This window comes from Micromonospora avicenniae (genome assembly GCF_900156065.1).
GTDB classification, from domain to species: domain Bacteria; phylum Actinomycetota; class Actinomycetes; order Mycobacteriales; family Micromonosporaceae; genus Micromonospora; species Micromonospora avicenniae.
Genome location: NZ_FTNF01000019.1, coordinates 1 through 55,890, shown reverse-complemented (window position 1 = coordinate 55,890; position 55,890 = coordinate 1). Strand labels below are relative to the sequence as shown.

52 protein-coding genes and 2 pseudogenes (1 of these 54 only partly in view) are annotated in these 55,890 nt (G+C 72.9%); 33 read left to right on the top strand and 21 right to left on the bottom strand.

Going from position 1 to position 55,890, the window contains the following annotated elements; translation table 11 throughout:
- Positions 1–361, top strand: partial view of a hypothetical protein gene (locus tag BXA10_RS23930; protein ID WP_139338114.1) — the 3' portion only. It extends 308 nt beyond the left edge of the window; only the last 361 of its 669 coding nucleotides appear in the window; its start codon lies beyond the left edge, outside the window; it ends in the stop codon at positions 359–361.
- A gap of 107 nt (positions 362–468) precedes the next feature.
- Here BXA10_RS23930 and BXA10_RS23925 read toward each other — a convergent pair whose 3' ends face one another.
- A complete protein-coding gene (locus BXA10_RS23925) occupies positions 469–1,695 on the bottom strand; it encodes an epoxide hydrolase family protein (RefSeq protein WP_076473067.1) in 1,227 nt (408 codons plus the stop codon).
- Positions 1,696–2,190: 495 nt separating this feature from the next.
- Between BXA10_RS23925 and BXA10_RS23920 the strand changes: the two genes are divergently transcribed.
- Both BXA10_RS23920 and BXA10_RS23915 read left to right on the top strand, forming a co-directional pair.
- Positions 2,191–3,015 (top strand): hypothetical protein, encoded by an 825-nt coding sequence (locus BXA10_RS23920; protein ID WP_076473066.1) that lies wholly within the window; start codon positions 2,191–2,193, stop codon positions 3,013–3,015.
- Positions 3,016–3,059: 44 nt separating this feature from the next.
- Positions 3,060–4,370, top strand: coding sequence for an alpha/beta fold hydrolase (locus BXA10_RS23915; RefSeq protein ID WP_076473065.1), 1,311 nt, complete (start codon positions 3,060–3,062; stop codon positions 4,368–4,370).
- Positions 4,371–4,387: 17 nt separating this feature from the next.
- Here the strand turns inward: BXA10_RS23915 and BXA10_RS23910 are convergent, their stop codons facing one another.
- Positions 4,388–5,089: a hypothetical protein gene (locus tag BXA10_RS23910; protein WP_076473064.1), complete on the bottom strand. Its 702-nt coding sequence runs from the start codon at positions 5,087–5,089 to the stop codon at positions 4,388–4,390.
- A 367-nt stretch (positions 5,090–5,456) separates the two neighbouring features.
- On the opposite strand from BXA10_RS23910, the gene BXA10_RS23905 reads away from it, so the two are divergent.
- From BXA10_RS23905 to BXA10_RS23890, 4 genes are all read left to right on the top strand, one after another.
- A complete protein-coding gene (locus BXA10_RS23905) occupies positions 5,457–6,413 on the top strand; it encodes an SRPBCC family protein (protein ID WP_084753193.1) in 957 nt (318 codons plus the stop codon).
- 28 nt (positions 6,414–6,441) lie between these two features.
- Entirely contained in the window at positions 6,442–7,614 is a 1,173-nt protein-coding gene (locus BXA10_RS23900; protein WP_076473063.1) for a zinc-dependent alcohol dehydrogenase, read from the top strand.
- A gap of 189 nt (positions 7,615–7,803) precedes the next feature.
- Positions 7,804–8,685 carry an ion transporter gene (locus BXA10_RS23895; protein ID WP_245828411.1) on the top strand — a complete coding sequence of 294 codons (882 nt, stop codon included), beginning with the start codon at positions 7,804–7,806 and terminating at the stop codon, positions 8,683–8,685.
- Positions 8,678–9,274, top strand: coding sequence for a GNAT family N-acetyltransferase (locus BXA10_RS23890; RefSeq protein WP_084753189.1), 597 nt, complete (start codon positions 8,678–8,680; stop codon positions 9,272–9,274). Before BXA10_RS23895 ends, BXA10_RS23890 begins: the two co-directional genes overlap by 8 nt.
- Before the next feature lie 5 nt (positions 9,275–9,279).
- On the opposite strand, the gene BXA10_RS23885 is transcribed toward BXA10_RS23890, so the two are convergent.
- The gene (locus BXA10_RS23885) at positions 9,280–10,758 is read right to left on the bottom strand and encodes a glutamate-cysteine ligase family protein (RefSeq protein WP_076473106.1); all 1,479 of its coding nucleotides are present in this window, start codon (positions 10,756–10,758) and stop codon (positions 9,280–9,282) included.
- A gap of 64 nt (positions 10,759–10,822) precedes the next feature.
- On the opposite strand from BXA10_RS23885, the gene BXA10_RS23880 reads away from it, so the two are divergent.
- Entirely contained in the window at positions 10,823–11,284 is a 462-nt protein-coding gene (locus tag BXA10_RS23880) for a DUF3817 domain-containing protein (protein WP_425436110.1), read from the top strand.
- A 24-nt stretch (positions 11,285–11,308) separates the two neighbouring features.
- On the opposite strand, the gene BXA10_RS23875 is transcribed toward BXA10_RS23880, so the two are convergent.
- Positions 11,309–11,857, bottom strand: a complete 549-nt coding sequence (locus BXA10_RS23875) for a hypothetical protein (protein ID WP_175649292.1) — start codon at positions 11,855–11,857, stop codon at positions 11,309–11,311.
- Between the two features lie 143 nt (positions 11,858–12,000).
- Here BXA10_RS23875 and BXA10_RS23870 point away from each other — a divergent pair, with 143 nt between their 5' ends.
- The 4 genes from BXA10_RS23870 to BXA10_RS23855 all read left to right on the top strand — a co-directional run bounded on the left by BXA10_RS23870 (position 12,001) and on the right by BXA10_RS23855 (position 17,850).
- On the top strand, positions 12,001–13,125 hold the full coding sequence (locus BXA10_RS23870) for a baeRF2 domain-containing protein (protein ID WP_076473061.1): 1,125 nt from the start codon (positions 12,001–12,003) through the stop codon (positions 13,123–13,125).
- A complete protein-coding gene (locus BXA10_RS23865; protein ID WP_076473060.1) occupies positions 13,118–14,878 on the top strand; it encodes a thiamine pyrophosphate-binding protein in 1,761 nt (586 codons plus the stop codon). The genes BXA10_RS23870 and BXA10_RS23865 overlap by 8 nt, the downstream gene beginning before the upstream one ends.
- Positions 14,879–15,055: 177 nt before the next feature.
- On the top strand, positions 15,056–16,468 hold the full coding sequence (locus tag BXA10_RS23860) for a hypothetical protein (RefSeq protein WP_139338111.1): 1,413 nt from the start codon (positions 15,056–15,058) through the stop codon (positions 16,466–16,468).
- A gap of 245 nt (positions 16,469–16,713) precedes the next feature.
- Positions 16,714–17,850, top strand: coding sequence for a SigB/SigF/SigG family RNA polymerase sigma factor (locus BXA10_RS23855; protein WP_076473059.1), 1,137 nt, complete (start codon positions 16,714–16,716; stop codon positions 17,848–17,850).
- 91 nt (positions 17,851–17,941) lie between these two features.
- Here BXA10_RS23855 and ctaD read toward each other — a convergent pair whose 3' ends face one another.
- From ctaD to BXA10_RS23830, 5 genes are all read right to left on the bottom strand, one after another.
- The gene (ctaD, locus tag BXA10_RS23850) at positions 17,942–19,945 is read right to left on the bottom strand and encodes an aa3-type cytochrome oxidase subunit I (RefSeq protein WP_076473058.1); all 2,004 of its coding nucleotides are present in this window, start codon (positions 19,943–19,945) and stop codon (positions 17,942–17,944) included.
- A gap of 113 nt (positions 19,946–20,058) precedes the next feature.
- Positions 20,059–20,787 carry an ATP-binding protein gene (locus BXA10_RS23845; RefSeq protein ID WP_076473057.1) on the bottom strand — a complete coding sequence of 243 codons (729 nt, stop codon included), beginning with the start codon at positions 20,785–20,787 and terminating at the stop codon, positions 20,059–20,061.
- 82 nt (positions 20,788–20,869) lie between these two features.
- Positions 20,870–21,319 (bottom strand): DUF4383 domain-containing protein, encoded by a 450-nt coding sequence (locus tag BXA10_RS23840; RefSeq protein WP_084753199.1) that lies wholly within the window; start codon positions 21,317–21,319, stop codon positions 20,870–20,872.
- Between the two features lie 174 nt (positions 21,320–21,493).
- Positions 21,494–22,651 carry a glycosyltransferase gene (locus BXA10_RS23835; RefSeq protein WP_076473056.1) on the bottom strand — a complete coding sequence of 386 codons (1,158 nt, stop codon included), beginning with the start codon at positions 22,649–22,651 and terminating at the stop codon, positions 21,494–21,496.
- A gap of 112 nt (positions 22,652–22,763) precedes the next feature.
- Positions 22,764–23,747, bottom strand: coding sequence for a glucosyl-3-phosphoglycerate synthase (locus tag BXA10_RS23830; RefSeq protein ID WP_245828418.1), 984 nt, complete (start codon positions 23,745–23,747; stop codon positions 22,764–22,766).
- Between the two features lie 225 nt (positions 23,748–23,972).
- Between BXA10_RS23830 and BXA10_RS23825 the strand changes: the two genes are divergently transcribed.
- The 6 genes and pseudogenes from BXA10_RS23825 to BXA10_RS23800 all read left to right on the top strand — a co-directional run bounded on the left by BXA10_RS23825 (position 23,973) and on the right by BXA10_RS23800 (position 30,819).
- Positions 23,973–24,983 (top strand): Gfo/Idh/MocA family protein, encoded by a 1,011-nt coding sequence (locus BXA10_RS23825; protein WP_076473055.1) that lies wholly within the window; start codon positions 23,973–23,975, stop codon positions 24,981–24,983.
- Positions 24,976–26,064: a zinc-binding dehydrogenase gene (locus BXA10_RS23820; protein WP_076473054.1), complete on the top strand. Its 1,089-nt coding sequence runs from the start codon at positions 24,976–24,978 to the stop codon at positions 26,062–26,064. The genes BXA10_RS23825 and BXA10_RS23820 overlap by 8 nt, the downstream gene beginning before the upstream one ends.
- Positions 26,065–26,144: 80 nt before the next feature.
- On the top strand, positions 26,145–28,436 hold the full coding sequence (gene secA2 / locus BXA10_RS23815; protein WP_076473101.1) for an accessory Sec system translocase SecA2: 2,292 nt from the start codon (positions 26,145–26,147) through the stop codon (positions 28,434–28,436).
- A gap of 179 nt (positions 28,437–28,615) precedes the next feature.
- Positions 28,616–29,356 carry a GAF and ANTAR domain-containing protein gene (locus BXA10_RS23810; protein ID WP_076473053.1) on the top strand — a complete coding sequence of 247 codons (741 nt, stop codon included), beginning with the start codon at positions 28,616–28,618 and terminating at the stop codon, positions 29,354–29,356.
- Between the two features lie 96 nt (positions 29,357–29,452).
- Positions 29,453–29,953, top strand: coding sequence for a DUF2231 domain-containing protein (locus BXA10_RS23805; protein WP_076473052.1), 501 nt, complete (start codon positions 29,453–29,455; stop codon positions 29,951–29,953).
- A 111-nt stretch (positions 29,954–30,064) separates the two neighbouring features.
- Positions 30,065–30,819: pseudogene (locus tag BXA10_RS23800) on the top strand (class I SAM-dependent methyltransferase).
- Positions 30,820–30,842: 23 nt separating this feature from the next.
- On the opposite strand, the gene BXA10_RS23795 reads toward BXA10_RS23800, so the two are convergent.
- A complete protein-coding gene (locus tag BXA10_RS23795) occupies positions 30,843–31,799 on the bottom strand; it encodes a DUF3500 domain-containing protein (protein WP_076473051.1) in 957 nt (318 codons plus the stop codon).
- 195 nt (positions 31,800–31,994) lie between these two features.
- On the opposite strand from BXA10_RS23795, the gene BXA10_RS23790 reads away from it, so the two are divergent.
- The 6 genes from BXA10_RS23790 to BXA10_RS23760 all read left to right on the top strand — a co-directional run bounded on the left by BXA10_RS23790 (position 31,995) and on the right by BXA10_RS23760 (position 36,452).
- Entirely contained in the window at positions 31,995–32,372 is a 378-nt protein-coding gene (locus tag BXA10_RS23790; protein ID WP_076473050.1) for a cupin domain-containing protein, read from the top strand.
- Positions 32,373–32,858: 486 nt separating this feature from the next.
- On the top strand, positions 32,859–33,467 hold the full coding sequence (locus BXA10_RS23785; protein WP_076473049.1) for a winged helix-turn-helix domain-containing protein: 609 nt from the start codon (positions 32,859–32,861) through the stop codon (positions 33,465–33,467).
- Between the two features lie 30 nt (positions 33,468–33,497).
- Positions 33,498–34,172 (top strand): nucleoside/nucleotide kinase family protein, encoded by a 675-nt coding sequence (locus tag BXA10_RS23780; RefSeq protein ID WP_076473100.1) that lies wholly within the window; start codon positions 33,498–33,500, stop codon positions 34,170–34,172.
- Positions 34,173–34,351: 179 nt separating this feature from the next.
- On the top strand, positions 34,352–34,750 hold the full coding sequence (locus BXA10_RS23775; protein WP_076473048.1) for a TraR/DksA family transcriptional regulator: 399 nt from the start codon (positions 34,352–34,354) through the stop codon (positions 34,748–34,750).
- 49 nt (positions 34,751–34,799) lie between these two features.
- Entirely contained in the window at positions 34,800–35,672 is an 873-nt protein-coding gene (locus BXA10_RS23770) for a DUF72 domain-containing protein (RefSeq protein WP_076473047.1), read from the top strand.
- A gap of 351 nt (positions 35,673–36,023) precedes the next feature.
- Entirely contained in the window at positions 36,024–36,452 is a 429-nt protein-coding gene (locus tag BXA10_RS23760) for a DUF2267 domain-containing protein (RefSeq protein WP_076473045.1), read from the top strand.
- 57 nt (positions 36,453–36,509) lie between these two features.
- Here the strand turns inward: BXA10_RS23760 and BXA10_RS32265 are convergent, their stop codons facing one another.
- Positions 36,510–37,085, bottom strand: coding sequence for a DUF72 domain-containing protein (locus BXA10_RS32265; protein WP_245828416.1), 576 nt, complete (start codon positions 37,083–37,085; stop codon positions 36,510–36,512).
- A gap of 214 nt (positions 37,086–37,299) precedes the next feature.
- On the opposite strand from BXA10_RS32265, the gene BXA10_RS23750 reads away from it, so the two are divergent.
- Positions 37,300–37,542 carry a hypothetical protein gene (locus BXA10_RS23750; RefSeq protein WP_076473044.1) on the top strand — a complete coding sequence of 81 codons (243 nt, stop codon included), beginning with the start codon at positions 37,300–37,302 and terminating at the stop codon, positions 37,540–37,542.
- Positions 37,543–37,551: 9 nt separating this feature from the next.
- Positions 37,552–38,826, top strand: a complete 1,275-nt coding sequence (locus tag BXA10_RS23745; RefSeq protein ID WP_076473043.1) for a cupin domain-containing protein — start codon at positions 37,552–37,554, stop codon at positions 38,824–38,826.
- A gap of 64 nt (positions 38,827–38,890) precedes the next feature.
- On the opposite strand, the gene BXA10_RS23740 is transcribed toward BXA10_RS23745, so the two are convergent.
- The 5 genes and pseudogenes from BXA10_RS23740 to BXA10_RS23720 form a co-directional block, all read right to left on the bottom strand.
- Positions 38,891–39,556 carry a hypothetical protein gene (locus tag BXA10_RS23740; RefSeq protein WP_076473042.1) on the bottom strand — a complete coding sequence of 222 codons (666 nt, stop codon included), beginning with the start codon at positions 39,554–39,556 and terminating at the stop codon, positions 38,891–38,893.
- Complete coding sequence (locus BXA10_RS23735) at positions 39,553–42,225, bottom strand: FtsK/SpoIIIE domain-containing protein (RefSeq protein ID WP_076473099.1); 2,673 nt, start codon at positions 42,223–42,225, stop codon at positions 39,553–39,555. The genes BXA10_RS23740 and BXA10_RS23735 overlap by 4 nt, the downstream gene beginning before the upstream one ends.
- A complete protein-coding gene (locus BXA10_RS23730) occupies positions 42,218–43,321 on the bottom strand; it encodes a serine/threonine-protein kinase (protein ID WP_076473041.1) in 1,104 nt (367 codons plus the stop codon). Before BXA10_RS23730 ends, BXA10_RS23735 begins: the two co-directional genes overlap by 8 nt.
- A gap of 7 nt (positions 43,322–43,328) precedes the next feature.
- Positions 43,329–43,589: a hypothetical protein gene (locus BXA10_RS23725; protein ID WP_076473040.1), complete on the bottom strand. Its 261-nt coding sequence runs from the start codon at positions 43,587–43,589 to the stop codon at positions 43,329–43,331.
- Between the two features lie 193 nt (positions 43,590–43,782).
- A pseudogene (locus BXA10_RS23720) lies at positions 43,783–44,151 on the bottom strand (hypothetical protein); the annotation flags it as partial.
- A 231-nt stretch (positions 44,152–44,382) separates the two neighbouring features.
- Here BXA10_RS23720 and BXA10_RS23715 point away from each other — a divergent pair.
- Genes BXA10_RS23715 through BXA10_RS23705 form a run of 3 tightly spaced genes read left to right on the top strand, consistent with a single transcriptional unit; the run spans position 44,383 to position 47,509 of the window.
- Positions 44,383–46,941, top strand: a complete 2,559-nt coding sequence (locus BXA10_RS23715; protein ID WP_076473039.1) for an ATP-dependent Clp protease ATP-binding subunit — start codon at positions 44,383–44,385, stop codon at positions 46,939–46,941.
- Entirely contained in the window at positions 46,938–47,159 is a 222-nt protein-coding gene (locus BXA10_RS23710) for a hypothetical protein (RefSeq protein WP_076473038.1), read from the top strand. The genes BXA10_RS23715 and BXA10_RS23710 overlap by 4 nt, the downstream gene beginning before the upstream one ends.
- Positions 47,159–47,509 carry a DUF3140 domain-containing protein gene (locus BXA10_RS23705; protein WP_076473037.1) on the top strand — a complete coding sequence of 117 codons (351 nt, stop codon included), beginning with the start codon at positions 47,159–47,161 and terminating at the stop codon, positions 47,507–47,509. Before BXA10_RS23710 ends, BXA10_RS23705 begins: the two co-directional genes overlap by 1 nt.
- 94 nt (positions 47,510–47,603) lie before the next feature.
- On the opposite strand, the gene BXA10_RS23700 is transcribed toward BXA10_RS23705, so the two are convergent.
- From BXA10_RS23700 to BXA10_RS23690, 3 genes are all read right to left on the bottom strand, one after another.
- A complete protein-coding gene (locus tag BXA10_RS23700; RefSeq protein ID WP_076473036.1) occupies positions 47,604–47,849 on the bottom strand; it encodes a hypothetical protein in 246 nt (81 codons plus the stop codon).
- Between the two features lie 19 nt (positions 47,850–47,868).
- Entirely contained in the window at positions 47,869–48,876 is a 1,008-nt protein-coding gene (locus tag BXA10_RS23695; RefSeq protein ID WP_076473035.1) for a LysR family transcriptional regulator, read from the bottom strand.
- A 74-nt stretch (positions 48,877–48,950) separates the two neighbouring features.
- Positions 48,951–49,550 (bottom strand): hemerythrin domain-containing protein, encoded by a 600-nt coding sequence (locus BXA10_RS23690; RefSeq protein ID WP_076473034.1) that lies wholly within the window; start codon positions 49,548–49,550, stop codon positions 48,951–48,953.
- A gap of 180 nt (positions 49,551–49,730) precedes the next feature.
- Between BXA10_RS23690 and BXA10_RS23685 the strand changes: the two genes are divergently transcribed.
- Both BXA10_RS23685 and BXA10_RS23680 read left to right on the top strand, forming a co-directional pair.
- Complete coding sequence (locus tag BXA10_RS23685) at positions 49,731–51,059, top strand: M20/M25/M40 family metallo-hydrolase (RefSeq protein ID WP_076473033.1); 1,329 nt, start codon at positions 49,731–49,733, stop codon at positions 51,057–51,059.
- A 57-nt stretch (positions 51,060–51,116) separates the two neighbouring features.
- A complete protein-coding gene (locus BXA10_RS23680; protein ID WP_076473032.1) occupies positions 51,117–51,773 on the top strand; it encodes a hypothetical protein in 657 nt (218 codons plus the stop codon).
- 66 nt (positions 51,774–51,839) lie between these two features.
- Here the strand turns inward: BXA10_RS23680 and BXA10_RS23675 are convergent, their stop codons facing one another.
- Together BXA10_RS23675 and BXA10_RS23670 are read right to left on the bottom strand one after the other, a co-directional pair.
- Complete coding sequence (locus tag BXA10_RS23675) at positions 51,840–52,031, bottom strand: DUF5703 family protein (protein ID WP_076473031.1); 192 nt, start codon at positions 52,029–52,031, stop codon at positions 51,840–51,842.
- 110 nt (positions 52,032–52,141) lie between these two features.
- Positions 52,142–53,113: an aldo/keto reductase gene (locus tag BXA10_RS23670; RefSeq protein ID WP_076473030.1), complete on the bottom strand. Its 972-nt coding sequence runs from the start codon at positions 53,111–53,113 to the stop codon at positions 52,142–52,144.
- Between the two features lie 193 nt (positions 53,114–53,306).
- Between BXA10_RS23670 and BXA10_RS23665 the strand changes: the two genes are divergently transcribed.
- Together BXA10_RS23665 and BXA10_RS23660 are read left to right on the top strand one after the other, a co-directional pair.
- Positions 53,307–54,359 carry an LLM class F420-dependent oxidoreductase gene (locus BXA10_RS23665; RefSeq protein ID WP_076473029.1) on the top strand — a complete coding sequence of 351 codons (1,053 nt, stop codon included), beginning with the start codon at positions 53,307–53,309 and terminating at the stop codon, positions 54,357–54,359.
- The gene (locus BXA10_RS23660; protein ID WP_076473028.1) at positions 54,356–55,192 is read left to right on the top strand and encodes an undecaprenyl-diphosphate phosphatase; all 837 of its coding nucleotides are present in this window, start codon (positions 54,356–54,358) and stop codon (positions 55,190–55,192) included. The genes BXA10_RS23665 and BXA10_RS23660 overlap by 4 nt, the downstream gene beginning before the upstream one ends.
- Positions 55,193–55,890 lie beyond the last annotated feature (698 nt).

Below are 55,890 nucleotides of genomic sequence, written 5' to 3'. Positions count from 1 at the left end.
CTTCATGGGGTTGGCAGGCAGGGCGCGGTCGCGGGCGGTGTACCGGCAGGCCGAGCAGGAGGACGGGGAATCGCCGGAGCCGGCGCAGCAGTGGGAGAGGGCCGCGATCGAGCTTGAGGAGAAGCTGTGGGCGTCGCTGTACCGCACCGATGTGGATGTGGTGGCGCTGGCACGCCAAGTCGTCGAGGTTCAGGCAGCCCACGATGCGGCCAGTGAGGACGAGGCGGGGCGATCAGCGGTGGATCCGGATCGGCTGTTCGAGTCGCTCTACGCCGGCCTGGTGGATGGCAGCCTGCAACCGGACGATCCGGAGGACTCCGGCCGCCGGTGGGCGGACGAGCGGGCGACCGCTGTGCGCTGAAGCCGATGGCGGACGTAGAGCCGAGCTCGCCGACCGGCCCGGCCATGGGTCGGGGCATGGGCGACTCCCGAGTCGGGACGCCCGTCGGTCAGGCAGCGACACACGCCCTAGCGCAGTGAGCGGAAGCCGGCGCGGATCTCCTGCGCGAGCAGGTGCGGCTGTTCCCACGCCGCGAAGTGCCCGCCCTCGTCCAGGCGGTTGTAGTGGACGAGGTTCGGGTACGCCTGCTGAGCCCAGCTCAGCGGGGCCTGGAAGAGCTCGTCGGGAAAGACGCTCACGGCCGCCGGGATGGTGACGCCCTTGGGGGCGAAGAAGGAGTACGCGTTCATCGCGTAGAGGCGGGCCGAGGAGACGCCGGTGTTCGTCAGCCAGTAGAGCGTGATGTTGTCGAGGACGTCGTCCCGCGACAGGCCCCCCTCGTTCCCGGCGAAGGCGCGGGAGATCAGATCGAGGCTGCGTGCGTCGTGGTCGAGCATGAAGGCCGCCAGGCCGACCGGGGAGTCCGCCAACGCGGTCAGCGTCTGCGGGCGGGTGCCCATGATCAGCGCGTACGCGGCGTGCTTCCAGAAGAAGTCCAACTGCTCGCAGGCACGCATCTCGTCGGCTGACAGTCCGGATGGCAGTCGGCTCATCGCGTCGTTCAGTCCGGTGATGTCGGACTGGAAGAGCTTGTCGATGTCGGGCGGCACCACGCAGGGCATGTTGGAGTGGATGCCGGCCAGTTCCGGCGGCGCCTGCGCGCCCAGCAGGTCCGTGACCACCGCTCCCCAGTCGCCGCCCTGCGCCACGAATCGCGGGTAGCCCAGGCGCCGCATCAGCTCCGTCCAGGCACGGGCGATGTGGTCCGGACCCCAACCGGGGTCGGCCGGCTTGCCGGAGAAGCCGTAGCCGGGCAACGACGGGATCACCAGGTGGAAGGCGTCCGACGCCGGTGCGCCGTGCGCCGTGGGGTCGGTCAGCGGGCCGATGATCTTCAGCTGCTCGATGATGGAGCCCGGCCACCCGTGGGTGACGATGAGCGGCAACGCGTTCTCGTGCTTCGAGCGGACGTGGATGAAGTGGATGTCCACGCCGTCGATCTCGGTGATGAACTGCGGCAGGTTGTTCAGCGTGGCCTCGACCCTGCGCCAGTCGTACTCCTTTTCCCAGTAGCGCGCGAGCGCCTGGATCGTCGCCAGCTGCACGCCCTGCGACTCGTCCGGGACGGTCTCCCGCTCCGGCCAGCGGGTCGCCGCGATCCGGGTACGCAGGGCCGTCAGCTCGCTCTCCGGGATCTCCACCGTGAACGGCCGGATCTCCGCGACGCCCGGCCGGGCTTCGGTCTTGACGGCCATGCGGGCCACCCTTCCCCTCAGGTCTCGAAGCCGAGCAACTCCGTCGGCCCTCCGCCGGGCGAGCAGTTTCGTGCGCACCTCGCTCGCGGCGAGTGGCGTTGCCCTGGTCGCTGCCCTCGGCGGGGCACGTCGGCACCGGTGCGGCCCGGACCCCTGCCCGGGGCGGCAACGGTGGCGGAGCCACCTGTCCCAGAGCCTAGAGCGCCTCATCCCGCGTCGCGGGCGATACCGCTACCCGGGCCGCGCCACCTGACTACCAGCGCGCGCACTACCCCCAGCTGATGCGAGTCGTCACGCATGGTAGCGATGGTGTCGGGACATGTGTGACTGGATTCTGCGCTTCCAGGATGAGCGGGTCCAGCGATTCGGCAGTGGCCAGCGAGTGCTCGGGTGAGCGTCCGCCCGACCGCAGGGGGTGAGGTGATCGTAAATATGTCACCCTTGGTAGTCGTGACGGCGGCACGCGGCGGCGCTCGCATGAGGATCGGAAGCACCATGGGCAACAGGTATGACCTTCGCGGGCTGGAGCCGCTCGACGGCTCCCCGTTTCCGGTGTTCGTGAGCGCGGGCGGCGCCAACCGCGGCCGGTCGGTGGCGCAGCGCGCCGCGCGCACGGTAGCCTGGCTCGATCAGGTCGTCGGCATGCCCGAGGCGCCGCCCCTGTTCGTGGTTGGCCCGGGGCAGTGGGACCAGGTCGCGGCGATTCCGCTGTACGGCATGCCGCACGTGGAGAGCGACCGGATCGTCGTCGGCCAGGAGCCCGCCCCGTTCTGGGCATCGGTGACCGGGGCGATCGTCCCTATGCTGAAACCGCCCGGGCTGCGCCGGCTGCACCAGGTGTACGGCGACCCGATCGACCTCGGAACCTTCGCCGACCTACTGGTGTCCCACGAGCTGACCCACCTGGCGCACGGCCCGGCGTGGGCGGACGGCCCGGTCACGTTCTGGCTGAAGGAGTTGGCCGCGAACCTCGGCCTGCAGGGCTACGTCACCGAGGTGGAGCCCGCGGAGCAGACCCGCCTGGAGACCGCGTTCGAGGTCACCTGGGCGGCGGCGCCGGAGGGCCACTGGCCGGTGCGGGACCTGGCCCGGATGGCGGATTCGCTCGACGGCGACGGCTCCAACTACGTCTGGTTCGAGTTCGGCCTGCAGGTCCTCGCCAAACGCCTCTGGCAGGCGGCCGGCGCCACCGCGCTCCAGCGCGTCGTCCAGGCGCTGCGTGGGCCGATGCTCGACCTCCCGGCCGTGCTCGGCTTGCTGGAGGAGCTCGATCCCGGGGTGGCGCGAGCGATCCGCGACTGGCCCCGTTTCGCGTTCTGACGCCGATCCCGCCAGCCACGTAACCGATCCCCGAAAGGTGACCTGTGCCGACCTACCGCCACCCAGGAACCGTCATCACCGACCACCGCTTCCCGGTACCGCTCGACCACGCAGACCCGGCTGGTGAGCAGATCGAGGTGTACGCCCGGGAGGTTGTGGCCGCCGGCCGGGAGCGCGACTCGCTGCCCTGGCTGCTCTTCCTGCAGGGCGGGCCGGGCGGCCGGTCACCGCGCCCCGTGGGCCGGGACGGCTGGCTGGACCGGGCGCTCGACAACTTCCGGGTGCTGCTGCTGGACCAGCGCGGCACCGGCCGCTCCACCCCCGCCGACCGGCACACACTGCCGCTGCGCGGCGACGCGCCGGCGCAGGCCGAGTATCTGGCGCACTTCCGTGCCGATTCGATCGTGCGGGACTGCGAGCTGATCCGCCGGGAACTCCTCGGCGAGGACGGGCGGTGGAGCCTGCTCGGGCAGAGCTATGGCGGCTTCTGCGTCCTCACCTACCTGTCGTACGCGCCCGAAGGCGTCCGCGAGGCCCTCGTGGCCGGCGGTCTCCCCGGGCTGCGCAGCACGGCGCAGGAGGTCTACCGGGCCGCCTACCCCCGCGTACAGCGCAAGGTCGAGGCGCACTACGCGCGCTACCCCGAGGACGTCGAAACTGTGCGCGCCGTCGTGCGGCACCTGCGGGAGCGGGTGGTGCGGCTGCCCGGTGGCGGGCTGCTGACCGCCGAGGCGTTCCAGGCGATCGGCACCACCCTGGGCGCCGGGAGCGGTTCACACACCCTGCACTATCTGCTCGAAGACGCCTTCCTGCCCGGTGTGCCCGGCGGCCAGCTCTCCGATCCGTTCCTCGCCCAGATCCAGGGCCACCTCTCGTACGCGAGTGGCCCGCTCTACGCGGTGCTGCATGAGTCGATCTATGCTCAGCGTTCGGTGTCACCGCGCGCCACCGGGTGGGCGGCCGAGACGGTACGCGCGGAGTTCCCGCAGTTCGACGTCGACCGGGCGCTGGCGGGGAACGAGCCGGTGTTGCTGACCGGCGAGATGATCTATCCCTGGATGTTCACCACCGATCCGGCGTTGGCCCCGCTGCGCGAGGCGGCGCGGCTGCTGGCGCAGCGCGAGGAGTGGCCGGACCTGTACGACCCGCGGCAGCTGGCCCGCAACGAGGTGCCGGTGGCCGCCGCCGTCTACCACGACGACATGTACGTCGACACCGGCGACTCGTTGGCCTCGGCACGAGCGGTGCGCGGCCTGCGCACCTGGATCACCAACGAGTACGAGCACGATGGCCTGCGGGTGAGCGGCGGCCGCGTCCTCGATCGGCTGATCCGGCTGGTCCGCGACGAGATCTGAGGACGGGGCGACGAGCCTCATGTCGGTGGCGGGCACCGGTCGGGAAGGGTGACCTGCCCCGGCTGGTGGCTGAACGTGGTCATCGTGAACCACTCGTCGAGTGCGGGATCGAAGAGGTTCTGGAAGCCGAACTGCAGCACTTGCCACCACTTGCTCGGGTTCCGCTGGTCGACGTAGACGTCTCCGAGCGCGATCGGGAACCGTAGGTTCTCTCCCGGCTGGGTCGAACCCCCGACCACGCCGACCCGCCAGTGATCGACGCGCCGGTCTTTCGTCCCCTGGAGGATCTCCGGCCCCACGAACCGAGCGGTCTTCAGCAGGTCGTTGAGGATCTGCCGGTTGAAGAACCCGACCCGGTCGCACTGGCGGGGCGGGTCCGGCGGGATGCCCGGCCACTTGTAGGTGAGCGTGTAGGGCGTGTTGCGGTAGATCAGGTTCGTGAACCACATCGGGTGCTCCGGGCCGTCGGCGGTCATCTGACTGTCGCCGCCCCGGCCCTGCCAGGTGGAGGGCACGTCGACCCCGAGGTCGCGGACGATGTAGCGGCCCTCTCCCCGGAAGTCGGCCGGCAGCAGCGGGGGGCGGGGCTCCTCGAAGACGGGCGGACCGGCCGGCGTGACGTTCGCGGCCGGGGCCGGGCGGGACGGCTGCGGATCGTCGACCGGACCGGGTGCGATCAGGGCGAGGGCCAGCGCGCCGCTGGCGTACGCCGAGGCCAACCTGCGAAGTGCTCGCGTCCGTGCCGTCTGCCCCTCCTTGAACTCTCGGCTGGGGCCTTGGTGGTGGCCCCGATCCGGTTGATCGACTCGGGTTCCTTGATGTCGTGGTGTCCGGGACGCGTGGATGCCCCGACTTCATGGAGGTCGAGTTGACCATGCGCCGGGGTGTGGGGTGGCTGGCGGTGGTGTCCGGTTTTTCGCCCGCGGGCGTGGGGGTGCGGTGGGGCGGTTTGTCTGGGCAATCTTGGGATACCGGATGTTCTCTCCGGAACCGGGCACACCGGGCCGCCCTACCGCATAGCGTCACGGTGGCGGGTGCTACCCGCCACGCCGCCGGCCGGCGGCCACGCCCTGCGGAGGGACCGACGTGAACCGAATCGACGGAGTGCTGCTGCCCGAACTGGACTCACCCGTCCGCGATCCCTGGCTGCCCCGTGCCCTCGGCTGGCTCAGCCTCGCCCTCGGGGCCACCGCCGTGGCCGCGCCCGGCCGGCTCGCCCGGGTCACCGGCGTGGACGACTCGCCGGCCGCCCGCACGGTCATCCCGGCCGTCGGAGCCCGCGAGCTGGGGCACGGGCTCGGTCTCGTCGCCGGGCGCCGCCTGTCCGCCTGGACCTGGACGCGCGTGGCCGGCGACGCCATGGACCTGGGCCTGCTCGGGCAGGCGATGGCCGACCGCTGCGGTGAGCGGCGTCGACGGCTGGCGCTGACCACGGCCGTGGTGGCCGGCATCACCGCCCTCGACCTGCTCGCCGCGTTCGGCACGGCGCGCGCCCGCCGGGCCCACGAGCGGAAGATCCGTATCGACATGGCGGTGACAGTCAACCGCACCCCGGCCGAGGCGTACCGGTACTGGCGGGATGTGGAGAACCTGCCCCGGTTCATGTCGCACGTGGAGTCGATCCGCGCGATCGACCTGCGCCGGTCGCACTGGACGGCGCGGGGGCCTGCCGGCCGCCACATCGAATGGGACGCGGAGATCGTCGACGACCAGCCGAACCGGTCGATCGCCTGGCGCTCGCTGCCCGGCACCCGGGTGCCCAACGCCGGTCGGGTCCGGTTCGTGCCCGCCCCCGGCGAGCGGGGCACCGAGGTGCGCGTCCAACTGGGTTACGCGCCCCCGGCCGGAGCACTGGGCCGCGCCGTGGCCAAGCTGTTCGGCGAGGAGCCGGAGCAGCAGGTCCGCGACGACCTGCGCCGGTTCAAGCAGGTGCTCGAGACCGGCGACGTGGTCCGCTCGGAGGGTAGCCCGGAAGGAATCTCCGCCCGGCAGCAGATCATGCAGCGTCCCGCCCAACCGATGCCCAGCGGCATCCGGCCCTGAACCGCCCGGCGCACGAAAAGGAGCAAGGATGAGGGCCACCGCCTGGATGGGCAGGGACAAGGTCAAGGTCATCGACGTGCCGGACCCGACGATCCTGAGTCCCCGAGACGCGATCGTACGGATCACCACGACCGCGATCTGCGGCTCCGACCTGCACCTCTACCACGGCTACATCCCAGCGATGCGCAAGGGCGACATCCTGGGACACGAGTTCATGGGCGAGGTCGTCGAGGTCGGTCCGCAGGTGCGCAACCTGCGCCCGGGCGACCGGGTGGTGGTGCCCTTCCCGATCGCCTGTGGACACTGCACGTCCTGTCAGCGCGGCCTCTACTCGGTCTGCGAGAACTCCAACCCCAACGCCGGCATCGCCGAGAAGATCATGGGGCACTCGCCGGGGGGTATCTTCGGCTACTCCCATCTCCTCGGGGGCTACGCCGGAGGCCAGGCCGAGTACGCGCGGGTGCCGTTCGCGGACGTCGGCCCGCTGAAGGTGCCCGACGAGGTGCCGGACGAACAGGCGGTGATGCTCGCGGACGTCTTCCCGACCGGCTACATGGGTGCCGAGATGTGCGACATCAAGCCGGGGCACCTGGTGGCCATCTGGGGAGCCGGCCCGGTCGGGCTGCTCGCCGCCGCCAGCGCCCAACTGCTCGGCGCGGAGCGGGTGTTCGTCATCGACCGGTACCCGTACCGGCTGAGGCTGGCCCGGGAGCACACCGGCGCCGAGACGATCAACTACGAAGAGACAGACGTGCTGGACGCGCTCAACGAGCTGACCGCCGGTCGGGGCCCGGACGCGTGCATCGACGCCGTGGGCCTGGAAGGGCACCACGGTAACGCGGCAATCTACGCGTACGACCGGGCCAAGCAGGCGGTCCGGGCGGAGACGGAGCGTCCGTTCGCGCTGCGTCAAGCGATCCTGGCCTGCCGTAGCGGCGGAGTGGTCTCCGTGGTGGGCGCGTACGGCGGATTCATCGACAAGTTCCCCATGGGCGCGTTCATGAACCGGGCGCTGACCATGCGCACCGGACAGTGCCATGTGCAGCGCTACACCCGGCCGCTGCTGGAGCGCATCCAACGCGGCGAGCTCGACCCGAGCTTCATCGTCAGCCACCGGATGCCGCTCGAGGACGCGCCGAGGGGATACAAGACCTTCCAGAAGAAGCGGGACGAGTGCACCAAGGTGCTGCTCACCGTGTGACGGTTCCGGGTGGCCCTCGACCACGGGAGCGTCCGTCGGCTCGCGGGCTCGATAGGGTGTCGGCATGCCCGTCGCGACCCACCGGCCCGATCACGAGGTGCCGACGGCGGGGTCTGCTCGGCGGTGAGTCGCATCCACCCGCCCCGCCCGCGGCGGGCTGCCGCCGTGCCGCCGTCGACCTTTACGCGGTTGTCCCAGCGGTGCGCCCGCGCCGTCCGGTCCCGGCCGTTCGAGATCGCGATCATCGTCCTCATCGTGGCCAACGGGGTCGTCCTCGGCATCGAGACGTTCTCACACCTGGGGGCGGCCGGGCCCGTCCTGCGCTGGCTGGAGCTGGCGTTCCGGGCCGCTTTCGTCACCGAGATCGTCATCCGGGTGCTCGCCTACGGGCGGCGTCCGCAGGACTTCTTCCGGCACGGTTGGAACATCTTCGACTTCCTGGTCACCCTGGCGATCTTCGTTCCCGGCCTGCAGGGGGAGTCCCCGCTGCTGCGCGTGCTGCGGGTGGCCCGGGTGCTGCGGCTGGTCCGGTTCTCGCCGGGTCTGCGGACGATCCTGGCGGCGCTGCTGCGCAGCCTCCCCGGCGTCGCCGGTTTCCTCGCGCTGGCCATGGTGACCCTCTACGTCTACGGCATGGCCGGCTGGCTGATCTTCGGTGACACGTACCCGGAGCAGTACGGCGACATCGGACGGTCGCTGCTGACGCTGTTCGTGCTGCTGTCCCTGGAGACGCTGCCCGACCTGATGGAACAGGGCATGGCGGTGTCTCCGTGGACTCTGCTCTACTACGTCAGCTACGTGATCATCACGGTGAACCTGCTGCTCAACATCCTGATCGCGGTCATCGTCAACTCGATGGAGGAGGCGCGCCGCCTGGAGATGACCGAGCGGTTGGCCCCCGGGTACGACGAGGACGGTGACGGCGTGCCCGACGAGGTCGACCGCATCGCGCTGACCCAGCGGCTGGACGACCTGCGCGCCGTCATCACCGAATTGGAGCGGGAACTGCGCATCGACCGCGAGGACGCGCACGTGCGGTACGGGGCGGCGGGCCGGCGCTCCGATGGTTAGCCTGTCCGTCGTGGAGGGCGGCTACCCGCCGGTGTCCGTGCCCGGCATCGCTCACGAGACCGACGGCATCGGCGTACGGATGCGCCCGGTGGCCGAACCCGACCTCGCCATGTTCCGACGGTTCTGCACCGAGCCCGGCCTGATCGGCCTGGACTGGGGCGGCTTCCGCGACCCGGGCGCACCCGTGCGGCGCTTCGCGGTCGACGGCTGGCTCGGCACGGAGGACGGCCGACTGGTGGTCGAGGCAGGCCCGGACGCGACCGCCGCCGGTTTCGTGAGCTACCGGGCCGGCCAGTACGCCCCCAGGGCCACCTACTGGGAGATCGGCATCGCCCTGCTGCCGCAGTGGCGCGGGCGGGGCGTCGGCTGGCGGGCGCAGGCCCTGCTCTGCGACTACCTCTTCGCGTATACCCCTGTGCAGCGCATCCAGGCCGGCACGCACCCGGAGAACGTGCCCGAGCAGCGGTCGCTGGAGAAGGCGGGCTTCCGGCTCGAGGGCGTGGTCCGCGCCTGCGAGTTCCGCGCCGGGCAGTGGCGCGACGGCTACCTCTACAGCAGGCTGCGCGACGACCCGTCGCCGTGGGACTGAGCCGTTCAGGGCAGCGGCCACTCGTGCACCGGCCGGTTGCCGTGCATCAGGTCGACGTAGTGCCGGACGATTTCGCGCAGCGCCGCAGGTCGGTCCAGGTGGTCCGCGGACTCCAGCCGGTGCAGCGTGCCGACCTGCCAGCTCGCACCGTTGCGCCCGGTCAGGCAGCGCTGCTCGATGATGCCGAGCAGCCGGTCCCGCTCCTGCGGATCCAGCCCCCAGTGGTCCAGCCCGTGGTGGGCCAACGGCAGGAGCCGGCGCAGCACCAGCTCGGTCACCGGCAGGTAGCCCAGGCCCGGCCAGAAGACCTGCGCGTCGATGCCGTGCCTCGCGCAGTTGCCGAAGTTCTCCTCGGCGGCGCTGAACGACATCTGTGACCACAGTGGCCGGTCGGATTCGGCCAGCGCGCGGACCAGGCCGAAGTAGAAGGCGCCGTTGGCGATGGTGTCCACCACGGTCGGCCCGGCTGGCAGCACCCGGTTCTCCACCCGCAGGTGCGGCCGGCCTCTCAGCACGTCGTAGACCGGGCGGTTCCACCGGTAGACAGTGCCGTTGTGCAGCCGCAGCTCGGCGAGCTTCGGCACGCCGCCCGCCGAGAGCGTCTCGGCCGGGTCCTCCACGTCGCAGACCGGCAACAGCGCCGGAAAGTAGCGGACGTTCTCCTCGAACAGGTCGAAGACGCTGGTGATCCAACGCTCGCCGAACCACACCCGGGGGCGTACGCCCTGCGCCTTGATCTCCTCCGGGCGGGTGTCGGTGGCCTGCTGGAACAACGGGATCCGGGTCTCCCGCCACAGCTCCCGGCCGAACAGGAGCGGTGAGTTGGCGCCCACCGCCACCTGTACCCCGGCGATGGCCTGCGCGGCGTTCCAGTAGTCGGGGAACTGGGCCGGGCTCACCTGGAGGTGGAACTGGGTGCTGGTGCAGGCCGCCTCGGGCGTGATCGTGTCGGCGGTGACCGCCAGCCGTTCCACCCCGTTGATGGCGATCCGCAGGTCCTCGCCGCGCGCGGCGAAGATCTGCTCGTTGAGCAGTTCGTAGCGGGGGTTGGCCGACAGCGTCCGGGCGTCGAGGTGGTGGGGAAGCAGGGTCGGCAGGATGCCGATCATCACCAGGTGCGCGCCGAGCGTCCGGGCCTTCTCCTCGGCGGCGTTCAGGCTCGCCCGGACATGTTCCTCGAACTGCGCGGTGCCGGTGCCTGTCAGCCGTCGCGGCGCGACGTTGATCTCCAGGTTGAACTGACCGAGCTCGGTCTGGAAGCTCGGGTCGGCAATGGCCGCCAGCACCTCGTCGTTGCGCATGGCCGGCTGGGACTCGGCGTCGATGAGGTTGAGCTCGATCTCCAGCCCGGTCATCGGGCGGTCCACGTCGAAGTGGGACTCGCGCAGCATCTCGGCGAAGACGTCCAGGCAGCGGCGGACCTTGTCCCGGTAGCGTGTCCGATCCTCCCGGCTGAAGGTGCGTGTGCCGACGAATTCGCCCATGGTCACCACCCGAGTCGCCGCTGGTCCTCCTAACCTCCCACTCGGGGGCGGAAGGGGGAAGAGCATGTGGAAGCCTCTCTACCCGTCCGCGCTTCGGGTGATTCCCGTCGCGTCCGGCCGGTTGCGTCCGGCTCCGGGCCCCGCCACGGCTACGATGGCCGGCCGAGGGGTGGTGGCGGTGGCGATGCGCGACAGGGTGACCAGGCTGTTCGTCGGTGCGGCGATCGCCGAGGCGTGTTCCTGGCTCGGTCTGCTGATCGGGATGGCGGTCAAGTACGGCCCGCCCGGCAACGAGCTGGGCGTGAAGATCTTCGGGCCGATCCACGGCGCGCTCTTCGTCGGGTACCTGCTGCTGGTGCTCCTCGTGGCCCGGCGCCACCGGTGGAGCTTGCTGGCCACCGGCGTGGCGCTGGCCTGTGCCGTGCCCCCGTTCGCGACGCTCGTCTACGAGCGCTGGGCCTACCGCCGGGGGATGCTCGGCGCGACGGAGGCCGCGGCGCCCCCGCAACCCGCCGCGGTGCGCTGAGCCCGGCGGCGACCGGAGGCGGCGTCAGGTCAGCGCCGACCAGGCGGCGACCCCGAGCACCAGCAGCACCCCGAGGATGGCCTGCAGCAGCAGCGGTGGGCCGAGGTGAGTCCAGAGCGTCGCGGTACGCGGGGTGAGCAGCTGCCCGGTGGTGAGGTTGACGATCCGCTCGATCCGCGGCGGCAGGTCCGGGTCGCGCTGCGGTCGCAGGGTCAGCTGGACGTGGTCGGCGGGGTGCAGTGCGCTCTGCGGCAGGTGTCCGTGCAGCTCGACCTCGTAGAGCCCGCCGGTGTTGTCACGCAGCCGCACCGGGGTGACCAGATATTCGGGTCCCTTGGTCAGGTCCTTCCAGCGCCGGCGAGCCCCGCCGCCGCTGCCGGGCAGCACGGCGCGCACCACCCGCATCAGCAGCGCGCCCACACCGGCCGCCGCCAGCACGGCGATCAGGACAGGTTTGCCGACGGCGATCTCCCGCGTGTACCCCTCCAGGAACCGGACCACCCGGCCGGTGAAGATCCGTTGCGTCGGATGTGCGATCCGCCGGGTATCGAGTCCGCTGTCCATGACCACCACCGAGAGTCCTGATCCGTTCACTGATGGTATCCGCGTGGCGGGTTGAACGGCGTGAATGAAACCTGGTCACGCACTCATGTCCGGCCAGGTGACATTCGGGGCGGCTCGGGTATGCGCAGGGCCGAGCTGGAAAGGGGTCGAGCATGCAGCTGTCCTTCCTGCGCCCGCTCTACGACCGCCCCGGGCCGTGGTGCTCGGTGTACCTGGACGCGTCGGCCGACACGCACGACGCCCACCCGGCGCTCGACCTGCGCTGGCGGGCACTGCAGGGCCAACTGATCGACCAGGGTGCGGACGAGCCGACGGTCGCCGCGCTGGACCGGGTGATCCGGGGGCACGACCCGATGCCGGGGGACTACGGTCTGGCCGCCTTCGCCACTCGCGGCCAGGTGGTGCTCACCGAGTTCCTCTCCGCACCACCACTGCGCGACCTCGCCTCCTACGCGCCGCTGCCGCACGTGATGCCGCTGCTCGCCCAGCGGGGCGAGCAGGTGGCGTGGGTGCGGGTGCTGGCGGACCGGACCGGCGCGGACGCCATGGCGGTCAGTGCCGGGGGAGTGCCGCGCCGGGCGCACATCGTCGGGCGCGAGAGTTTCCAGCTGCGCCGGGTGCAGCCAGGTGGCTGGTCGCAGTCGCGCTACCAGCGCGCGGCCATGGAGGCGTGGCACCACAACGCCGGTGACGTGACCGCCGCGACGGTCGAGCTGGCCGAGAAGGTCGGCGCGGACGTGGTGGTGGTCGCCGGGGACATCCGGGCCACCGGGATGATCGCCGCGCAGATGCCGGTGCGCTGGCAGGATCTGGTGGTCCGCACCGATGCCGGCTCCCGGGCCGGTGGCGCCGACCAGACCCTCCTGGACGACCTGACCGTGCAGACCATCGCCGAGGTGGCCGACCAGCGGATCACCGCGGCCCTGGACCGGTTCGGCACCCAGGAGGACGTCGGCGCCGGCCTCGCGGCCGTGGTCGCCGCGCTGCAACGCAACCAGGTCGACAACATGCTGATCGTGGACGACCCGTCCGCGAACGGCGAGCTGTGGATCGGCCCGGAGCCGACCGAGATCGCCGTCGACCCGGGGCAGCTGAGCGCCATGTCGGTCGACGATCCGCAGCGGGTACGCGCCGACGCGGCCCTGGTACGCGCGCTCGTCGGCACCGACGCCGAGCTGACCGTGCTCGGCCCCGACGAGGCGCCGGAGCTGACCGACGGGGTCGGCGCGGTGCTGCGGTACGTGGACGCCAGCACCCCGGGGCGGGGCAATGGCTGACCGGATCGCCGCCGATCTGGTGGTCGAACGGCTGCGTGCCTGGCGGGTCCCGCGGGCCTTCGGCTACCCGGGCGCGGCCATCGCCCCGATCGTCGCGGCGTTGGACCGCGCCGGGGGCGACCCGGAGTTCGTGCCGGCGCGGCACGAGGAGGCCGCCGCCTTCATGGCGACCGGGCACGCGAAGTTCACCGACGGTATCGGGGTCTGCCTCGCCACCCAGGGGCCGAGCGCGGTGCAGCTGCTCAACGGCCTCTACGACGCCAAGCTGGACAGCAAGCCGGTCGTGGCGCTCGTCGGTGAGGACGTCTCCGGCCCGCTGGGCGGCGCGCACCAGGAGATCGGGCTGACCCGCCTCTTCGCCGACGTGTGCAACCAGTTCGTCCACTACGCGCGCAGTGCCGCCCAGGTGCCGACCCTGCTCGATCAGGCGTTCCGCACCGCCGCGGCGACCCGCAGCCCGGTCTGCGTGGTGCTGCCGCGGCAGGTGCAGGAGGCGGCTGTACCCGACCTTCACGCGTACGGCATCGGCGTGATCACGGCGACGCCCGGTGAGCCGTTGGCCCGGGTGCTTCCGCACGAGGTGGACCTGGCCGCCGCCGCGCAGCTCCTCGGCGCCGGTCAGCGGGTGGCGATCCTGGTCGGGCAGGGCGCCCAGGACGCGGAGCACGAGGTGGTGGCGCTCGCCGACCGGCTCGGCGCCGGAGTGGCCTGCTCGCTGCTCGGCAAGCCGGTGCTCGACGAGCGGCTGCCGTACCACGCCGGCGTGCTCGGCGAGGTGGGCACCCGTGCCGCCGCCGAGCTGATGGGCGGCTGCGACACGCTGCTGCTGGTGGGCACCAACGACCCGTGGACCAGCTACCTGCCGATGCCCGGGCAGGTGCGCACGGTGCAGATAGACATCGACGGACGCCGGGTCGGCAGCCGCTACCCGGTGGACGTCCCGCTGGTCGGTGACGCGGCCGAGACCCTGCGGGCGCTGCTCGCCCGGGTGCCGGACCGGCCCAGCCCGCAGTGGCGGGCCACGGTGGAGAACTCGGTGGACCGTTGGCGGCGGGAGCTGGTCGACCGCGCGAGCGCGCCGGCCGAGCCGGTGAACCCGCAACTGGTGCTCCAGGAACTCTCCGCACGGCTGCCGCGTACCGGCTCGGTCGCCGTGGACGTCGGATCGGTCATCTACTGGTACGCGCGCCACCTGGAGCTGCAGCCCGGGGTGAACGCCCAGCTGTGCGGCACGCTCGGTTCGATGGGGTGCGCCCTGCCGTACGCGGTCGCGGCCAAGCTCGCCGCACCGGACCAGCCGGTGATCGCGCTGCTCGGCGACGGCGCCATGCAGCTCAACGGTCTCGCCGAGTTGGTCACCGTGGCGCACCACTGGCCACGTTGGCGGGATCCGCGGCTGGTGGTGCTGGTGCTGAACAACCGCGACCAGTCCGGCATGGGTGCCGGTCGCCAGCCGGTCACCGACCCGGCCCAGCGCCGCCCCGACGTGCCGTACGCCGGTTGGGCCCGGCTGCTCGGGCTGCACGGCGTACGGGTGGACCGCCCGGAGCTGGTCGGGGCCGCCTGGGACGAGGCGCTGGCCGCGGACCGCCCCTGTGTCGTGGAGGCGGTGGTCGACGCCGCCGTGCCGCTCGCACCGCCCGAGCCGGCGTTGGCCGACCTGCGGGGTCTCTTCGCTGACGGCGACGCCGCCCGCCGGGTCCGCGAGCAGGTGGACCGGCAGATCTCGGTGGCCGCCGACGACATCGTCTAGACCCGGAACACGCCTTCGGGAAGGGCCCGGATCGGGCAGGACACCGCCAACCGGCCGGTACCGGCGAAGTGTCCCCGATCAGCGGATTGGACCCGGCAGGTGGCGGAGGGCCCGTTTGAACCGCATCGGGACGGGAAGCCGGGCCGCGTGGTGAGCGAACGAGGCAAGGTGGGGCCGGTGCACAAGGTGCACGAGGGGCTCGTGGCAGCGGACGCCGGCCTGGCCGGCGACCGGGTCGTCACGAGCGGCAGCGTGGCACGTGTCCTGGTCGCCGCCGCGGCCCGTGCGCTGCGCGGCACGGACTGCGCCGACCTGGGGCATCCGGGCCCCGCGTCCCGGTTCCCCGGCGCCCCTGATCCGGTCCGCCGGGCGGCGGTCACCCGAGCGGCCGGACGCGTCGCGCTCACCCCCGCTCAGGTCGCCGACGTTGACGCGGAGCGGGTGGCGAGCTGGTTCGTCGACCAGTACCCCCGCCGCAGCTACCCGGGCGTCGTCATCGGCTCGCCGCACGGCGCCGCCGTACACCTGGCGGTCGCCCTCGGGGTGCCCTGGCTGCCTGTCGGCTTCGAGATGACCGTGCACTGGGCGCAGGGCGCGGTGGATCGCCCGGGCGCCGCGTTGGACCACGGCGCGGCGCTCGTCGCGCGGCTGCTCGGCGGCAACGACGACCTGCACGTGCGCCAGGTGCACTGCCCGGCGAGCCGAGGCGCGTTGGCCGGGGCGACGATCATGCTCGCGGCCCGGTGGCGGACACTGCCCGCGGCGTACCGGCGGTTCCTGGGCGACCGGCTGGCCCCGGGCGCGCCGGTGCTGCTGCTTCGCGACGCGCGGACCTGGCCGGTGGTGGAGGTGGGGCAGGGGCACAGCTTCCAGGTCGGTTCTCCGGCTAGCGGGCTGGACCCCGTCGACTTCCATCCGGACAGCCACGCGCTGCGTCAGGTTCTTCGCTCGGCCGGTGGCGACGCCGCCCGCTGGGAACCGCCACAGGTCTCCTCCCCGTCGGGGTACGCCGAGCACGGCGTGGAGTCCGGTTTCGAACTGAGCGCCCGGGACTGGGCGGGGCGGCACGAACGGATCCTGCACCGCGTGCTCTTCCCCCGGCCCGAGGGGCTCAGCGCCGTCGTGGCGGACCTCTACCGCCGGTGGCTGCGGATGGCGGGCAAGACCGGCGACCGGCTGGTGGTGGAGTGCGGGCGGCTGCTCGACCCGTGGCAGGTGGTGCGCGCCGGGCTGGTGCCGTACTGGTGCGAGAACGCGACGCGGCGCAGCGTGGAGGGGGTGGAGTGGTGGCTCGCCGGCAGCGAGCCGTACAGCTCCGTGGACGTGCTGCCCGAACCGCCCGGGGTCCGCTCTCCCGCCCTCGCCGGTCTGCCGCAGTGGCTCGCGGTGGCCGGCTTCGGCCGTCGCCGCCGGGCCCTGGACCGCACCTCCGCGCGGGGCTACCCCGTCGCCTCCGTGCCCACCCGTCGGGCCACCGAGGTGCTGCGGGCCCAGCCGTACGACCTTCCGGCGCCGCCCGCGTTGACCGTGGCGGAGGCGTTGGCCGTGTTCCGCGACGGCGGCACCCACCAGGGTCTGCTCGTCTCCTGAAGGCGCGCCCAGCTCTCTCGAGGCGAGCCCAGCGAAACATCCTCGCGAACCCGGGATCCCGTGATTGAGTACCTACGGAGCGGGAACATCGCTGGCTGCGATGGACTGATCACGTTGCGCAGCGTGGTGTCGTCGCCCGCTGGCGTCCCAGTCACGTAACCCACTTCCGGCCCGGTGCGTGGTCCGACCACGCGCACGACCGGCTTTCCCAATCCGGGCGGGGGACCTTCCTGAGGGAGGCGCGGATGTTCGGAAAGACCGCCACAAGCACGCCACCACCCACCGAGCGGGGCCTGGAGGACCTCGACGCGGCCGCATTGGCGTACGCGGCGCGTATCGAGGGACTACCGCCCGAACGGCGGCAGGAGGCCCGCGACGACCTGGTGCGGTTCGCTCTGCCGTTCGCCGGCCGGCTCGCCCGTCGCTACCGAGGGCGGGGGGAACCGCTGGAGGATCTGGAGCAGGTGGCCCGGCTGGGGCTGGTGAACGCAGTCGACCGGTACGACCCGGAACGGGGCTCCTTCACCGCGTACGCGGCGATCACGATCGTTGGCGAGATCAAGCGGCACTTCCGGGACCGGACGTGGGGCGTACACGTACCCCGCCGGCTACGCGACCTGATCCTCGAGGTCGGGCAGGCCACCGCGGCGCTGACCAGCGAACTGTCCCGGGCGCCGACGGTGGCCGAACTGGCCCAGCGGCTGGAGACGCCGGAGGAGGAGATCCTCGCCGCGCTGGAGTCGGCCGCCGGCTACAGCCCGGCCTCGCTCAACGCCCCGGTCGGCGGGGAGAGTTCGGCCGAGTTCGGTGACCTGGTCGGCGAGTCCGACAACGCGCTGGAATCCGTCGACGACCGGGTCACGGTCAGCGGGCTGCTGCACCGCCTGCCCTGGCGGGAGCGGCGGATCCTGGCCATGCGCTTCTACGGCAACCAGACCCAGGCGGAGATCGCGGCCCGGTTCGGCATCTCGCAGATGCACGTCTCCCGGCTCCTGTCGCGCGCGCTGACCTGGCTGCGTCAGGCGATGCTCGCCGACACGCCGCCGCCGTGGCAGAACGGCGCGGCCGAGAGCGAGTCGACCAAGTCACGCATCTCGGTGCGGCAGAACGGTGACCGGGTGGTGGTCGAGGTCGGCGGCGACGTCGACCGCGACGGTGCGGACCAGCTGCGCCGAGCGATGCTGGAGGCGGTCACCGGTCAGCCGAGCGAGGTCGTGGTCGACCTGGTCGGCGCGGGCGGGGTCGACGCCGGTGGAATAGCCGCTCTCGTGGCCGGCCGGGAGGCGGCCGCCCGCACCGGCGTACCGATGCGACTCACCCGGGTGCAGCCGGCGGTGCGCCGCTCGCTGACCGCCGCCGGTCTGCCACCGGCCCGCGACTGATCGGCCCGTCCGCTCGCACCGCGCCGTCAGGAAGGAGCCCCTGTCAACGCCCGGCGTCGACAGGGGCTCCTTCCTTCGGTTCGTCTGTCTGTCACTGCCCCGGTTGGTCGCCGTGGCTGCGGGGGTGGCTCCACTCGTCGTTCTCCTGGGGCGCGCGATGCGCGCCGAGCGGGTTGTCCTCGGGCTCGTCGGTCTCCTCGAAGCTCGGCCGGCGGACCTGCTCCGGGTCCGGCACGTGCACCGGGCGGGCACCGGACTGTGGCGCCGGCGTGTACTCGTTGGCCTCGCGCGGGCCGGTCGCTCCCACGGCGGAGGGCGATTCGGGGACCTGCGTGACGTGCCGCATCTCCTCACGGAACCCCTGCGGTGGCCGGGTGGTGCGCTGCGGCAGGTCGCGACCGAGGTCGGAGACGAGCGCGCCGTACTTGGCGTCGAACGCGGGCCGCTCGGAACGGATGCGGGGCATCCGATCGAAGTTGCGCAGCGGCGGCGGGCACGTGGTGGCCCATTCCAGCGAGTTGCCGAACCCCCAGGGGTCGTCCACCGTCACCTGCGCCCCGTACCGCCAGGTCTTCCAGACGTTGTAGATGAAGAACAGGGTGGACGCGCCGAGCACGAACGACCCGAGGGTGGAGACCGTGTTCAGCACGGTGAATCCGTCAGTGGCCAGGTAGTCGGAGTAGCGCCGCGGCATGCCCTCGTTGCCCAGCCAGTGCTGCACGAGGAACGTGGTGTGGAAGCTCAGGAACATCGTCCAGAAGTGGACCTTGCCGAGCCGTTCGTCGAGCAGCCGGCCGGTCATCTTCGGGAACCAGAAGTACACGCCGCCGAAGGCGGCGAAGACGATCGTGCCGAAGAGGACGTAGTGGAAGTGGGCGACGACGAAGTAGGTGTCCGTGACGTGGAAGTCGACCGGAGGGCTGGCCAGCAGCACCCCCGTGAGCCCGCCGAGCAGGAAGGTCACCAGGAAGCCGATGGCGAACAGCATCGGCGTCTCGAAGGTGAGCTGCCCCTTCCACATCGTGCCGATCCAGTTGAAGAACTTCACCCCGGTCGGCACGGCGATGAGATAGCTCACGATGCTGAAGAACGGCAGCAGCACCTGCCCGGTGCCGAACATGTGGTGTGCCCAGACCGTCATCGACAGCACGGTGATCGCGACGGTGGCGAGCACCAGACCGGTGTACCCGAAGATCGGTTTGCGGGAGAAGACCGGGATGATCTCGGTGATGATGCCGAAGAACGGCAGCGCCACGATGTAGACCTCGGGATGACCGAAGAACCAGAACAGGTGTTGCCAGAGCATCGGTCCGCCGGTGGCGGCGTCGTACACGTGCGCGTTCAGCAGCCGGTCCGCGCCGAGTGCCAGCAGCGCCGCGGCGAGCAGCGGGAAGACCAGGATCACCAGCACGCTGGTGAGCAGGACGTTCCAGGTGAAGATCGGCATCCGGAACATCGTCATACCCGGGGCGCGCAGGGTCAGGACCGTGGTGATCATGTTGACCGCGCCGAGGATGGTGCCCAGCCCGGAGATGACCAGGCCGACGAGCCACATGTTCCCGCCGACCCCGGGGGAGTGCTCCACGTCGGAGAGCGGCGCGTAGGCGAACCAGCCGAAGTCCGCCGCGCCGCCCGGGACGAGGAAGCCGCCCACCACGATCGATCCGCCCAACAGGTAGAGCCAGTACGCGAGCGCGTTGAGCCGGGGGAAGGAGACGTCCGGGGCGCCGATCTGGAGCGGCACGATGTAGTTGCCGAACGCGAACACCAGCGGCGTGGCGAAGAGCAGCAGCATCACCGTGCCGTGCATGGTGAACAGCTGGTTGTACTGCTCGGGGGAGAGGAACTGCAGCCCGGGCCGGGCCAGCTCCCCCCGCATGAGCATGGCCATCACCCCGCCGATCACGTAGAAGGCGAACGACGTGGTGAGGTACATCAGGCCGATGAGCTTGGCGTCGGTGGTGCCGAGCAGCTTGATGATGGTGCTACCGCGGACCACCTCGCGGAACGGGCCGGGATAACCGCCGAACTGCGCCGGTGCGAGGATCGCCGGCCCTCTGTCCCGGCCTGGCTCCGTCGTGACCCGCTTGGGCATGTCTTCACCCCGTCGTCGCGTAAGAGGACGGGCGTGACTACCCGGCCCCTGCCCTATGAAACCAGGCTGAAGGGGTAGACCGGGTCAATTCGCAGTGTCGGGCCGATACTCGGTCAGATCGCCGGCACCATCGCCCAGACCGCCTTTCCGTTCCCGGCCGGGACGCTGCCCCAGCGCTTCGCCAGCTGGCGGACGAGCAGCAGACCGCGGCCGCCCTCGGTGCGGACGTCAGGAGTGCGCGCCTGGACGGCCTGCCGGCTGCCGTCGACGACGGCGATGTGCAGGTACGGCCGGCGCAGGGTCAACGTGACCTGCATCGGTGTGCCGGCGTGCCGGACCACGTTGCCGACCAGTTCGCTGAGGACCACCGAGGCGGGACCGGCGACCTCCGGCAACTGCCACCGGGCGCACGCGTCGCTCACCAGTTCACGGGCCCGCCGGCAGGCCTCGGCGACGGGTTCGAGCCGGGCCCGCAGCCGCGGTGCGACGGCCGCTCCCGCCGCCCGGGTCGCCTCGGCGCAGTCCCGCCGGACCGGCACCACCCGGCACGCGGTGGACTCGGCCAGCCAACGCGCGGCGGTCGGCGGCGGGGCACAGAGCACGACCGGCACGGACGGCCACTCCTCGGCGCGGCGGGCCGTGGCGGCGAAGACGGCCAGTGCCAGGCGGTCCTCGACGGCGACCGCGCCCAGGTCGACCACGAGGGCGTCGGGCTGGGCGGCCAGGCAGGCGTCGAGCGTCCGGTGCACCGAGCGCATCGTGCCCACATCGAGGATTCCGGCGAGCCGGACGACGGTCACCGGCGACCCGTCGCGCACCTCGCAGGTGATCCGGCTCGACATCTCGCCCTGGCCCTCTCGCGTCTCATCGGTGGGACCCTCGAACTACCCCCGGCGCGAATCGACCAAACCGCGACGCCCGGCCTCACCCGGCCGTTCGCCGCGTGGTCAGCAGGCCGAGCGCGATCATGCCCGCGCCGAGGCCCAGGTGCAGCCAGTTGTCGGCGCCGTTGAGCGGGAGGAAGTTCGCCCCGCTGCCGGCGTCCATCACCACGCCGTAGAGCCAGAGCACGAGATAGACGGCGCCGCCGCCGACGAGGTACGCCCGGGCGCGGGTGACCGTCCGGGACAGCACCAGCCCGGCCACCCCGAACCCGAGATGGACGAGGTTGTGCAGCACCGACACCTGGAAGGTGTCGAACAGCGCGGCCCCCGAGTGGTGGCCGGCTAAGCGCAGATCGTCGTAGGGGTTGGTGACCCCGGGTAGGAAGCCGAGCACCCCGATGACGAGGAAGACGACCGCCACGATGCCGGTGGCCCGCCGCACCGGTGCCTTGCCGTCGGCCGGATTGGGCCGGGCCCGGGAGTGTGCCATCGGTCCGATCACCGACGTCTCCTCCCTGTGTGGCCTCGGCCAGCCGCGGCTACCCGTGGACCGGCCCGGCAAACCGGCTGACGACCGCTCGCCGCGCACGCCGCCGGGCCGGCGGCCCGCGTCCTGCCCGCCGCCAGGTCTCCGGACGGATCGCCGGCCCCTGCCGAGCCGGGATCAGGCCGCTTGAAGGTCGGCAGCCGGCCGCAGGTGGCGGACCCGTTCGTAGAGGGCGAGGTACCTCTCGGCCATCACGGCCGGGGTGAAGCGGGCCACCGCCTCCCGGCGGCACTCGTCCGGCTCGAGCAGGCCGGCAGCCAGCACGAGCTCGCCCAGCTCCTCCTCGGCGGTGGTGAGCAGCCCGGTGCGGCCGTGCTCGACGAGTTCGGGCAGGCAGCCCCGAGCGGTGGCGACCACCGGGGTGCCCAACGCCAGCGCCTCGACCACGGCCGTCCCGCCGGGTTCCTCCCAGCGCAGCGGGAACAGCGCCGCGCGAGCCCCGGCGAGCAGTTCGTCGCGCTCCCGTCCGGCGACCGTGCCGACCCAGCGGACCAGGTCCCCGTCCACGTACGGAGCGACCTCGTCGTAGAAGAAGCGGACGTCCGGGTTCTGTCGCGCCTCCTCGCCGGCGGCGGCGAGGTCCTCCGGCCGGTGGTACGGCCCGACCGGCCCGGCCAGCACCAGCGGAAAGCCCACCTGCCGGGCGAGCCGGGCGCCCACGTCCTGTCCCTTGCCCGGGTTGATCCGGCCGAGCACGACCACGTGTTCGCCCTTCTCCGGCCGGGGCCGACGGTCGGCGCCCACCGCGAGCGGGGTGGACAGGTGCACGTGCCCCACCGAGTGGTCCTGCAACGCGCGCGGCGCGCGGGCCAGCTGCGACGCGGAGACCCCGTTCACCCGGACCCGGTCCCCGCCGTCGAGCTCGCCGTAGAGCGCCGGATGCTTGGTCAGATCCCAGTGCAGGGTGTGCAGCACCGGTGGTCCGTCCGGACCCATGGCGGTGAGCGTGGCCAGCCCCACGGCCTCGACGTGGTCGTGCACCAGGTCGATGTCGTCACGGGCGTGCAGCTCCCGGACCACCCCGGCCAGGTGCGCCTGCGCGACCCCGCACACCTGGTTGTACGGCCGTTGCAGAGCACCGAACTGGCCGTCCGGGAAGACCGACACCAACTCGTCGACCGACAGCGCACTGTCGGCCACCGAGGCGAGCACCACCCGGACGCCGAGGCGGCGCAGCTCCGGCACCAGGGTCGCGATCACGTTCTCGATGCCGCCGTAGCCGGGCGGCGGCACCGACAGCCACGGACCGGCGTTCATCAGGACGGTGAGACTCATCGGGCCCGGCTCCTCTCCCGGGCGGCGTCGCCGGTCGTGCCCGCGCCGCCGGTCGGCCTGCCGCTCACCCGGCCGGTGACCCTGCGGCGGCCTCGCCGAGCCGGCCGGGCGCTCACGCCGCCGCCACTCGCCGGCGCGGCACCCGGTGCCGCAGCTCCGCCAGGGGCGGCCGCTCCTGGACGGACACGTCGCTGACCACGATCTCCCGCTCCAGGTTCGGCAGCCCCTCCGAGCCGCCCCGGCGGAACTGGGTCAGCAGCGGGGTCGGGTCGAAGCCGGGGGCCGCCCAGCCGCGCCGCTGCAGCCGGGACCAGACGGTCAGCAGGATCTGCGCGGACATCCGGCCCAACGCCGCGGTGTCCTGATGCCGGTGCTTGCGCTCACCGAGGTCGACCTGGGCCAGCGCGTCGAGCCCCACCAGCTCCAGCAGGTCGATGAGCATCGCCGTCTCCACCCCGTACCCGGAGACGAAGGGCACCTGGGCGAGCACGTCGCGCCGACCGGCGTACTCACCGGCGAGGGGCTGCACGAAGCCCGCCAGCTCGGGCCAGAACAGGTTCAACAGCGGCCGGGCCATCAGCTCCGTCACCCGCCCGCCGCCGTCCGGCTCGACGCTCGCCGTACCGACCAGGGGCCGGTGGTAGAAGCCCTTGACGAAATCGACCGACGGATCCGTCAGCAACGGGCCCAGCAGGCCGGTCACGAAGTGCGGGCGGAACTCCCGCAGGTCGGCGTCGACGAAGGCCACCACGTCCCCCTCGGCGGCGGCGAGACCGGACCAGAGCGCGTCGCCCTTGCCGGCCAGCCGGGGCAGCCCACGGGTCATCGCGTCCTGGCTGACCACCTCGGCGCCCGCGGCCCGGGCCACCTGCGCGGTCCGGTCCGTCGACCGCGAGTCCACCACGATCAGCTCGTCGACCAGGGCGACCCGGTCCATCAGATGCTCGCGGATCGTCGACACGATCGCGCCGACGGTCGCCTCCTCGTTGCGGGCGGGCAGTACCACGCTCACCCGACTGTCACCCTTGGCCCGCAACAGCCGTCGGGCGTTCCAGTCGGCTGCCGAGGTCGTCCGGTAGGTGGCCCACGCCTCCACCACCGGTGAGACGCTCGAATCAGTTTCCCGCACGGGCACACCCCCAGATCGTGGCCGAGAACGAACGTCTTCTTCCCACCGTCACCCTCGCGCTAACCAATCATGCCTAACGGCTTGAACGCGGCGTTCCCGCCGTGGATCGCACCCGATGGACGTTTGGTCGCCCGCCCGGATGGGGAGTGCTTGCCGCACGAGCTGCAGGGCCGGGCGGAGGGGGCGAGGTCGATGGACAGGTGCCGGGTGGGGTTGGTCGGGGCCGGTGGCGTGGCGCAGCGCCACGCCCGGGTGCTGGCCGGGTTCGCGGACACGGAACTTGTCGGGGTCACCGACGTGCGGCCAGCCGCGGCCGCCGCGCTCGCCGGCCTGCACGGTGTCCGGACGTTCCCGGACGTCGACACTCTCCTCGCGGCCCGGCCCGACGCGGTCTACGTCTGCGTACCGCCCTTCGCGCACGGCCCGGTCGAGGAGGCCGTCGTGACCGCCGGGGTCCCGATGTTCGTGGAGAAGCCCGTCGCGGTGGACCTGGTCACCGCCGAGCGGATCGCGGACCTGGTCGCCCGGCGCGGGCTGCTCACCGCGGTCGGCCACCACTGGCGGTACCTGTCGGTGGTGCAGCAGGCGCGGGACCTGCTCGCCGGTCGCACCGTCCGGATGGTCTCGGGCGCCTGGTGGGACAAGGTGCCGCCGGTCGAGTGGTGGTGCCGGCGGGACCGCTCCGGTGGCCCGGTGGTCGAGCAGGCCGCCCACGTGCTGGACCTGATCCGGGTGCTCGTCGGGGAGGCCACCGAGGTGACCGCCTACGGCGACGGCGCCCCACCGCCGGTCGACGGGGCGGACGTCGACTCGGTGACCGCCGCCACGCTGCGCTTCGCCGGTGGCGCCGTGGGCACCCTCAGCACCGCCTGCGTGCTCGGATGGAAGCACCGCGCGGGCCTGGAGATCCTCGCCGACGGCCTGGCGCTGACCCTGACCGAGGAGGGTTTGCTGGTCTGCGACGCCGACGGGGAGCGGCGGCTGCCCGCAGACCCGGAGAGCGCCCGGGTGGCGGTGGATCGCGCCTTCGTCGACGCGGTCCGCGGTCTCGGCCACGACGTGCGCGTCCCGTACGCGGAGGCGCTGGCCACCCACCGGCTCGCCCTGGCGCTGGCCGACTCGGCCCGCGCCGGCGGGCCGGTACGACTCGACGGGCCGGCCGCGGCGCCGGTGGAGAGCACCGGGGTGACCGTCGATGCGTGACCGGGTGGTCGTGGTGGAGGCGCCCGGGCGGGTGGGCCTGGTCGAGCAGGACCCCGCGCCGCTGCGTCCGGGCACGTTCCGGGCGCGCACCCTGTTCAGTGGCGTCTCCGCGGGCACGGAGCTCAGCTACGTCAAGGGCACCAACCCCTACCTCCACGTCACCTGGGACGCCGACCTCGGCCTGTTCCGGCCCGGCACGCCCAGCACCCCGTACCCGGTGACCCGGCTGGGCTACATGCAGGTGGCCCAGGTGGTGGAGAGCGCCACCCCCGCCGTCGCCGAGGGCGCCGTGGGCGCGATGACGTACGGCCACCGCACCGGCTGGGTCGCCGACCCCGTCGCCGAGCGCTTCGTGCCGCTGCCCGACGACCTGGATCCGCTGCTCGGCGTCTACGTCGCCCACATGGGCCCGATCTGCGCCAACGGGCTGCTGCACGCGGCGGCCGACCTGCACGGCACCGACGTGCGGTCGCTCGGTGACGGGGTGCGCGGGCGCCGGGTCGCGGTGGTCGGCGGCGGCGTGGTGGCGCTGCTCACCGCGCTGTTCGCCCGGCGGCACGGCGCGGCCTCGGTGGTGGTGCTCGACCCGACGCCGCAGCGCCGGCAGGTCGCCGAGGCGCTCGGCCTGGAGACCCTCGACCCGGACGCGGACGATCCGGCCGTGGTGCTCAAGACCCGCTGGGCGCACACCGCCGGCGACCGGGGCGCCGACGTCGTGTTCCAGTGCCGGGGTCAGGCCTGGGCACTGCGCCTGGCGCTGCGCCTGCTGCGCCCGCAGGGCACGGTGATCGACCTGGCCTTCTACCAGGCCGGAGCGGACGCCGTCCGGCTGGGCGAGGAATTCCACCACAACGGGCTGTCCGTCCGGTGCGCCCAGATCGGACGGGTTCCCCGTGGCCTGGTCCCGGTCTGGGACCGGGAGCGGCTCTCGGCCGAGACGATCGACCTGGTGCGCGCGTACGGCGACCTGATCCGTAAGCACCTCGTCACGGCGGTGGTGCCGTTCGAGGACGCCCCCGTCCTGTTGACCGATCTCGCCGAACGTCGCAGGCAGGAGCTGCAGGTCGTCCTCGCGGTGTGACCGGCTGGTCACCGCCCGGATCCGACATGCCGCCCGGGCGGGACGCGGAAGCCGCCCCGGTTCGCGTACCGTTGCCGCTCATGGGTGTGTCGCAACGGTTCAAGAGCAGGTTCCGGCGGTTCCTCCAGCGCCCGGGGACGACGGTTGACCTTGCCCCGCTGGAGAAGCTGCTGCCGGCGATCGAGGCGCGGGAGGAAGGCCTCCGCGCGCTGGACGACGCCGAACTCACCGAGGCCGCCGGCCAGGCCACGGGCTACGAGGAGATCTGCGCGATCGGCCGGGAGGCCGCCCACCGCGGGCTCGACCAACGGCCGTACGACGTCCAGCTGCTCGGCGCGATGGCGCTGCTCTCCGGCAAGGTCGCCGAGATGGCCACCGGCGAGGGCAAGACGCTCACCGCCGCCGTCGCGGCGTACGGGCACGTGCGGATGGGCAACGGGCCGGTGCACGTGCTCACCGTCAACGACTACCTGGCCCGTCGTGACGCCCAGTGGATGGAGCCGGTCTACACCCTGCTCGGCCTGACCGTGGGCTGGGTCAACGAGGCCTCCACGCCGCAGGAGCGCCGCGAGGCGTACGCCTGTGACGTCACGTACGTCGCGGTCAGCGAGGCGGGCTTCGACTACCTGCGCGACCAGCTCGTCACCGACATCGACGACCGGGTCCAGCCGCCGCTGTCCACCGCGATAGTCGACGAGGCCGACTCGATCCTGATCGACGAGGCGCGGGTGCCGATGGTGCTCGCCGGCGCGGTGCCCGGCGAGCAGGACCCGGTGCACGCCGCCGCCGCGCTGGTGCGCGGGCTGCGCAAGGGCAGGCACTACACCGTCGCCGAGGACGGCCGCAGCGTGGCGTTCACGTCCGCTGGGCTGGCCGCCGTGGAGGCGAAGCTCGGCATCGACCTGTACGACGAGGAGCACGTCGAGCAGCTCTCCGCCGTGAACGTGGCACTGCACGCGCACGCGCTGCTGCACCGTGACGTGGACTACATCGTCCGGGACGGTTCGGTCGAGCTGATCGACGAGATGCGCGGCCGGGTGGCCCAGCGCCGCCGCTGGCCGGACGGGCTCCAGGCCGCGGTGGAGGCCAAGGAGGGGCTGGACGCCACCGCCGAGGGTGAGGTCCTGGGCACCATCGCCGTGCAGGCGTACATCGCCCTCTACCCGAAGGTCTGCGGCATGACCGCGACCGCGGTGCTCGTGGGCGACCAGCTGCGCGAGTTCTTCGGCCTGGAGGTGGCGGTGATCCCACCGAACACCCCCTGCATCCGCGAGGACGAGCCGGACCGCATCTACGCCACTCGGGCGGAGAAGGAGGAGGCGCTGATCGACGAGATCAAACGCTGCCACTCCGCCGGGCGGCCGGTGCTGGTCGGCACCCTCGACGTCAAGGAGTCCGAGCAGCTCGCCGCCGGTCTGCACGCCGCCGGTGTGCCGTGTGTGGTGCTCAACGCCAAGAACGACGACGAGGAGGCGGCGATCATCGCCGAAGCCGGTGCCTACGGCGCGGTGACCGTCTCCACCCAGATGGCCGGCCGCGGCGTGGACATCCGCCTCGGCGGGAGCGACCAGGCGGACCAGGAGCGGGTGGCCGAGCTGAACGGTCTGTACGTGATCGGCAGTGGCCGGCACGACAGCCGCCGGGTCGACGACCAGCTGCGCGGCCGGGCCGGCCGGCAGGGCGACCCGGGCGGTTCGGTGTTCTTCGTGAGCCTCGAGGACGACCTGGTCGTCCGGCACGCCGCCGACGCGGTGCCGCCGTCGCCGCGGATGAACGCCGACGGTCTGGTCACCGACGAGCAGGTCGACTACGCGGTCGAGCACGCCCAGCGGGTCGCCGAAGGCGTCAACCACGAGATCCACCGCAACACGTGGCGCTACAGCGTCGTGATCGAGCAGCAGCGCAAGGCCCTGGCCGAGCGGCGCGAGCGGCTGCTCACCACCGACGTGGCCGCGCTCATGCTGCTCGACAAGGTGCCCGAGAAGGCCGGCGAGATGGACGAGGACCTGCTCGCGCGGGTTGCCCGCTCGATCGCGCTCTACCACCTCGACCGGCTCTGGGCCGAGCATCTCGCCGAGCTCTCCGAGGTGCGCGAGGGCGTGCACCTGCGTGCGCTGGGCCGGCTGGACCCGCTGGACGAGTTCCACCGGGCCGCCGTGCCGGCGTTCAACGAGCTGGTCCCGGAGATCGAGGCGCGTACGATCGCCACCTTCACCGAGACCGATTTCGATGAGGACTGGGAGCCGGACGAGGCGAAGCTCATGCGGCCCAGCGCCACCTGGACGTACCTCGTGCACGACAACCCGTTCGGGTCGGAACTCGACCGGCTGATCGCCTCCGTCGGGCGTCGGCTCACCGGCGCCTCGCGCTGACGCCGCAGCGTCCGGCCGGCGCCGGCATCGCCGGCCGGACCTGCGTTTCAGCCCGTTTCGACCCAGGTAACGCCGGGTAGTAGGGCGGGTCCGAAGACTCGGGAGTGAGCAGACATGACACAGGTGATGGCACCGGCCGGGCGTGCCGTGACAGGCCGTGGGGCGGGGGCTGCACGCCCGTGAACCTCGACACCGACCAGCCGGCGGTGCCCACCGTCGGCGTGCTGGAGACTGCCGCGCTGCTGCGGGAGTTGACCGCAGGCCTGATAGCCGTGACCGATTTCGATGAGGCGCTGGGCGCGCTCGTCCGGATCACCCGGGACGCCGTGGCCGGGGTGAGTTTCTGCGGGTTCACCGCGCTGCGTGCCGGCCAGCCGGCCGCTGCGGCGGCCTCCGATCCGCGGCTCGCCGGTCTGGACGACCTACGGTACGGCCCCGACTCGCCGTCGATGGACGCGATCCGACGCCGGGAGATGGTGCTGTCGGAGAACCTCGGCCGCGAGCGGCGCTGGCCGGACTGGACGCCCCGCGCGGTCGACCTGGGCGTGCACGGCGTGATCTCCGCGCCGCTCGACGTCGACGACCAGGTGCTCGGCGCGATCAACCTGTACGCCGGGGCCACCGACGTGCTCACCACCCAGCACCAGCTCACCGCGATGCTGCTCGCGGAACACGCCGGCCTGCTGCTGGCCGCCGTCCGGGACCGGGCCCGGCAGATCGAGGTCGCCGACGAGCGGGACGCCTCCCTGCTGGACCGCGGAGTGGTCGGGCAGGCGATCGGAGTGATCATGACCCAGCGTGGCTGTCCGGCCGAGGAGGCGCTGGAGGTGCTGCGCAGCGCCGCCGCCTCGCTGGACATACCGCTGCGGGAGGTGGCGGAACGGCTGGTCCGTACGGTCTCCCGCGCCCGGGAGAACTGAGCCGCGGCGCACCCTTCTCCGGTCTCGCGTCGTTTCACCCCGCGTGCGCCCGGGTAGCACCCTGGGCTCACCAATCGTCCGACCGGGGAGGCGACGATGCAGAGCCGGCTGCGGGTCCAGGGGCACCCGATCCAACCGATGCTGGTGACGTTCCCGTACGGGCTCTTCGTGAGCGCCGTCATCTTCGACCTGGCCGACGTGCTCGGCGGGCCGGCGTTCCTCGGCGAGGTCGGCTACTGGAGCGCGGTGGCTGCCCTGGTCGCCGCCGCCCTCGCCGCGGTGGCCGGCATGGTCGACCTGTGGGACGTGCCCGGTGACCGCACCCGGCACACCGCGATCACCTTCAACCTGGTGAACCTGGCGATGGCCGGGCTGTTCCTGCTCGCCTGCCTGATCCGGGCCGACTCGCCGCAGAACGGCGCGTCGCCCGTGCTGCTCGGGACCGAGCTGGTGGCGCTCGCCATCGGCGCGGTGGGGGTACGGCTGGGCGCCCGGCTGGTGCGCCGGTTCGACGAGGGCCGGGCCGAGGCGACGACCTTCGACGCCCTGGGCGGGGTGTCCGGGTCGAGCACGGAGATCATCCGTCCCCGCCCCTGACGCATCGCCCTCGCGTACGGCTCGGCGGCGCGAACCGTCCCGAGCGGCACCCTTCTCGCCCCGGACCGAAAAGCCGTTGCGGGCCGGACCAGGCCACGGCACCGTGCGCGGGTGGATACCGACCGGGATTTCGACCGACTGGTGGTGGAGGGCGCCGCCGCGCCCGTCGAGGGCTGGGCGTTCGACTGGCTCGCCGGCCGCGCCTCCGAGGAGCGTCCGCCGTGGCGGTACGCCCGGCTGGTCGCGGCCCGGATGGCGACCGCCGAAGCGGCGCTGGACGTCGACACCGGCGGCGGGGAGGTGCTCGCGGAGGTACCGCAGCCGCCGCGGGTGCTCGTGGCCACCGAGGGTTGGCCCCCCAACGTCGAGATCGCCCGGCGGACCCTACGCCCGCTCGGCGCCACCGTCGTCGCGGTGACTCCGGACGCTCCGCTGCCCTTCCGGAACGCCAGCTTCGACCTCGTCGTCAGCCGGCACCCGGTACGCACCGACTGGGCGGAGACCGCCCGGGTGCTCCGGCCTGGCGGCACGTTCCTGTCCCAGCAGATCGGGCCGGGCACCGTACGGGAACTGAGGCGATCCTCGGGCCGCTGCCCGAACCCGTCGAACGCCGGCCGGACCGGGCGGTGTCCGCCGCGCGGGACGCTGGGCTGACCGTGGTGGACCTTCGGGAGGCGACGCTGCGCACCGTGTTCCACGACATCGCCGCGGTGGTGTGGTTTCTGCGCAAGGTCGTCTGGACGGTCCCCGGCTTCACCGTCGACCGGTACCGTCGCGAGCTGCACGCGCTGCACCGCCGCATCCGGGACGATGGCCCGTTCGTCGCGCACGCCCGCCGCTTCCTCATCGAGGCACACCGGGCCTGATTCGCCTGCCGACGGGCGTGCGGTCAGCCTCGGGGATGGGCGTCGGCGTGGTGGGCGGCGAGCACGTCGTGGCCGAAGTCGCTGGCCGGGCGGCGCAGGACGGTGTGCGTGTGGTTGCCGTCGTCGGAGGTGCTGTCGTATTCGATCAGCAGGTCGTCGCCCTGGATGCGGTAGTAGTGCCGCCAGCCGGGACAGGTCGGGCCGGCCCAGGCGAAGTGCAGCTCGCGGCGGTCGAGCCGGCGTGCCTCGCGGATCGCCAGCTCCGGCGGGAGCCGATCCAGGTAGACGGCGAGCAGCTGATCCAGCAGTGCCCGGCCGGTCGGGCCGAGCCGGTCCGCCGGCACGCCCAGCGGCGCCAACGGGCCGTCCACCCGGGGACGGGTGGCGCTGATGATGTCGTCGGGCGCGTCGTCGGCGATGATCGCTGCCGCACGCGCGGCCGGGCCCACCGCGTCCAGCAGCGCCCGGGCCAGGTCCTCCTCGACGCCGAGCGGGCGGGAGACCGGGTGCCCGGCGTGGCGGACGGCTGCGGGGTTCGCCCCGAAGAAGATCGGGGCGGGGGAGACCTGGTCGTCCACCACGGTCATGCTGACCGACAGGTGGTGACCCTCCAACCGCCAGGCCCAGCGGTCGTCGCGCGCCGGGTCGCCGAAGACGGCCACCCAGTAGTCACCGCTGTGCCGGCCCCGGCGCCACCCCTCCGCCCGGTCCAGCACCTCCTCCAGCGCGACGATCGCCATCGCCTGCGCGTACGCGGCGGGGCTGAGGGCGGTGGCCAGCAGCCGGTGCGCGGCCTTGCGCCCGGACCGGTCCAGGTCGTCCAGGCACACGCCCGGCCGTGGCCGGGGGCGGTACTCCAGCCAGCGCCGGGCGTCGGTGTCGTCGAAGCGGTACGAGGCGTCGGCCCTCGCCGGCTCGTCGAGCGCGGCCAGCAGCGCGCTGGCCGCTGTACGCATCTGTTCGGGGAGCGGGTCTTCCACCGCCCATGTATACCCGGCCGGACCGCGGCTCGCGCGCGGATGCCTCGCCTGACCGCCGCGCCGCGTCGCGGGCGCCGGACGAGGTCGCGCCGGGCGTCGCCCCGGCCGCGCCGTGCGTGCGGGCCCACTCACCGGCCCCAAGGGTCGGCGCCGTCGCTCTTGGTACGGTCTGCGGCGCGTGGGGGGAACAGGGTGATGGACGAGACGGTCTACGTGGGTAACGCCGGGGTCGACGGGGCCACCAACGCCGGTTGGCTGCTCGGGCACTTCATGCCGCCGGACGAGGTCCGGCACAGCACCGACGTCGAGGTCAAGTGGGGAGTGCACCCGCGGGGCGAGACGCGCGCCCGTTGGGCGACCGGAGAGCGGCGTACGGCCCTGCTGGTGTTGATCAGCGGCCGGTTCCGGGTCGAGCTGCGTGACCGCACGGTGGTGCTCGGTTCGCCCGGCGACTACGTGGTGTGGGGCCCCGGCGTCGATCACTCGTGGTACGCCGAGCATGAGTCGGTGGTGCTCACCGTCCGCTGGCCGTCGGTGCCGGGTTACCGGGTGGAGTCGCCCGTCCAGCGGTGACCGGGCCCGGCAGATCCTCTGCCAGGAGCGCTCCACCTCCTCGCTCGCGGCCACCGCGCGCTGCGGGACCTGGGCTGCGGCGCGCCACCGACGTCGTCGGCGGGTTCGTCGCCTGGCGTCTCGCCGGTCTGCCCGCCCTCGGTCCGACCCCGCTGCCCCGGTCGCCGCTTCGGCCCCCGATCACCGCCGCTGTCCCACCAGCGTGACGGTCGGTCCCTTTGGGAACGTGCCCAGGCCGGATGCCCTCCGCCCGGCCTGGCACGAAAGTCGAATGTGAACCCGGCAGGTACCCCCCGTATCGGGTCATCCGGACGGCTCTGCAATCATCAAGCCTCGTACGCAGAGCGAGCATTCGGCTCCGATGTGTTCGTCAAATGTCACATTCATGCAACGTAGCGGCCTCTTGACCCTCGCACGGCTGCCGGGAAACATCGATAAGGCGGCGTCCCGGGCCGTGGGGAGATCCCCGACCAGCCAAGGAGGACCATGTCGGTCAGCCCCGCCTCGTCGCGCGCCGGATGGCATACGGCCCAACCCGCGGTTCCCGGTCGACCCCCCGGCGGGCAGCGCCGCCCGGCGAACACCCCCGCGCCGATGCTCACCGTCACCCTCTCCATTCCACTGGCGTGCGAGGAATCGCTGACCCCGCCGGCCCGGCGGCTCCTCGAGGCCGCCCGCGAGCTCATCGAGCGGGGTGAGGCCACCGTGTCCGGCGTCCCGGCCCCCGCCGTCGATCGACGGGTCGACGTGCCGGCCAACCGCGCCGCCTCCCGCGCGCTCGCCGCAGCCGTCCCCAGCCTGCACATCCTCGCCTCGTCCCGCTCGGTGCTGCGCGACGGCGAGCCGCTGCCGCTGACCCGCCTCGAGTTCGACCTGCTCCTGCACCTCGTCGCCCACCCCCGCCGGGTCTTCACCCGGCTGCAACTGCTCAACGCCGTCTGGGGCTACGAGCACGCCGGCGTACGAACCGTCGACGTGCACGTCCGGCGGCTGCGCGGCAAGGTTGGCGTGGACGTGCCGCTGGTCACCACGGTCTACGGAGTCGGCTACCGGCTCGCCGACGACGCCCGGGTCACCCTCGACCGCAGCGGCTGACCGCGCCGGCCACCGGGCAGGATGGTCGGCGTGCGCATCCGCCCCATCTCGCCCGAGCGACTCGTCACCGAGCTGACCGACCGGCTGGCCGAGCAGGCCGCCCGTCTCGAAGAGCCCGACCGGCCCGCCGCCGTACCTCCCGGCCGGTTGCGGGTCGGCATCGACGGGCCGGACGCCGCGCGACCGGACGAACTGGCCGCCGCACTGGTCGACCCGCTGCGCGCCCGGGGCCGCCCGGTGCTGCACGTACGCGCCGAGAACTTCCTGCGTCCCGCCTCCGTCCGGCTCGAACACGGCCGTACCAATCCGGACTCCTACTACCTGGGCTGGGTGGACGAGGCCGGCCTGCGCCGGGAGGTGCTCGACCCGGCCGGGCCCGGAGGCACCGGTCACGTGCTGCCTTCGCTCTGGGACGCCGCGGCCGACCGGGCCAGCCGGGCGGCGTACGTCGAACTGCCGCCCGGCGGCGTGCTGCTGGTCAGCGGTCCGCTGCTGCTCGGCGGCGGCCTGCCCTTCGACGTCACCGTCCACCTGGTGCTCTCCCCGGCGGCGCTGCGCCGGCGCACCGACGCCGAGCAGCTGTGGACGCTGCCGGCGTTCGACAGGTACGCCACCGAGGTCGACCCGGCCTCCTTCGCCGACGTCGTGGTACGCGTCGACGACCCCCGCCACCCCGCCCTCGTCGAGAGCTCTCAGCCCGCCTGAAGCGGCGCCCCGAACGACCGCGGGTGTCCGGTAAATCACCGGTTTGATCGCCTGATCCGGCGGGTATTCGCCCGGCTCACAGAGCACGGGTGATCGCCCGTGCGTCGGACGCGACCGTGACCGGGGCATCCGTGCGCCGGGCCCCCGGTTGACCAGAAGCCAGGAAAGGCAGGGCAGCCATGCTCGTCCACGACACGGTAGGAACGGGTCGGACCGAGGCGGAGGTCGGCCAGATCCGGCAGTCCCTCCAAGCGCGCTACGACGAGCTGACCGCGGAGTACGAGCAGGCGGTGCTGCAGAGCCAGGTGCTGCGGCTGGTCGAGGTGGGCGACACCGCCGGCGACGACCAGGCCGACAGCGGCACCAAGACCGCCGAGCGGGACACCGCGCAATCGCTGCTGCGCACCATCCTCGACCGCCGTGCCCAGTACGAACACGCGCTCGCCCGGCTGGAGGAGGGCACCTACGGCTTCTGCGAGGGTTGCACGTCGCCGATCCCCGTGGAACGGCTGGAGATCTTCCCGTCGGCCACCACCTGCGTCTCCTGCAAGCAGACCCGCGAGCGGCGGGCGGCCTGACGAGGTCCTCACGGTTGCCGGTCGGTCCGAAGCGCGGTGAACTCCACCCATGGGTGACATCAAGGTGGGCACCGCCTCCTGGACCGACCGGACCCTGTTGGACTCCGGCTGGTATCCGCAGACCGCGGACACACCGGAGAAGCGGCTGGCGTACTACGCCCGGCAGTTTCCACTGGTCGAGGTGGACGCCACCTACTACTCCCCGCCGGCCGAGCGCACCGCCCGGCTCTGGGCCGAGCGCACCCCGGCCGGCTTCACCTTCAACGTCAAGGCGTTCAGCCTGCTGACCGGGCATCCGACCAAGGTCAGTGCCCTGTACAAGGACCTGCGACCGCAGACCGAGAAGCGCAACGTCTATCCCGACGACCTGACCCCGCAGGCGTACGAGGAGGTGTGGACGCGTTTCCTCTCGGCGCTCGACCCGCTCGTCGACGCGGGGAAGCTCGGTGCGCTGCTGTTCCAGTTCCCGCCCTGGTTCACCATCAAGCGGGACAACAAGCAGTACCTGCTGGAGGTCGCGAAGCGCTGCGCGCCGCTGCGGCCGGTGTACGAGTTCCGGCACGCCTCCTGGTTCGACGGGGACAACCGGGACGAGACGTTGGAGTTCCTCCGCACGCACCGACTGCCGTACGTCTGCGTGGACATGCCCCAGGGACACCGTTCGTCGGTACCACCGGTGCTGGCGGCCACCGCGGACCTGGCGGTGATGCGGTTCCACGGGCACAGCGACAAGTGGACGAGCACCGACATCCACGAGAAGTTCGGCTACCGCTACTCCGAGCGCGAGTTGCGTGACTGGGCGCCGAAGCTGCGGGAGCTTTCTGACTCCGCCCAGCAGACACACGTGCTCATGAACAACTGCTACCGCGACTACGCGCAGACCAATGCGACCAGCCTCGCCGGCCTGCTGGGCGTGGCCTGACGCCGGTCGGGCACTGCCCGCCACTGCCGATCGCGCGGTGCCGCCGCAATCGCGAGCAGCGGCTCACCCGTGCGGGGTGAAGACGACTCACCCGCCCGGACGACACCGTGGAGATCGCGTGCGGTCGGTGGACCGACCCACGCATCACGAGGAGGTGACCGGGAATGACGGCTCGGGTGGTGGCGGATCCTCGACGCGGGGCCGTGCTGCGTGTGGTCGGCGCGTCCGGCGACGCACGAGGAGCCCGGCAGGCAGGCCGACGGAGCCCGATGCGGCACCGGCGTGGCCCGGCGGGGCCGCCGCGCCGCGACGACGACCGACGCTGGGTCAACGAGGAACGGGGGTGGGAAGATGGCTGAGCAGTTCATATCGGCGATCGAGTCCTCGCTGGACAAGACGAACCTGATCCTGAAGGACATCGAGAACGCCTACGGCTGGCCCAAGGAGCAGCGCAACCAGTCGTACGCCGCGTTGCGGACCGTGCTGCATCTGCTGCGGGACCGGATGCCGGTGCAGGAGAGCGTCGAGTTCGCGCAGCAGCTGCCGATAGTGGTGCGCGGCATCTACTTCGACGGGTGGAAGCCGTCCGACGTGCCGGTGAAGCTCAACCGTGAGGACTTCCTCTACGAGGTCCGGCAGGGCTTCCCGTACGACGTGGAGGGCGGCACCGAGCGGGTCGTGCAGGTGGTGCTCGACACCCTGCGCCGGCACGTCACCCAGGGCGAGTGGGACGACGTCAAGGACACCATGCCCCGGGATCTGGCCAGGATGATGCCGTGAGGTGACGCCGGCCCGCCCCGATCCGGGGGCGGGCGGCTCACCCCGCCGGGGCGCGGCTCACCTGAAGCCCGTCCCTTCGGCACAGTCGAGCGCCGGCACGTCCGCCGCGAGGGTGGGCGGCAGTTGCAGCAGCACTGGCCCGAGCCGGTCGCCGAGCGCAGTGGCCCGGTCGAGAAACCTCGCCACCGGCTCGGCCGGCTCGCGCAGCCGCTTGATGTGGGTGAGGTAGCGGCTCATCTTCACCGCCACGCAGAAGTCGTCGGGCGTACGTGCCCGCCACGCCGCGAACGTGTCCCGTTCCGGCAGCCGGTAGAAGGCGTTGTTCACCTCCACCGTGGCGAACCGCCCGGCGAAGTGCTCCAGCCAGAGCCGTTGCGGCAGGCCGGCCGGGTAGAACCGGCCCCGCCAGTCGCGGTATTGCCAGCCCGACGTGCCGAGCAGGATCATCGGTGGCCTACCAGCAGACGACCCGCTTGCCCGGCCCGTCCGACGGGCCACCGCCGCCGCCGTGTCGAACTTCAGGTCAGCGGGGTGGGCCACCACGGCCACGGCGCGCCGCCGGTCCTCGGTCACCGGTTCGAGTGGAGTCACCGTCGGCTCGGTCATCGACACCTCCTGCACCGTCCGGCTCATCCTGCCACCGTCGGAGACCGCGTGCCGGGTGGGCGGCCGCGCGCCGCTGGGTACCGCCCGCTCGGGCGTGCCTCGTCGTGGCGCCGGGCTCACCGGGAACCGCCCGTGCCCGCCAATCCGGACGTCTACCGTGAGGTTAGGCAAGCGAGCGCAGGGGTAGCACTCGCTGCACGATGATCCCCTGCGTACGGCGGGGCGGCACGAGGGAGCACCGATGGCACTCAGCGACGACGACATGACCACCAGCGGCGCCGGTGGCGCCGAGGGCCCGGCCGATGGGGGCGCGACGCCGGGCAAGCAGGACGGCGGCGCGGACGGTGGCGCCGAGGGCCCGGCCGATGGGGGCGCGACGCCGGGCAAGCAGGACGGCGGCGCGGACGGTGGCGCCGAGGGCCCGGCCGACGGTGGCGCGACGCCGGGCAAGCAGGACGGCGGCGCCGACGGCAGCGCTCGCTGACGAATGGTGATGACGCGCATCGACCCGCCGGGCGGCCACGGCCGCCCGGCGGCGCCGTCCACGACCGGGTCGACGGCGCTGGCCCGGTGTGTGGCCGTCGAACCGGCGAAGTTCGCCGCCGCGCACTGGGGCCAGACCCCGCTGCTCTCCCGTGCCGACGAGCTGCCCGACCCGTCCGGCTTCACCGACCTGTTCAGCCCCGCCGACGCCGACGAGCTGCTCAGCCGGCGCGGCCTGCGTACGCCCTTCCTGCGCATCGCCCGCGACGGCGAACTCGTGCCGCCCGGACGCTGGACCGGTGGCGGTGGCGCCGGGGCCGAGATCGGCGACCAGGTGCTCGACGAGCGGGTGCTGGAGCAGTACGCGGCCGGCGCGACCCTGGTGTTGCAGGGTCTGCACCGTACCTGGCCACCGCTGATCGACTTCGCCCGCGACCTGGGTCTCGCACTCGGCCAGCCGTTGCAGGTCAACGCGTACCTCACCCCGGCCGGGAACCAGGGCTTCGCCACCCACTACGACACCCACGACGTCTTCGTGCTCCAGGTGGACGGCCGCAAACACTGGCGGATCCACCCGCCGGTGCTGCCCGACCCGCTCGAGAAACAGCCGTGGGGCGGCCGGGCCGACGAGGTCGCCGCCACCGCGCAGGGGCCGGCCGCACTCGACGTGGTGCTCGCCCCCGGTGACGCGCTCTACCTGCCTCGCGGCTGGCTGCACAGCGCGCAGGCGCAGGAGTACAGCTCGCTGCACCTGACCGTGGGCGTACGCGCCCTGACCCGCTACGCGCTGGTCGAGGAGTTGCTGGCGCTCGCCGTCGAGGACCGCCGGCTGCGTGCCGGCCTGCCGCTCGGCACGGACGTGGCCGACCCGGACGCCATCGAACCGGAACTCACCGAGACGGTCGAGGCGCTGCGGGACTGGCTGCTGCGCGTCGATCCGGCGGCGGTCGCCGCCGGGCTGCGCCGACGTGCCTGGCCGGCCGCCCGGCCGGCGCCGATCCGCCCGCTCGCCCAGGCCGCCGCGATCGAGACCCTGAACGCCGACAGCCGGCTCACCCTGCGCCCCGGGCTGCGCTGGCAGCTGGCCCCCGAGGGTGCGGACCGGGTGGTCTTGCGGCTGTTCGACCGGAGCGTCACGCTGCCGGCGCAGTGCGAAGCGGCGGTTCGCGCCCTGCTCACCGGCACGGTCGGCCGGGTCGGCGACCTGCCCGGCCTGGCGGAGGACGCCGACCGGCTCGTCCTGGCCCGCCGCCTGCTCCGCGAAGCGGTGGTCGTTCCCGCCTGAGCCGCGATCAGCCGCCGCGTACCGCCCGGCCGGGGCAGCCGCCCGCTCGACGCCGTCGCGCCGGTCAGCGGAAGAGGACCAGCAGTATCACGGTGGCCACCACTCCGGCGGCCAGCACCACGGTGATCGGGCGTGGCCCCAGCACGGCGTTCCGCCGGTCGGCCAGCACCCTCGCCGGCACCAGCCCGACCAGCGGGCCGAGCAACGTCACCACCAGCGCCAGCACCGGCATCCCGACCGCCAGGTCGCCGCCGTAGCCCACCCCGGCCGCGCGGGCGCCCGCGCCGAGGGCGTACGCGAGCACGGCGCCGGCCACCCCGCAGGCGGCGAGCAGCGGGTTGACCGAGCCGGGCAGCTCACCCGGTTGGCGGGTGCGGTCGAGCAGCTCGCGCACCCGGCCCAGCAGCAGCACCGGGTCGCCGTCCACGCCCGACGTGGGCGGTGGCGGGCCGGCCAGCCGCCGTCCGGCGGCGCCGAGTCGCTCGCGCAGCAGCTGCCACAGGTGCGCCGCCTCCGCGTCCACCCGCTCCTGGAGCTGCCGCGCCTCGGCCAGCTCCCGTTCGGCGTGTGCGACCTGCTCCTCGGCCTCGGCGACGGCTCGTCGGGCGGCGGCGCACTGCCGTTCGTGCCAGGTCTGCGCCTCCTCCCGCTGGGCGTGCACGCGGGCGCTGAGGTCGGCCAGCCTGCGCACCTGCGCCGCGTACGTCTCACTGGCGACTGGTTGGTTCATCGCGATGGTCCATAGGGGATGATCACTTGGCCGGTGCGGTGCACGGCCCGGTCGAAGAAGAGCCCACGCCACGGGCGGGGATACCAGTCCGGGCCGCCGGTGCCCGGATACAGCGAGGAGCCCAGCTCGCCGCCGTGCGTGTCGAGCGCCACCCAGGCGCCGATCTGGTCCGTGCGCGCCGCCGGGCCGCCGAGATCCGCGCGCATCCGCGCCACGCCCCGCCACCAGGCCAGCACGTGGGTACGCCGTTCCGGCCCGTCGTGCAGGATCCGGCGCAGCTGCTCCAGCCCGGTCCGCCGACCGACCCGGGCGGCCAGCGCGCCGGCCGCCGCGTCCACCGCGAACAGCAGCAGGTAGTGCGGGTCCCCGGCGGAGGTGTCCAACCCGTCCGCGGTCTCGGCCATCAACTCGGGGACCGTCTCCTCGTCGTACCAGGCGGCGTCGTCGGCGAGGTCCTCGTAGAGGGCACGGGCGATCGGATCGGCGTCCGGGTCGAGGCAGGCGATGGAGAACCGGGCGGTGCCCGGTGGGTGCTGCCGCGCCAGCGAGCGGGCCGCCGCGTCGAGCACCGCGCACGCCTCGTCGACCCGGGTGCCGAGCACCGCCAGGTTCCGTCCCGGCGCTCGGGGCAGCCGCAGCGCCGCCGAGCGGGCCTGCACGTCGATGATCTCGCCGAGCAGCGCGACCGGGCCACGGTTCGTACCGTCGCCGGGGGCCAGCGCGCGGAAGTCCGGCGCGTCGACCAGGCGGGGAATCGCGTCGCCGTCGAAGAGCCGGGCCGGCGCGGCGTCCTGCGGGCGCATCCGCCACAGCCGATGCTGCAGGCCGCTCCACGTCTCCCAGTCACTGGCCGACGGGATCCGGGCCACCTGGTTCCCCTCCGGCAGCCCCGACTCGGCGTTGATGACCGCATGCCAGCGGGGCAGCGACTGAGCCGCGTCGTTGCGCTCGGCGAGGATCCGCAGCGCCTTCGGCAGCGCGATCCGCAGGGTGAACTGGGCGACCAGGGCCGGCCGCCCCCACAGCGCCTCGATCCCGCGTACGTCCTGCGAGGCGAGCACCAGGTGGATGCCCTGCGAGCGGCCCCGGCGGGCCAGGTCCTCCAGCAGATCGGCGGCCTCCCGGGCGACGACGTCCCGCCCGGCGAGCAGCATCTGGAACTCGTCGACCACCGCCACGATCCGCGGCCAACGGCCGGTCGGGTCCACCGCGCGCAGCTCGGCGAGCTTGGTGACCTCGTGCTTCTTCGCCGCGTCGGCGCGCCGGCGCAGCTCCTCGGCGAGGAACCGCAGCAGTGCGAGCCCGAACTCCCGGTCGGTGTTGACGTTGATCCCCACCAGCCGCATGTGCGGCAGCCAGCTGGGGTCACGCCGGCCCTGCGCGAACCGGGCGAACGACACCCCCTCCTTGAAGTCGAGCAGGTAGAACTCCAGCTCGGCGGGGGAGTAGCGGGCGGCGAGCGCCCCGATCCAGGCGAAGATCAGATTGGTCTTGCCGGTGCCGGACGGGCCGCCGATCAGCGCGTGCGGCGGGTAGTCGCCCAACGTCAGCAGCACGGGCCGACCGCGCGGCCCCTCGCCGATCGGCGCGCTGAGTCCGGTGGCCGAGTCCTCCCGCCACATCCGCTCCGGCGGCGGCAGCAGGTCGGTGAACGGGGCCGGCGGCGGGCCGGCGTTCACCCGCGCCGCCACGTCCCGGCAGGTCTCGGTGACCAGCGCCGCCGGCGGCGACGGGTCGAGCGCGACGGGCAGGCCGGGTGGACCTCCGATACGCGCGCCGTCCGGCTCGGCCACCAGCCTGGTGACCGTCGGGTGGTCCGGCAACGCCACCCCCCGGACCACGAGGTGCACCCCGCACGCGGCGCCCGTGCGGACCACCCGGTCGAGCTGGCCGCGCTCGTGGCGGGACAACTCGTCGCCGCCGAGCAGAACCGCCACCCGCCACGGTTCAGGCCGGCGGCCGGTCGTGGCGGCCAACTCCCGCAGCGAGCTGTGCTCGCCGGCCAGCACCGTCTCGTTGATCCGGCGGATCTGCTCGACCAGGTCGTCGAGGAGCCGGCTGAGGCCACCCGGCCCGACGAAGGTGAGCAGTCCGGCCGTGCCGAGCGGGGCGAAACCGGCCAGCCCCCCACCCAGATGCTCCGGGTCGTACCCCATCAGCCGGACGGCACCGGCGTCGGCCCGGCCGAGGGCACGCAGCAGCAGCGCGGAGACCACCGCGTCGCAGCCGTCCCGGTCGGCGCCGGAGAGCTCGACGTGACCCGCGTCGAGCAGCGGCACGAGGGCCGGCACCGGCTCGGCGCCCGGGATGCCGAGGGTGCCGACCCGCAGCGGGCCGGGCGGCTCGGACCGTTCGGCGGGCGTGGCGTGCCAGCGGGACCACTCCTCGGCGGCGGCGCCCGGCGCCTCCCACCGGGCGGCTTCGGCGGCCCGGCCGGCCAGCTCGGCGATCCGAGCGGCGTGCCGCTCGTCGATCTCGGCGAGGCGACGGTCCCGTTCCGCGCCGACCCGCTCCGGCACCTCGGCGGCGGCCCGGCGAACGCGGGACAGCCGTTCCCGCCCGGCGGTCAGGTCCGTCTGGGCGGCGAAGAGCCGGGTGCGGGCCGCGCCGAGTGCGTCGGCGAGCGTGTCCCGGACCCGGCTGACCAGCTGCGCGCGCCGGTCAGCCATCGCTACCCCGGCGTCGCGGCGCGTCGGCCCACGGGCCCGTCCGGGTCGATCGGGTGCCCGCGCCCGCCGGCGCCCGATCCGCCGGCCCGCCCAGCGGCGCACGGTCGGGCCGGGCGCCGGCGGACCCGCCCGAGGCGGCTCGCCCGAATGCCTGCCCACCGCGACCGGGATCGGCGCGTCCGGTCCGCTCGCCGCCCGCCCGCCCGCTGTCGCGCCCGCCCGCCGGCGCCGCCTCGTCCGTGCCAGGTCGGCTCGGTGGGTCAGCGGGCAGATCCCGGCCGAGGCGGGCGAGGAGCACGCCGGTCAGCACCCCGCCGGCCACCGCGGAGTCAGCGGCGTGCGGCGCCTCCCCGGACCGGCGCGGCGGGGGCATGCGGCACACCCGGGCCAGCAGCGTCTCCAGCGCCGGGGCCGGAAGACCGGGCAGCAGGTCCCGTACGCGGCCGTCCAGCTCGCCGCGCAGCCGGTTCAGATCATCGGCGCGGGGCGGGTGCCCGAGCAGCTGGGAGGCCAGGTCACGCAGCAGCGGCGGGGTGAGCGCGGCCAGGCCCAGCCCGACGTCGGCGTGCGCCCGGCGCAGCTCGGTACGCAGCCGGTCCCGGTCACCGGCGCGTACCCCGCGTGCCACCCGGCGCAGCAGCTCGGCGGAGTCGGTGATCCGCTCGTCCGGCTCGTCGGCGCTCTCCGGGCCCCCGGTCAGCTCCGCCACCCGTACCGACCACCACCGTCGCAGCCGTACCTGCTCGGCTGGTTGCGACGGTACGACGACCGGGGCCGCGTCCCGGGGCGCGTCGTGCCGGGGCCGCTCGGAGCCGGGTTCACGCGCCGGCCCGGCACCGTCGGCGCCGAGCCCGATCGCGGCCAGGTACGCCGCGAGCTGTTCCTGGGCCAGCCGCAGCGCGTACCCGGCGGACTCGAGGTGCTCGGTGGCGGCGGAGAGCTCCGGCACCCCCATCGGGTTGGCCGATTCCTGGCGTACCCATCGAAGCCGTTCGCCGGCCAGGCCGAACTTCTCGAGCGCCTGGCCGACCAGACCGAGCGGCAGCTCCTCGGCAGCGGCGCGGACCTGCGCGCCGACATCCTCGACTATCGACACGGCGTGCCTACAGGGCCGCGACGTAGAGCTGCGCCTGCTCGACGGCCACCAGGGTGGCCGCGAGGCACTCCTCCAGCTCCTGGCCGGCCTGGGTCAGCGAGGCCTGTGCCGCGCTGACCGTCTCGTGTTCGCTGCCCTCCAACGCTCCGGCCAGGGTCTGCTGCGCCTCGGCCAGTTTCTCGCCGGCGGCCTGGACGGCGCTCTGGCCGTCGCCGATCTGTTCCAGTGCAACGTCGATGGCGGCCTTGAGCTCGGCGACGCTCGCCACGGGGGTACCTCCTGGGGGCAGGGAGGCCTTCATTAGAGCCTATCCGTACGGCGGGAAGACATCCGCCCTGTCAGTGTTCCTGCCCCGGTGACCGCTTGTCACCCTGAAGCGCCCGGAGTCCGATTGGCGGGACACTGGAGGCATCTTGCGTCTCCATCGCGGGCCCCGTCCGCCGGTTCTCCGCGGCGTCGAGCAGCCAGCGCGGTCCGTACACCTCCGCACCCTCCGTGGCGACCCGTTCCCGCAGCTCACGGTCGGCCGTGACGACGATGCGCCGGCGTTGCGGGGCGGCCCGGACCAGGTCGACGATGGCGTCGTCGCCCGATCCCCGGGCGGAGACCACCTCGACCCCCGGCACGGCCGGTACGTCCCGGGCGCGGCCCTCCACCACCAGCACCACCAGCACCGGCGGCAGCAGCTGCGGGGGCACCCCGACCTCGCCCACCCCGGCGAGCGAGTCGCGTAACCGGGCGGTCGCCCCGGCCCGGTCCCGCCACCACCCGTCCGGGCGCGAGCCGACCACGTTCGCGGCGTCCACGATCAGCAGCGGCCGTACGTCCATGGCCACAGCCTGCCATTCCGGCCGCCCACCGCTCCGGCGATGCCGGCTCCCGGCGCGTCGCGGGTGGCTTCCGACGTGTCGGCGGGCGGCTCCCGGCGCGTCGGCGCGCGGCGGGCCGGGGTCCGGAACGAGAAGGCGGACGCCCGGCCCCGGTGGAACCCTCGCGGCGTTTGTCGGGCCGACCGCCGGGTAGCCCCTGCCGACCGTCGCGCGCGACTGCGGAGGACAGAGATGATGGGACCCGGCGACTTCGGCACCGACCCGTGGGACGAGTTCCTGGCCCGGTACTTCGGCCGTGGCGAGGGTGGGCGCCGACCGCCGCACCGGGTCGACATCACCCGGCTGATGACCGCCGACGCGCGGGAGATGCTGGCCGACGCGGCACGGCGCGCGGCGCAACGGCAGAGCAGTGACCTGGACACCGACCACCTGCTCTGGGCGGCGCTGCAGCGCGAGCCACTGCGCGACCTGGTACGGCGGGCCGGCGCGGACCCCGACACCCTGCTCAACGCGCTGGGCGGGCGCGGCGACGGGGCGCCCCGAGGCGAGGTGCCCCCGAACCTGTCGCTCACCCCGGCGGCGAAGCGGGCGCTGCTCGACGCCCACCAACTCTCCCGCGCGATGGGCGCCAACTACATCGGCCCGGAGCACATCCTGATGGCGTTGCCGCTGAACCCGGAGTCACCGGCCGGCCGGATGCTCGCCGCCGGGCGGATCCAGCCCGAGTCGTTGCAGGCCGCCAACGCCGAGCGGGGGCCGATGACCGGCCCGCGGCCGGACCGGGGCACGCCGACCCTCGACCAGTACGGGCAGGACCTCACCGACCTGGCCCACAACGACCAGATCGACCCGGTCATCGGCCGCGCCGACGAGATCGAGCAGGCCGTGGAGATCCTCTCCCGGCGGACGAAGAACAACCCGGTTCTCATCGGCGAGGCCGGCGTCGGCAAGACCGCCATCGTCGAAGGCCTGGCGGAGCGGATCTGTGACGGCGACGTGCCGCAGACCCTGCTGGGTAAGCGGGTCATCCAGTTGGACCTGGCCGGGCTGGTCGCCGGCACGCGCTACCGCGGCGACTTCGAGGAACGACTGAAGAAGGTGATCGACGAGATCCGGGCCCACCGGGAGGAGCTGATCATCTTCCTCGACGAGATCCACACTCTGGTGGGCGCGGGTGGCGCCGGCAGCGAGGGCGGCATGGACGCGAGCAACATGCTCAAGCCGGCGCTGGCCCGTGGCGAGCTGCGGGTGATCGGCGCGACCACGCTCGACGAGTACCGCAAGAGCATCGAGAAGGACGCCGCGCTGGCCCGGCGGTTCCAGCCGGTGCTGGTGCCCGAGCCGAGCGTCGACGACACCGTTGCCATCCTGCGCGGGCTGCGCGACCGGTACGAGGCGCACCACCAGGTGCGGTTCACCGACGAGGCGCTGATCGCCGCCGCCGAGCTCTCCGACCGGTACGTCACCGACCGGTTCCTGCCGGACAAGGCGATCGACCTGATCGACCAGGCGGGCGCCCGGGTGCGGCTGCGTACCCGGACCCCGGCCGCGGACGTGCGGGACCTGGAGCGGCAGCTCGACGAGGTGCGCCGGGACAAGGAGCAGGCGGTCGCCGACGAGAAGTACGAACGCGCCTCCGCCCTGCGCGACCGGATCGCCGAGCTGGAGGATCAGGTGCGCCGGGCGCACGGCGAGGACGGCACCGGCGGCTCGCAGGTGCCCGAGGTGGGGCCGCAGGAGATCGCCGAGGTGGTTTCCCGTGCCACCGGCATCCCGGTCGCCCAACTCACCGAGGAGGAACGGGACCGGCTGCTGCGTCTGGAGGGGCACCTGCACGAGCGGGTGGTCGGGCAGGACGACGCGGTCTCCGCGGTCGCCGAGGCCGTCCGCCGCTCGCGGACCGGTCTGGCCGACCCGGAGCGGCCGATGGGCAGCTTCCTCTTCCTCGGCCCGACCGGCGTGGGGAAGACCGAGCTGGCCCGCGCCCTCGCGGAGGCGCTCTTCGGCGAGTCGGACCGGATGGTCCGGGTGGACATGAGCGAGTTCCAGGAGCGGCACACCGTGAGCCGCCTGGTGGGCGCGCCTCCGGGATACGTCGGCTACGAGGAGGCCGGGCAGCTCACCGAGGCGGTACGCCGCCGCCCGTACGCGGTGGTGCTGCTCGACGAGATCGAGAAGGCGCACCCTGACGTGTTCAACATCCTGCTCCAGGTGCTCGACGACGGGCGGCTCACCGACGGCCAGGGTCGCACCGTCAACTTCAAGAACACGGTTTTGATCATGACGAGCAACCTCGGCTCGGAACTGATCACCGGGACTCAGCGTGCCGTCGGGTTCGGCGCGGGTGAGCCCGGCAGCGAGCAGGAGAGCGACGAGTTGCGGGAACGGTTGATGCGCCGGCTCCAGGAGAACTTCCGGCCGGAGTTCCTCAACCGCATCGACGAGGTGATCATCTTCCGTCGGCTGGAGGCCGCGCAGCTACGTCAGATCACGGAGCTGCTGCTGGAGGAGACCCGCCGCCGGATGCACGCCCAGGACATCGAGGTGGACTTCACCACCGCCGGCATCGACTGGCTCGCCGAGCACGGCTACCAGCCGGAGTTCGGGGCCCGCCCGCTGCGCCGCGTGATCCAGCGCGAGGTGGACAACCAGCTCTCCCGGATGCTGCTGGCGTCGGACATCTCACCCGGCCAGAAGGTCACTGTGGACGCCCGCGACGGTGCGCTCACCTTCGACGTCGCCGCCGGCGAGCGAGGCTATACCGCGGCCACGACGTCGCATCCGCGATGAGCCGGCCGGAGCGGCCCGAGCCGGAGCGTCCGCCCGAGACGGAGAAGCCTCCGGAGACGGAGGAGCCGCGGGAGGAGTCCGAGCACGCCGAGCCGATCCAGGCCCGACCCACGGCCAACCCGGCTCGGGTCCGCATGCCGGCGGAAGGCTGGCGCCGCAAGACCGACGACGAGGCAGACCCGGAGGCGTCCGGGCCGCCACCCGGAGAGGAGACCTGATGGTACGCGAGCAGCGGCTCGATCCCGAGGTTGAGGTGCTCTGGGACGACTTCCACGCGCAGGTCAACGTCCCGTCCGAACAGCTGCGACAGTGGCTGCTGACCCGCGGCTCGGGTGAGGAGGCGTTCGGCCCCGACCCGGACCTCAACCTGCCGGAGCCGGGGCGGCACATCCTGCGGGTGCTGACCAAACGGAAGGTGGACCTCACCCCGGAGGACATCGAGGTGATGCGGGACGCCGTCGACCGTATCCAGTCCCTGGTGGACGCCCGGCCGCCGCGCGGCAACGCCGACGACGAGTGGCGGCACTCTCTGCTGGATCTCGGACACGACATCCTGGTGGAACGCTGACCCCACCCCGCACCCACGCACCCACCGCCACCCCACCCGGTTCCCCGCCGACCGTCGGCCGGGTGCCCCCGGGGGCGGGTGGGGTGGGGGTGGGTCAGGTGCCCTGGTCGGACTCCAGGCTGGCGATGGTCAGGCCGGCCGCGTCGGCGGCCGCCTCCCGGTCGGCGCGCATCTGCTCCTCCCGGGTGACGAGGTTGGCGTACTCGGTGAACTCCGCCGGTCCGGGCACCTCGGGAAGCCGGCGCAGGAACGCCTCGACGTCCTGGGCGGCGGCGGTGTGCGCGGCGGCGGCGCGGCGAAGCAGGTCACGGTCGTCTGCGGCGGCGGAAGCGTCGGTCATGGGGCCGTGATACCCGTCGCTACGCCGTTCGCACCCTGTTCGCGTCGGCGACCGGGCCGGGAGCGCCCGACCGGCGGACGCCGAACTCCGGGTTGGCCACCAGCCAGGCCAGGTACGCCGGGTGTGGGGTCAGTGAGTCGTCGTACGCGGCCTGCGCCGTCCGCAGCACCAGCTCGGCGACCCGGGCCGCGGGGGAGTCGGGATGCCAGCCGAACATCAACCGCCAGCGCAGCGGCACCCCGGCCAGCCGGCGGGTGACCAGCCCCGCGGGTGGGCGGAACGTGGCCTGGCAGAGCGCCACCGCCTCGCCGGCGTCCACCAGGTCCACGCAACCGCGTACGTCCGTCTCGTACAGCTTGCGGGGTGTGAAGCCGGCGCGGGCGCACGCGGCGGCGAAACAGTCTCCGAAGCAGCCGTCGCCCGGCGCCGCCACCCACTGCTCGTGGCGCAGGTCGACGAGCTGGACCTCGTCCCGGTCGGCCAGCGGGTGGGTCTCCGGCAGCAGCACCAGCACCGGGTCGATCGAGACTTCCCGCCAGCTGAGCCCGAACTCGGCCGACGGGTTGGAGTCGCCGCAGACGCCGGTCAGCACGAAGTCGAGCCGGCCGCCGACGACCAGCTGCGCCAACTCGTCCACCGACCAGGACGCGTACATGGTGATCTGCGCCTGCGGCTGCTCGGCCGCGAGCCGGTGCACGAGCCGGCCGAGGATCGGGCTGTTCACCCCGCCGAACCGGTACCGCCGCGGCGCGTCCGCGGCCCCGGCGAGACGGGCCGCCTCGTCCTGCAACCCCTTCATGGCGGGCAGCAGCACCCGTGCCCGGGCGAGCACCAACTCGCCGAGGGCGGTCGGCCGAGCGCCGCGACGGTCCCGCTCGAAGAGCGGTCCGCCCAGTGTGCGTTCGATGCGTTGGAGCTGGGCGGTGAGCGCCGGCTGGGCCAGGCCGAGCGTCGACGCGGCCTTGGTCACGCTTCCCGTCTCGGCGATGGCGCACACCACCCGAAGGTGTCGCAGCTCCAGATTCATACCGTGACGGTATGACCCCGCTCCGGCCTGGGGAAGAGCCAGATGGATCGGCGATTATGGATGAATGTCGCCGATCAGTCGCGTGGCTCGTCCGGAAGGTCGGCGAGGTGCGTCGGCCGGCCGGTCACCGCGTCCCGGACCTTGTCCACCACGCCCAGGGCCGGCTCGACGACCCGGTTCCAAGGAGGGGTCGCCGGGGTGTCCGGATGCGGCCGGGTCGGCGCGGCCTCCTCGGCGATCTCCAAGCGGTTGCCGAGCCGGATGAGTTCCTCCTCGGTCGCCGCCGCACGCAAGGCGGCGATCAGTGTGCCCACCTCGTCCACGTGCCGGTGGACCCGCCCGGCCACCTCGCCGGGCCCGTCCTTGGCCAGCGTCCGTAGGGCGCCGAGCAGGGCGGCGTCCGCGTCGAGGGTCCGGTCCACCTGTACGGCAGAGGCGGGCACCGCCGCCCGTACCGCCGGCAGCAGGTACTGCTCCTCCGCGGAGAGGTGCCGCGACAACGCGGCGGTCAGCACCGCCAGCTGCTCGTCGGCGACGGAGCCGGGCCCGGGGAGCCGTTCGAGCAGGTCCAGCAGTTGCCGGTGCTCGTGCTCGACGATGTCGGCGATGCTGCGACCACCGGGCCGGAAGCCCTCGTCGGGGGTGGGTGGCAACGGCGGCAGGGGGACGGTCATCGTGCTCTCCTCGTCTGGCCGGGGGGCGTGCTCGGGGGAGGTGCGGTCGCGGGCGGGCGGTACCCGGCGCCACACGGCGCGAAACCGCCGCGTGCCCCGCCCGCGTCGGACGTGGTGGCGCGATACCGCCGACCCGCCCGCGGGGAATCCGCCGGGCACCGCGGCTGGTATGAAGAAGCGATGACGAGCGACGCCACCTCCGACCGACCCGTACCCACCGACGAGGTCGTCGACCTCTGCCGCGACCTGCTCCGGATCGACACCTCCAACACGGGCGACAACGACACCAGCGCGGGCGAGCGCGCCGCCGCCGAGTACGTGGCGGAGAAGCTCGCCGAGGTCGGCGTCGAGACCCAGATCCACGAGTCCGCCCCCGGTCGGGCCAATGTCGTCGCCCGGATCGCCGGCACCGACCCGAGCCGGGGCGCCCTGCTGGTGCACGGCCACCTCGACGTGGTGCCGGCCGACGCGGACGAGTGGTCGGTGCACCCGTTCTCCGGCGAGGTCCGCGACGGCTACCTGTGGGGTCGCGGCGCGATCGACATGAAGGACTTCGACGCGATGGTGCTCGCCGTCGTGCGGCACTGGCAGCGCACCGGCGTACGCCCCAGCCGCGACATCGTGCTCGCGTACACCGCTGACGAGGAGGCGGGCGGCGACTACGGGGCGCACTGGCTCACCCGGCAGCACCGCGACGTCTTCGACGGCTGCACCGAGGCGATCGGCGAGGTGGGCGGCTTCTCCTACTCCGTCGACGACGCCCGGCGGCTCTACCTGATCGAGACCGCCGAGAAGGGAGTGGACTGGCTGCGGCTGCACGCGAAGGGCCGCCCGGGGCACGGCTCGATGGTCCACGACGACAATGCCGTCACCGCCCTCGCCGAAGCCGTCGCCCGCATCGGCCGGCACCGCTTCCCGATGGTGGTCACCCCGACCGTGCGAGCCTTCCTCGAGGAGGTCTCCGAGCTGCTCGGCATCGAGCTGGACCCGGAGGACCCGGAGGCGGCGATCGCCAAGCTCGGTCCGATCGCCAACATCATCGGGGCCACGATCCGCAACACCGCCAATCCCACCCGCCTCGCCGCCGGCTACAAGGACAACGTCATCCCCGGCCGGGCCACCGCCACCATCGACTGCCGCAGCCTGCCCGGCCAGTCGGAGCTGCTGGAGGCGCAGCTGCGTGAGCTGATCGGGCCGGACATCGACATCGAGTACATCCAGCGCCAGCCCGCCATCGAGACCACCTTCGACGGTGACCTGGTCGACGCGATGTCCGCCGCGCTGCGCGCCGAGGACCCGGGCGCGCACCCGGTGCCGTACATGCTCTCCGGCGGCACCGACGCGAAGGCCTTCGCTCAGCTCGGCATCCGCTGCTTCGGCTTCGCCCCGCTGCGCCTGCCGGCCGATCTGAACTTCTCCGCGTTGTTCCACGGCATTGACGAGCGGGTTCCGGTGGACGGGCTACAGTTCGGCGTGCGGGTTCTCGACCGGTTCCTCCGTACCTGCTGACCCGTCTTCGGTTGCTGCGCCCGCGCGGCACCTCCCATCGTGAAGGGAACACCACGCATGACCGACCAGCACGGTGAGCTGGACTCCGCTCTCGAGCGGGTGATCGACGCAGCCCGGCGTCACCTGTCCGCGGTAATCGCCGCCGACGGTCGCATAGACGACGACGACGTCTGGCAGGCGTACGTCGAGTTGAACAACGCCTCCCACGCCTACGACGAGCGGCTCCTGGACGCCTTCGGTGAAGTCACGCCGTGGGACGTCGAGGCGATCGACCCGGACGAGGCCGACGCGCGCTTCGGCGGCGCCACGGAGAACGTCGAGGCCACCGACCCGTACCCGCGGGTGATCTCGGTACGCCAGCGCCGCGACTACCGGGTGCCCAGCATCGCCGCGCTGATGCGGGTCGCCGAGGCCGCCCGGCGCGACAGCACGCCCGAGGACGACGAGCCGGCGCCGGTCGAGGGGGTCGGGGAGGCGGTGCTGGAGCTGCTGCAGAGCGGCGACGGCTCGCTCGGCGCGCTGGACATCCCGGAGCTGGAGCCGCTCGACGGGGTGGTGATGGTCAGCGAGGTCGGCACCCCGGTCGACCTGGAGTCGTTCGAGGACGACGACGCGGTCGGCCCGTTCCAGCCGGCCGCCGACGACCGGCTGATCGGGCGCCTCGACGAGCACCCGTTCCTGGAACTCGACGACGAGCACGATCACGTCCACTAGGCGGCACCGCCCCGGGGCCCGGCCGTGCGGCACGGGCCCCGGGGCGTACGCCGTGGCGGGTCGGCGTCAGTACGACAGACCCGGCTGCGGCTGGTTGACCCGGCGACGGCGCAGCATCACCTGCCGCGTGCCGTCCCGGAACAGCCGCACCCGGGCCAACTCCCATCCGGAGAACTCCGCCTGGATCGCCAGCTGCGTCGCGGCAGTCAGCCGGTCGACGTTCGGTGGCAACCGCAGCGGTGCGTATTCGTAGTCCATGTGCCCTATGCTGCCCAGGCCGGCGGCGCTCCGCCACCCCCTGCCGGGTGATCGAGACCGCTGCCGCAGGGGGTTCGTGCCCGCCCGTGGCGCCGTGGCCGGTTCGCCTGTCAGCTGTCGCGCTCCGGGTAGCCGACCGGCACCGCCGAGACGTCCTCCAGCGCCGTGATGATCTCCTCCGGCAGCGTCATCCGCTCCACCTGCAGGGCGCCGAGCAACTGGCCGACCGTACGGGCGCCGAGGATCGGAGCCGTCACGCCGGGCCGGTCCCGTACCCAGGCCAGCGCCACCTCCAGCGGCGAGACACCCAGCCCGCCGGCCGCCGTGGCCACCGCCTCGACGATGCTGGAGCAGCGTGGCTCGAGATAGGTGGCGACGAACCGCTCGAAGTGCGGCGAGGCGGCGCGGGAGTCGGCCGGACGGCCGTGCCGGTACTTGCCGGTCAGCACACCCCGCCCGAGCGGCGACCAGGGCAGCACACCCAGGCCGAGCGCGTCGCAGGCCGGCAGCACCTCCCGCTCCACGCCCCGCTCCAGCAGCGAGTACTCCACCTGCGCGGCCACCACGGGCGACCGCCCAGGCCAGGCCGCCTGCCAGGCCGCCGCCCGTGCGGTCTGCCAGCCGGAGAAGTTCGACACCCCCACGTACCGCACCCGGCCACTGGCCACCGCGTGGTCGAGCGCCGCCAGGGTCTCCTCCAGCGGGGTGTCCGGGTCGTAGCCGTGCACCTGGAACAGGTCGACGTGATCCGTGCCGAGGCGACGCAGCGAGGCGTCGAGCGTACGCAGCAGATGGCCCCGGGAGTTGTCACGGCGCCGGCCGTTGCCCGGCCGCAGCCCCGCCTTCGTGGCGATCAGCAGCTCGTCGCGCGGGACCAGGGTGCCGAGCAGCGACCCGATCACCGACTCGGCGTCGCCGTCGCCGTAGACGTCGGCCGTGTCGATCAGGTTGCCGCCCGCGTCGAGGTAACTCTTCAGCTGGGCGGCCGCATCGTCGGCATCGGTGTCCCGACCCCAGGTCATGGTGCCGAGCGCGAGCCGCGAAACCGCCAACCCGCTTCGGCCGAGCGGTCGCTGTTGCATGGGTGAACCTTATTTCGAACACGGCGCAACCGATATCCTCGCTCCGTTCATGTCTACCGGGTTCTGCCGGTGTTCCTGCCGCCTCAACGTCCGAATCCGCCCACCCCACCGCCTTTTCGGTGAGCCGGTGATCCAGTCCGTCATCGGCATTGCGTAACCTGATGCGACCTGTGGAGCCGATGGGGGAGGACCATTGCGACTCGGGCTCAGCCTCGGATATCAGACGGCGTGGAGCACACCAGCCGATCATCTGGCCCTCGCTCAGGAGGCGGAGCGGCTGGGTTTCTCGGTGGTGTGGGCGGCGGAAGCGTACGGCTCCGACTCGCCCAGCATGCTGGCCTGGATCGCCGGGCAGACCGAACGGATCGATGTCGGCAGCGCGGTGATGCAGATCCCCGCGCGCACACCCGCCGCCACCGCGATGACCGCCGCCACCATCGACACCATCTCCGGCGGCCGGTTCCGGCTGGGCCTGGGGGTGTCCGGGCCGCAGGTCTCCGAAGGCTGGCACGGCGTCCGCTTCGGTAAGCCCCTCGCGCGTACCCGCGAGTTCGTGGACATCGTCAAGCTGGCCGTCGCCCGCAAGGAGGTCGCGTACGCCGGCGAGCACTACACTCTGCCGCTGCCCGACGGTCCGGGCAAGGCGCTGCGATTGAGTTTCCATCCGCCACGCGACCACATACCCATCTACCTGGCCGCCGTCGGCCCGAAGAACCTCGAGCTCGCCGGTGAGATCGCCGACGGTTGGCTCGCCGTCTTCTACGCCCCCGAGTTCGCGCAGGAGCAGCTCGCCGCGGTGCGCGCCGGACGGGAGCGGGTCGGTAAGGAACTGGACGGCTTCGACGTGGTGCCGTCCGTGCCGGTGGTCGTCGGCGACGACGTGGCCGCCTGCGCCGAGCTGGTCCGCTGGTACGCGGCGCTCTACGTCGGTGGCATGGGCAGCCGGAAGCAGAACTTCTACAACCAGCTGGCCACGCGCATGGGATACGGCGACGCGGCCCGCGAGGTGCAGGACCTCTACCTGGCCAAGCGGCAACGGGACGCCGCCGCCGCGGTGCCGCTGGAGCTCATCGACCGTACGTCGCTGCTCGGGCCGAAGGAGCGCATCGCCGAACGGATGCGGGAGTACGCGGCCGCCGGCGTCACCACGCTGTCGGTGAACCTGTTCGTGGCCGACCGGGACAGCGGTGTGCAGACCCTGCGTACCGTCGCCGAGGCGCTGGACATTGCTGGAGTCGGCGAGTGACCTGGGTCGAGGCCATCGTCCTGGGCATCGTCCAGGGGCTCACGGAATTCCTGCCGGTCAGCTCGTCGGGGCATCTGCGGATCACCTCCGCGATCTTCTTCGGGCGGGACGCGGGCGCGTCGTTCACCGCGGTGACCCAGCTCGGCACCGAGGCGGCCGTACTGATCTACTTCGCCAAGGACATCTGGCGGATAACCCGTACCTGGGTCGTCGGGATCTGGGACAGCTCGGTGCGTTCCAGCCTGGACTACCGGATGGCCTGGTACGTGATCGTCGGCACCATCCCCATCGGGATCTTCGGCTTCCTGTTCAAGGACCAGATCCGTACCGCCGGCCGGAACCTCTGGCTGGTGGCCACGACGCTCATCGTGTTCGCGTTCGTGCTCGCCTTCGCCGAGTACTGGGGCCGCCAGACCCGCGCCCTGGAGAACTTCCGGATGCGCGACGGCATCGTCATGGGCTTCGCCCAGGCCATGGCGTTGATCCCGGGGGTGTCCCGGTCCGGCGGCACGCTCACCGCCGGTCTGCTGCTCAACCTCACCCGCGAGACGGCGGCCCGCTACTCGTTCCTGCTGGCCATCCCGGCGGTGGTGCTGTCCGGCGTGTTCAGCCTCGGGGACGTGTTCGAACCCGCGGCGCCGGGCACCGCGGCCCCGACCGTCGCCATGCTGATCGTGGCCACGATCATCGCCTTCGGCATCGGGTACGCCGCCATCGCCTGGCTGCTGCGCTACGTAGCCCACCACACCCTGTACCTCTTCGTGCTGTACCGGGTGGCCCTGGGCACGCTGGTCCTCGCGCTGCTGATGACCGGCACCATCAGCGCCACCTGAGCGCCGACCCCTCCGCCGCCGGCCGGCCCCCACCCGTGGGGGCCGGCCGGCGCCTTGTCGACCGCCTGCTCTGCACCCCGATACGCACCGGTTGCCGGGGCCTGGTCGCGTTCGGCGAGCGTCCGGTGTCGTCTCGCGGGACCGAGAATGGAGGCCGCGGGCTGAGATGCGCCCAGCCGTTGGTGTCGAGTGAGACGCGCCCAGCCGTTGGTGTCGAAGCGGGCGGGCGAGTGGTCGGACGGCCCGGGGTGGCGTTCTTCTGCTCGCTCGCGGATCTTGGACAGTTTCGGTTCGCGCTGATCGGCAACTGTCCAAGATCTGCGGGTCAGTGCGCCGGGCGCTGGCGGTATGCGGATGGACCGCTGGCCCGGCTGTGCGTTGGGTGCGCCGCTGCGTCCGCTCGGGGCGTGTGCCGGCGCCGTCGTTGCTCGGTCTCCTGGGATCGGCCGGGTATGCCGTTGGCCGGCACCCGGGTTCGGGTGCCGGCCAGCGGTTCACGCTCGTGCCTGTGTGCTTGTGTGGGTTTGTCAGCTGTTCCAGTAGTGGCCGACGAGGTCGGCGGCCTGCTGTTCCCACTGGGCGTAGGCGTCCGGGTAGGCCGACACCTGCACGGTCTGGGCGGCCTGGGTCAGCGGCATGTCGTGCCAGCCGTCGACCTGCTTCAAACCCTTCAGGAACGCGGTGGTGGCGTACTGCGG

Bases quoted from the DNA above. Each gene is read 5' to 3' on its own strand.
- BXA10_RS23925 (WP_076473067.1), bottom strand. From the start codon at position 1,695: ATGGCCGTCAAGACCGAAGCCCGGCCGGGCGTCGCGGAGATCCGGCCG.
- BXA10_RS23920 (WP_076473066.1), top strand. From the start codon at position 2,191: ATGGGCAACAGGTATGACCTTCGCGGGCTGGAGCCGCTCGACGGCTCC.
- BXA10_RS23900 (WP_076473063.1), top strand. From the start codon at position 6,442: ATGAGGGCCACCGCCTGGATGGGCAGGGACAAGGTCAAGGTCATCGAC.
- BXA10_RS23890 (WP_084753189.1), top strand. From the start codon at position 8,678: ATGGTTAGCCTGTCCGTCGTGGAGGGCGGCTACCCGCCGGTGTCCGTG.
- BXA10_RS23885 (WP_076473106.1), bottom strand. From the start codon at position 10,758: ATGGGCGAATTCGTCGGCACACGCACCTTCAGCCGGGAGGATCGGACA.
- BXA10_RS23880 (WP_425436110.1), top strand. From the start codon at position 10,823: ATGTGGAAGCCTCTCTACCCGTCCGCGCTTCGGGTGATTCCCGTCGCG.
- BXA10_RS23870 (WP_076473061.1), top strand. From the start codon at position 12,001: ATGCAGCTGTCCTTCCTGCGCCCGCTCTACGACCGCCCCGGGCCGTGG.
- BXA10_RS23865 (WP_076473060.1), top strand. From the start codon at position 13,118: ATGGCTGACCGGATCGCCGCCGATCTGGTGGTCGAACGGCTGCGTGCC.
- BXA10_RS23855 (WP_076473059.1), top strand. From the start codon at position 16,714: ATGTTCGGAAAGACCGCCACAAGCACGCCACCACCCACCGAGCGGGGC.
- ctaD (WP_076473058.1), bottom strand. From the start codon at position 19,945: ATGCCCAAGCGGGTCACGACGGAGCCAGGCCGGGACAGAGGGCCGGCG.
- BXA10_RS23845 (WP_076473057.1), bottom strand. From the start codon at position 20,787: ATGTCGAGCCGGATCACCTGCGAGGTGCGCGACGGGTCGCCGGTGACC.
- BXA10_RS23840 (WP_084753199.1), bottom strand. From the start codon at position 21,319: ATGGCACACTCCCGGGCCCGGCCCAATCCGGCCGACGGCAAGGCACCG.
- BXA10_RS23835 (WP_076473056.1), bottom strand. From the start codon at position 22,651: ATGAGTCTCACCGTCCTGATGAACGCCGGTCCGTGGCTGTCGGTGCCG.
- BXA10_RS23825 (WP_076473055.1), top strand. From the start codon at position 23,973: ATGGACAGGTGCCGGGTGGGGTTGGTCGGGGCCGGTGGCGTGGCGCAG.
- BXA10_RS23820 (WP_076473054.1), top strand. From the start codon at position 24,976: ATGCGTGACCGGGTGGTCGTGGTGGAGGCGCCCGGGCGGGTGGGCCTG.
- secA2 (WP_076473101.1), top strand. From the start codon at position 26,145: ATGGGTGTGTCGCAACGGTTCAAGAGCAGGTTCCGGCGGTTCCTCCAG.
- BXA10_RS23805 (WP_076473052.1), top strand. From the start codon at position 29,453: ATGCAGAGCCGGCTGCGGGTCCAGGGGCACCCGATCCAACCGATGCTG.
- BXA10_RS23790 (WP_076473050.1), top strand. From the start codon at position 31,995: ATGGACGAGACGGTCTACGTGGGTAACGCCGGGGTCGACGGGGCCACC.
- BXA10_RS23785 (WP_076473049.1), top strand. From the start codon at position 32,859: ATGTCGGTCAGCCCCGCCTCGTCGCGCGCCGGATGGCATACGGCCCAA.
- BXA10_RS23775 (WP_076473048.1), top strand. From the start codon at position 34,352: ATGCTCGTCCACGACACGGTAGGAACGGGTCGGACCGAGGCGGAGGTC.
- BXA10_RS23770 (WP_076473047.1), top strand. From the start codon at position 34,800: ATGGGTGACATCAAGGTGGGCACCGCCTCCTGGACCGACCGGACCCTG.
- BXA10_RS23760 (WP_076473045.1), top strand. From the start codon at position 36,024: ATGGCTGAGCAGTTCATATCGGCGATCGAGTCCTCGCTGGACAAGACG.
- BXA10_RS32265 (WP_245828416.1), bottom strand. From the start codon at position 37,085: ATGAGCCGGACGGTGCAGGAGGTGTCGATGACCGAGCCGACGGTGACT.
- BXA10_RS23750 (WP_076473044.1), top strand. From the start codon at position 37,300: ATGGCACTCAGCGACGACGACATGACCACCAGCGGCGCCGGTGGCGCC.
- BXA10_RS23745 (WP_076473043.1), top strand. From the start codon at position 37,552: ATGACGCGCATCGACCCGCCGGGCGGCCACGGCCGCCCGGCGGCGCCG.
- BXA10_RS23740 (WP_076473042.1), bottom strand. From the start codon at position 39,556: ATGAACCAACCAGTCGCCAGTGAGACGTACGCGGCGCAGGTGCGCAGG.
- BXA10_RS23735 (WP_076473099.1), bottom strand. From the start codon at position 42,225: ATGGCTGACCGGCGCGCGCAGCTGGTCAGCCGGGTCCGGGACACGCTC.
- BXA10_RS23715 (WP_076473039.1), top strand. From the start codon at position 44,383: ATGATGGGACCCGGCGACTTCGGCACCGACCCGTGGGACGAGTTCCTG.
- BXA10_RS23710 (WP_076473038.1), top strand. From the start codon at position 46,938: ATGAGCCGGCCGGAGCGGCCCGAGCCGGAGCGTCCGCCCGAGACGGAG.
- BXA10_RS23705 (WP_076473037.1), top strand. From the start codon at position 47,159: ATGGTACGCGAGCAGCGGCTCGATCCCGAGGTTGAGGTGCTCTGGGAC.
- BXA10_RS23700 (WP_076473036.1), bottom strand. From the start codon at position 47,849: ATGACCGACGCTTCCGCCGCCGCAGACGACCGTGACCTGCTTCGCCGC.
- BXA10_RS23695 (WP_076473035.1), bottom strand. From the start codon at position 48,876: ATGAATCTGGAGCTGCGACACCTTCGGGTGGTGTGCGCCATCGCCGAG.
- BXA10_RS23690 (WP_076473034.1), bottom strand. From the start codon at position 49,550: ATGACCGTCCCCCTGCCGCCGTTGCCACCCACCCCCGACGAGGGCTTC.
- BXA10_RS23685 (WP_076473033.1), top strand. From the start codon at position 49,731: ATGACGAGCGACGCCACCTCCGACCGACCCGTACCCACCGACGAGGTC.
- BXA10_RS23680 (WP_076473032.1), top strand. From the start codon at position 51,117: ATGACCGACCAGCACGGTGAGCTGGACTCCGCTCTCGAGCGGGTGATC.
- BXA10_RS23675 (WP_076473031.1), bottom strand. From the start codon at position 52,031: ATGGACTACGAATACGCACCGCTGCGGTTGCCACCGAACGTCGACCGG.
- BXA10_RS23670 (WP_076473030.1), bottom strand. From the start codon at position 53,113: ATGCAACAGCGACCGCTCGGCCGAAGCGGGTTGGCGGTTTCGCGGCTC.